The organism is Salinivibrio sp. PR5 (assembly GCF_001996085.1).
GTDB lineage: Bacteria > Pseudomonadota > Gammaproteobacteria > Enterobacterales > Vibrionaceae > Salinivibrio > Salinivibrio proteolyticus.
The window spans coordinates 1-57671 of record NZ_MUFK01000009.1 but is presented as its reverse complement, the minus strand read 5'-3'; the positions used below and the strand labels follow the sequence as shown (position 1 = coordinate 57671).

The following is a 57671-nucleotide window of genomic DNA, read 5'->3' as shown; positions in this document are numbered from 1 at the left end:
CTCAGCATTGCGCGGAGAAAGATAGCTAGTGTGCGGGTCCACTTCTCGCGCAAACGCGTTCATGTAGACTTGAAACACATCTTCACTGTGACTTTGGGTGAGGCGCTTCAATGCGCTGTTATAGCGCTTACCTAGGGTTTCGCGAATATCGTCATCGTCTTTCCCCGTTAGACGGAGATTCAACGCATCATTTTTAATTCGCTTATCCCAAATCGCATCGAGTTCTTGCTCATTGGCCGCCCAAGGCAGTTCGGTACGGTCGAGAACCATTGACTCGTCTTTAGAGAAATCAAACGGCTTATCGAGAACCTCGAGTGCATATTGGTATCGCTCAAAGCGCTTTTTGAGTACCAAATTGTAGATTTCGTAGGCCGCGTCGGTTTCCCCCTCTTTGAGCTGATCGTCCAGCCGGTCTTTCCAACGCGATAAGGTATCGACATCGCTCTGGGTTAAAAAGACACGGTTGTAATCTAACGTCTCGAGATAACGCTCAAAGATCCCGGCCGAGAAAGCATCGTCGAGAGAAAACTGCTTGTAATGCGAGCGGGTAAAGCGCGAGGTGACACGCTTTGAAGCGGTTTTGTGTTGGGGTTCAGCGGAAAGTGTTGGCAAATCACTGAGTTGAAAGTTGGCCTCTACGGCCTGGGCAGACGCTGCCAGCATCAAGCTGGCAGCGATAGCCGAAAAGCGGCGTCGACAAAACATGCGTCGAGGAGTCTCCTTTAGGCGCTGAGGTGCTCCGCTTTCACTAACATGGTCAAACCGTTAGTAAGACGAACACGCACCTCATCCTTGTTAATTTCAACAATGGTCGCTGGCAGATTACCATTGCCCATGTTCACATTTACGTCTTTTCCTACGACAACGTCGCTGGCGCTGAGTTCGCGACGTGGCTCTTTAGCTTTCTTAGTCATTTTAGCTGGCTTTGGTTTACTCGTACGAGCTTTTGCCGTTTGAGCTGCCGCTTTTTTGCCTTTGGCTGGCGTTTTGCCTTGACCGTCTGCTTTTTTCGCTTGTTGCTTACGACGTTCCGCCGCACGCGCTTTGCTTTCAGCAAGAGTTTGAGCCGCGTGATCTATATGCTCTTGTTCTAGCTCGCCACACGCGTTGCCATCAAGATCGACGCGTGACGCACCCGGTTTCACGCTGTGCAGATAACGCCAGGAAGACGTGTACTGGCGAAGCGCGGCTCGCAATTGGGTTTTGCTTACCTTAGGGTCATCATTCAAGCGTTCTGCAAGATCTTGAAAAATGCCAATTTTTAGTGGCTTGGCTTCGCCTTCAACAGTAAAACATTTAGGGAAACGTTCAGCAATGTAGGCAATGACTTCTTTGCTGTTCGCGAGCTTTTCAGTATTTTCCATGTTTTTTCCTGGCCTGCTGTAGTCAAGCTGCAGCAGAATATCTACGTGTATTTAAGTATGAAAGTGGTGCRTATTATAGATACCTGATATTAAAAAACTACCGAGATTGACGAAATTACAGGTGTTTTTGCAATTCTTTGACCAAGGTAGTCAGGCCCTGTTCATCTTCTTGGTCAAAACGACCCACTGTTGGGCTATCAATATCAAGCACGGCTTGGAGTTGGTTGTCGATTCTAACCGGGACGACAAGTTCAGCGTTACTGGCGGCATCACAGGCGATATGCCCCTCAAATGCGTGTACGTCTTCAATCCGCATGACTTTATCTTGGCTAAAGGCGGCACCGCAAACCCCTTTTTCAAATGGGATCCGAACGCACGCCGGCAGGCCCTGAAATGGTCCCAACACCAACTCTTTGCCATCACTCAAGTAAAAACCCACCCAGTTAATGTCTTCAAGTTGGCTATTCAGTAATGCGCTCACGTTCGCCAGTTTTGCAATCAAACTTGGCTCGCCCTCACATAAAGCAACCGCTTGTTGGGTTAACAGACGGTAAAAATCAGCTTTGTTTTCCATAAATCACTGCATCTCAAACAACAAGACCATTACAATAGAAATAATCCAAAGACATTTCAATTGAGTATCTTGATTTATGATTACTTGGCGCTGGCTTCTTGACCAAGCCCGACCTCATCGTACCCGCCTGATTTGGGCCAATATTGTGGCAATTGTCGCCACCCTGATCAGCGTGCCCATTCCGTTATTGATGCCATTACTGGTCGATGAAGTGCTGCTCGATAAACCCGATTGGGGGCTCGCGGTGCTAAACCACGTATTGCCACAAGCTTGGCAACATGCCGCTTTTTATATCGCGGCGGTGCTTGTCATTGTGGTGTTGATGCGTGCCACCAGCCAAGCGCTTAACATCCTTCAAAGCCGTCAGTTCACCCTGGTCGGCAAAGCCATTACCTATAAAATTCGTCAACACCTGATTGCAAAATTAGGCCGTGTGAGTATGCAAGAGTATGAACTGCGCGGCAGTGGCGGGTTAACGTCTCATTTGGTGACCGATGTCGAAACCATTGATAAATTTATTGGTACTACGCTGAGTAAGTTTATTATCGGCATTCTCACCGTAATGGGCACCGCGGTGGTGCTTTTGTGGCTGGATTGGCGATTAGGGCTTTTTATTTTGCTCATCAACCCGATCGTGGTTGCCTTAAGTCGCGCTCTAGGCCAACGGGTTAAACATCTTAAAAAACGAGAAAACCAAGCGTTTGAGCGCTTCCAGCAACGTCTCGTCGACACACTCGATGGGCTTTACCAACTCCGCGCCGCCAACCGAGAGCGTGAATACCTTCATCAATTGGATCAAAGTGCAGGCGATATTAAGGTCAGTGCCGATAAATATGCTTGGCAGTCAGAGGCCGCGGGACGCTTATCATTTTTGATGTTTTTGATTGGCTTTGAACTTTTCCGCGCTGTCGCGATGGGCATGGTCTTTTTTAGTGATCTGACCATTGGTCAAATGTTTGCTGTGTTCGGCTATCTTTGGTTTATGTTGGGCCCGGTTCAGGAACTGTTAGGGATCCAGTTTGCATGGTATAGCGCTAAAGCAGCCATGAATCGAGTCAACGATGTGTTGAGTTTGCAAGAAGAGGCACGCCGTCCTGACGGCCAAAATCCAAGTGATAGCGACAATACAGCCTTGGATATCGAGATTGAGGATCTGCACTTCGCGTATGATGAGGATAAATCTGTTCTCAATGGCTTGAATATGCATATCCCCGCAGGCCAGCGTGTCGCATTGGTCGGCGCCAGCGGTGGCGGTAAGTCAACGCTGATCCAATTGTTGCTAGGCCTTTATCCGGTTGAACATGGCGATATCCGCTATAACGGCTATTCCATCAATCAACTTAATTTAGCCGCGCTTCGCCAACAGATTGCGGTGGTACTGCAGCAACCCATGTTGTTTAACGACACCCTACGTAATAATTTAAGCTTGGGGCGAGATGTGACTGATAGCGAACTGTGGCACGCGCTAGAACAGGCGCAACTTGGTGATGTCGTGAATAAGCTCACTCAAGGGCTCGATACACCGCTAGGACGACAAGGGATCCGTTTATCGGGCGGGCAGCGTCAACGTGTCGCCATCGCAAGAATGTTGCTTGGCGACCCAAAACTGGTCATTCTAGATGAAGCCACGTCGGCATTAGATACCGCAACGGAGCGGGCACTGCACCAAGCGATGCATACCTTCTTAGCCGGTCGCACCACGCTGATTGTGGCGCATCGACTCTCCGCGGTGAAAGAAGCGGATTTGATTTACGTGCTGGAGGATGGCCAAGTCACCCAAAAAGGCACCCACGGTGAGTTGGTTACCGCCCCGGGCGTATACCAAACACTTTATGGCACCATTCAACAGGCAGCAGGGAAATAGCATGCGCGTGCAACCGGTCACTCATCTTGAGCCTCAACCTCGGACAGGGTTAATTCGCTGTCCCGGTTGCGATCTTGTGTTGACCGGTTGCGAAACCGCTTGGGATCACCTTGCCATCTGCCCACGCTGCGCCACTAAATTGCAGCAAGGGCGTCGATTATCGTTTAATGGTGAGTTTGCCATTGCGTTAACCATACTGGTGTTATTTTTACCCGCCCATGGGCTACCGCTATTATCAATCAACCTATTAGGCAAGGAAATTAGCGCATCTGTGCTGACCGGCGCGAACCTTCTATGGACCAGCTATCCCTTTGTCACCGCGCTGGTGGTCTTTTGTGCTAGCCTTGCACCACTCCTTTTTACCTTAGCCATTCTGGTCATGCACTTGGCGCGCCGTCACGGCAACATTCGCTTTTTCCGTCCAACCGTGACGCTGATTGATCACCTCCGTCATTGGGTCATGGCGGATGTGTTTATGGTTAGCCTCGCGATTGCGTGCTTTAAAATCCAAGACTATGCCGATCTTCGCTTTTCATTGGGGCTCGCCTGCTACGCCACGTTACAAATTCTGCTTTCGGTGCTGCTAGTACGTGTCAATACCCGACGCTACTGGGATGCGTTCTTAGCCCCTAAACCTGTCAACAGTATCCATAACTTGATTCGTTGCGATCACTGTGGCTTGACGCAACACCATAGTACTCAAACCCATTGCCAACGTTGTGAACGTCCCCTACACGTTCGCCTGCTACGCAGCGAGCAAAAAACATGGGCGTGTCTGCTCACCGCTGCGGTCTTTTTGTTGCCCGCCAACCTTTATCCAATCTCGATTTTTTTCTCGAATGGCATCCGACTCGAAGACACGATTTTTTCTGGCGTTGCCAGCCTGATTAACAATGGTATGCCGGGAATAGCGGCGATAATTTTTACCGCCAGTATCATTGTGCCGGTAGCAAAGATTCTCGGACTTGGTTTCATTCTGATTAGCTTGCATACCTCTGTCGCCATTACACCACGCCAACGCATGTGGCTGTATAGAAGCGTGAAATGGATTGGAAAGTGGTCAATGATGGACTTATTCGTGATTGCATTTATGGTCGCGCTCGTTGATCGTGGCCGCATTATGGACTTTACACCCGGCCCCGGCGCCATTGCTTTTGGTATTGTGGTGGTACTCACTATGCTGGCCACTGACCTTCTTGATACGCGTTTGATATGGGATCATCATGAGCGACAAACACGACGTGCCGACGCCAACCATTAAGACTACCTATGGTCTTTCTCCTTTATGGATTTTGCCCATCTTGGCGCTAGGCTTAGCGGGATGGCTCGTTTTTCAATCCATTAATGAAGCCGGACAGCGGATTCAAATTCTATTCAGCAATGCGCAAGGCTTAGAAGCGGGACGAACAACCATTCGTTACCAAGGGCTAGAAGTCGGCAAAGTTCGCAATATCACCTTGGCGGATGATCTCAATGGTATTTATGTCGATGCCACGATTTATCCAGAGGCCAAGCAGTTGCTCACGACCGGCAGTGAATTCTGGTTAGTGAAACCACGCGCGTCATTAACGGGGATTAGCGGCCTTGAAACACTGGTGTCGGGGAATTACATCGCCCTTCAACCGGGAACGGGTGAACCTAGCCTTCGCTTTACCGCGCGTGATGAGCCTCCCGCTGAGATGACCGATAAAGCTGGCACGACCTTTAAGCTCCACGCACCGACCTTGGGCTCGCTCAGTATTGGCTCACCAATTTATTACCGTAAAATCCAAGTCGGCGAGATCTACAGTTATCGTCTTGATGATGATAATCAAGGCGTCACCCTGTCTGCATTGATCAAACCTGAGTTCAGTTCGTTGGTGAAGCAAGACACGCGGTTTTGGTCCGTCAGTGGTTTGAAAGCGAATGTCGATCTGTCTGGGGTCGATGTCGAACTTGATAGTCTTGCCAGCTTAGTGGCCGGCGGTGTGACGTTTGATTCACAGAGTACCAGCCCACAAGCGACGCATAATGACAGCTTTAGATTATACCCAAGCCTGAGTGCTGCAAAACGTGGCCAAACCATTGAAATTGCCTTGCCTACCAACCACGGTATTCAAGGCGCTGGCGCCCGAGTCACCTATCAAGGACTGCAGATCGGTGAGATTACCGAGATTCGCATCGACCCAGACACCCAAAACGCGTCTGCCACGGCCGCCATAGACCCGAGCATGCTGTGGCTGTTCAATCAGGAGACCCAAATCACCATCGAACAACCACAGATTGGTTTTAACGGTCTTAAAAATATCGGCAACTTGGTGTTGGGTAACTTCTTATCCGTGGTGCCCGGCTCCCCTGATGCTCCAGCTGTTGATAGTCATTATCGCTTCTCAGCCAGCACGTGGCAGCAGCAACAAAAAGAAGCCGCTGATGCCTTGGTAGTTACGCTCGACGCCGATGACGCTTACGGCCTTACGCCTCGCACCAAAGTGCTCCATCGCGGCATTCAGGTGGGCTTTATTGACCACATCGGCCTCAACGAAAGTGACACCGTCACGATAAAAGCGGTGATCTATCCGCAATACCGCCATCTTGTCAAACAACAATCGCAATTCTTTATCTTAGGGGGAATTACCGGTGAGTTGAGCGGCAATGGGCTCGATGTGGTAGTGCCTGCTATGGAGCAAATCGCCGATCCCGCATTAAGCTTTACTAGCCAAGGCAAGCAAGGTGTACGCGATAGCTATCCGCTCTATACCTCACGTATCCAAGCCAAACACGCGCGAGAAGACGCGCAAGGCAAAACCCGCTTTACCCTAGTGGCTGATGCACTGCCCAGCATTAACGAGGGCAGTCCGGTGATGTATCGCAATTTTGTCGTCGGTCAGGTGGAAGGCTACCAGCTGAATGGAAAAAGCGTCACGATATCGATTGCCGTGAACAATCGCTATCGCCACCTGATAAACCGCGATACGGTATTTTGGAATCAATCCGGTCTCGACATCAAAGCCAACTTACGTGGTGTAGAAATCAACACAGGCTCGCTTCGCTCTTTACTCAGTGGCGGTATCGCCTTTGGCTCTATGCCGGGCATTAGCAACAAACGCCAAGGCGACTGGAAGCTCTACCCCTCACGAAAAGACGCGGCACGTTACGGGGTCGATATTGTACTCAACACGGACGAAGCCAAAGGGTTAAAGGTTGGCAGCGTAATCCGTTATCAAGGGGTGGATGTTGGCGAGATTACCCAACTAGAGCCGGATTTTAAAACTCAATCGGTCCGCGTGCACAGTCGTTTGTACCCTGAATATAAAAATGAACTTGCCCGTCAAGGGAGCTATTACTGGCTAACCCATCCGGTATTAAGCCTTACAAAAACTGAGAACTTAGATTCTTTGTTTGGGGCCTATATCTCTGTCGTACCCGGAGCGGGCGAATTTAAGCAAGAATTCGAATTACATGCTTCCCCCAAATATCCGCGGGGCCTATCACTGGTGCTCGAAAGTGATGCACGTCATTCCATTGCTGTTGGCACCCCAATCCTCTATCGCGATATGGAGGTAGGCACTGTATCCAAAGTGCAATTGGGCGAGTTTGCTGACCGCGTTTTATTCAGTGTCCAGATCACGCCGCAGTATGCACATCTGGTTCGAGAAAACACGGTGTTTTGGAATCAATCCGGTGTGGATGTGTCGATTGGTTTGACCGGTGCCAACCTAAAAAGCGGCACCATTGATAGCCTACTGAAAGGTGGGATCGCCTTTGCAACACCCGACACCTCTCCATTGGCCCCCAAAGCTAACGACAAACGCCACTACCTACTGCATCGAGAACCCAAAGCAGAGTGGCGTGAGTGGCGCACTGCGATCCCGAAACCCTAGCGCTATCTTTTCGGGCAGCCTTTTTCTTTGGCTGCCCTTTTTGAGTAAAAATACCGACTTTCTCCTCCCGCGACCTACACTCAAGGCCAAGATCTGTTTACAATCTTGCGCTGCTAATTTCGAGTTCATCAACAAGAGATCCTGTTTTGCACCCCAATATCTCACTGCCAGAGGCTTTCTTAGCCCAAATACAGGCGACAATGCCCTCGCACCTCTCCATGGAGGAGTTCGTCGCTGCCTGTCAGCGTCCTCTGCGCCGCAGTATTCGTGTCAATACGTTAAAAATTTCCGTCGATGCATTTAAGCAACGTGCCGCAGAGCATCATTGGACACTGACTCCCGTACCTTGGTGTGACACAGGGTTTTGGATTGAGCGACAAGACGATGACAAAGTGCCATTGGGCAATACGGCTGAACACATGGCGGGACTGTTTTACATTCAAGAAGCAAGCTCGATGATGCCGGTCACTGCCTTGCTGGCAGGCGAGCATGAACCGGGCCAAGCCCCTGATTGGCAGCAAGTGCTTGATGTTGCAGCTGCACCGGGTTCAAAAACCACTCAGTTGGCAGCCTCCATGCAAAACAGCGGTATTTTGGTCGCGAATGAGTTTTCAGCGAGCCGCATCAAAGGGCTACATGCCAATGTACAACGCTGCGGGGTAAGAAACGTTGCACTGACTCACTTTGATGGCCGTGTATTCGGCGGCTGGCTACCCGAGCAATTTGATGCCATTCTGCTTGACGCGCCCTGCTCTGGTGAAGGAACTATTCGTAAAGATCCTGATGCGATGAATAACTGGAGCCTTGCCTCAGTCGATGATATTGCGCAGACCCAACAAGCCCTGATTGATAGCGCGTTTCACGCACTGAAACCGGGCGGCGTGCTGGTGTATTCAACCTGTACCTTGAACCACACCGAAAATCAGTCGGTTTGCCACTGGCTCAAGCAAACTTACGGTGACGCTGTCACTTTTGAGTCACTAAAAGATTTATTCCCGGGTGCCGAACAAGCTCTGACCGAGGAAGGCTTTTTACATCTCTACCCTCAGATTTTTGACAGCGAGGGCTTTTTTGTCGCCCGCATTCGTAAACATGCATCCGCCACTCCACCGAGTGTAAAAAAGCGACTGGGCAAATTTCCATTCTCACCAGCAAGTCAAAAAGATAGTCAACAAATAAGCGCCACCTTTAAAAAGGAACTCGGGCTATCGCTGCCGAATGAGGCTACGCTATGGTTACGTGACAAAGAGGTATGGCTTTTCCCTTCAGCTATCGAACCTATGTTAGGGGAAGTGAAGTTTGACCGCATTGGGATCAAGTTAGCCGAAGCCCACCGCAAAGGTTATCGCTGGCAACACGAGGCGATTATCGCATTGAGTACCCAGTCACTCGCTGAATGTAAAACCATTGCGCTCACCAAGACACAAGCCGTTGAATGGTATCAAGGGCGCGACATTTGGCCCGAGCAAACGCCAGAAAAAGGCGATGTCATTGTGACCTATCAAGGGGACGTGCTCGGACTCGGCAAATGGGTCGGTAATCGGATTAAAAATGGCCTACCTCGCGATCAAGTTCGCGATAGCAACTTGTTTTAATCGATATGAAATGGTGTTGATAATAGTTCGCAGGTAAAGAAACTGGCAAAGCTGTATTGATAAACTACACTTTAGTGGAATCACAACCTAAATTGGCATCTGGCTCCAATGAGCCCTTTCCCTGAGCTCGGAACAGGACGTTCCGAGCCTTTTTTTGTCTTGTCTTGCGTGACGCCGTCACTTAACGCGGTAAATGCCATCCGCTTCAATACGAATCTTGCGTTGCTTGTACAAGCCACCCAAAGTCTTTTTAAAGGTCGCTTTACTGGTGCGGAACAAGGCAAAAATCGCATCCGGGGAGCTTTTGTCGTTAAGCGGCAAAAAGCCCCCTTTTTTATCTAGGGTTTGCAAAATTTTATCGCTTAAATCATCAACCCGCGCTTTACCGTGTTTTTGTAGAGCAAGATCCAACTTACTATCGTCGCGCACCGTTTTAACAAACGCACTCAACTTCTTACCGATGAACAGCTTCCCGAACGCTTCAGCGCGATAAATAAGCCCCCAGTGCTGATTATTCACCACACACTTAAAGCCGAGGTCCGTGATATCCGTAATGATTACCGACACTTTGTCGCCCGCTTTTAAACGCGGCTTTTCGTCGCTGATAAACTTGTTGAATTTGCGGCTAGCCACGATACGGCCCGAGGCTTTATCCGTGTAGACGCGAACCACATAAGGTTTACCCTCTTCCATTCGCGTGCGTTGCTCACTAAAAGGCACCAGTAAGTCTTTGCTCAAGCCCCAATCGACAAACGCGCCAACCGAATTGACACCAACACAGCGCAAAGACGCAAACTCGCCCACTTGGGCCAATGGCGTTTCAGTAGTGGCGATAATATCGTCTTCGGAATCGAAATAGATAAACACCTTGAGCTCGTCGCCGACACGGGTATTCTCAGGGACGTACCGAGTTGGTAGCAAAATATTGCCGAACTCATCACCATCAAGAAATACCCCGAAGTCTGCCTGCTTCACTACCGTCAATGTGTTGTATTGGCCTAGTTTAATCATTGTCTCAACGCTGTAGAAAGTAATGGCGGTGAGTATACGCAATTTCACCCTGATATGCGCAGCCAAAACACCACTCAAACGGATAAAAAACCCTCAAGCACTGCCTATCTCCCGCTATACCCCTACTTTCTGTCTCTTGTTAGCGGCCCAATCCCTGTTAGGCTTGAGTGAAGACTATAGGGGGAATTCATGGCAGTATTTAACGGCTCACACATCAGCTTTAGTTTTAGCCAGCTTGGCAGTGCATTTGGCGAACACGTTACGCCAACCGCGCTCGAAAACGGTCGGCTTTTCACCTATAACGCCCAACTGGCAAAACAGCTTGGATTGAATGAATCTGACCTCACCTCGGAAGCGTTTCGGGCGATTTTATCCGCAGAGCAGCCGTTAGCCGGCCGAACACCGTTTGCAATGAAATACACCGGTCACCAGTTTGGTCAATATAACCCCGCGCTCGGCGATGGCCGTGGTGTCTTATTAGGGGAATGGCGCGATGCCGATGGCACCTTGTGGGATTGGCACCTAAAAGGGGCGGGAAAAACACCATACAGCCGCCACGGTGATGGACGAGCGGTGTTACGCTCGACGCTCCGCGAGTATCTCGCCAGTGCCGCCATGACAGGGCTCAACATTCCGACCACTCAGGCATTAGCCATGGCCACCAGCGATACCCCGGTGATGCGCGAGCGCATCGAAACTGCCGCAACGCTACTTCGCGTTACCGAGAGTCACGTCCGTTTTGGCCACTTCGAGTACTTGTTTTACAGTCAGCAGCATGAGGCACTAGGCACGCTGGCCGACTATGTGATTGCACGTCATTTCCCTGAACTGGCCGAGGCCGAAAAACCCTATGCGGCACTGCTACAAGAAATTGTCGAACGAACGGCGGATATGATTGCCCAATGGCAAGCCATCGGCTTTAACCACGGTGTGATGAATACCGATAATATGTCGATTCTCGGCCAGACCTTCGATTACGGCCCTTATGCCTTTTTAGACGATTTCGACCCAGGTTATATCTGCAACCATTCCGATTACAGTGGTCGCTATGCGTTTAATCAGCAACCTGCCATCGCACTCTGGAATCTGTCCGCACTGGGCTATGCCTTTACGCCTCTCGTGGACAAGGATGTGATTAACGATATTCTTGGCAGCTTTGAACATCGACTACAAGTTGCCTATAGCCGCGCCATGCGCGATAAGCTGGGTTTGTCCGACGCTCAGCCGTCAGACAGTGAACTGTTCAATCAGCTCTTTGCATTGCTAGAGGAAAACCAAACCGACTATACGTGCTTTTTCTATCAACTCAGTCAGTATCGCGGTGACGCACTCCTAACAGCCGGCACCCTGAACCAGTTCAAACCCATCTGCCAAGACACGCAGGCATTAACCGAATGGCTATCCGCGTACCAACAGCGCGTCCATACACTGGATGATGCGACTCGTCTGGCCTGTATGCAGCGCACCAATCCAAAGTATATTTTACGCAACTATTTGGCCCAAGCGGCCATCGAGGCGGCTGAAAAAGGGGACTTACAACCAACCCATGACTTAATGACGGTACTTGCCCATCCCTTCGATGAGCACCCGTCGCTCGCGCACTTGGCCAACCCGCCAACGGATGATAATAAAGGCCTTGCATTGAGCTGTTCGTCCTAACTATCAGTGGCTGATGACGGGCAAAAAACTTAGCTCGTCGTCAGCCCTAACCAGCATTTTTCTGGTTAAAATCGCCTTAAAAACGCTACGGATATCACATTCATGCTTTCAAGGGCCGCGATTTTTGCTATCTTACTGGCTTCGCAACAGATTAAGATGTGAGGAAGGCTGTCCTCTATGCCACTGAAAACCGATGAACTTCGCACCCGCGTGGTTGATACCATGCCTACGCCCGCAGAGGTGGAAGCCGCCCACCCCATCAGCGACAATGTTGCTCACCATATTACTGCTTCGCGTCATGCAATCAGCCAAATTCTTAATGGCCATGACCCGCGCCTGCTTGTGGTGATTGGGCCCTGCTCCGTGCACGATCCTGACGCTGCACGCGAATACGCCAAACGGTTAAAAGGATTGGCAGAGACTTACTCCGATCAGTTACTGATTGTCATGCGTACCTACTTTGAAAAGCCGCGCACGGTTGTCGGTTGGAAAGGTTTGATAAACGACCCTCACCTTGATGGGAGCGGTGATATTCGTGCTGGGCTGTTCACTGCCCGTGAGTTGTTACTCGATATCAATAAAATGGGTTTACCCACTGCGACCGAGTTTCTCGATATGATCACCGGTCAATATATTGCCGACTTGATCAGCTGGGGAGCCATCGGTGCGCGTACAACCGAGTCTCAAATCCATCGCGAAATGGCATCCGCCTTGTCTTGCCCAGTAGGGTTTAAGAATGGCACTGATGGCAATATTCGTATCGCTGTCGATGCCATTCGTGCGAGCCGTGAGTCACACCTGTTTTGCTCGCCAGACAAGCATGGCACCATGACCATTTATCGCACAGCGGGTAACCCTGATGGCCACGTTATTTTACGTGGCGGCCATCAACCCAATTACTACCAAAAAGATGTGCAAGCGGCCTCAGAAACCTTATCGAGCTTCGGGTTGCCGGCCAAATTAGTGGTAGACTTTAGCCATGGCAACTGCCAGAAACAGCATCGCCGTCAGTTAGATGTCGCAGAGGATATTGCAACGCAACTGGCTAACGGAAGTACCGCCATTGCGGGTATTATGGCAGAAAGCTTTTTAGAAGAAGGCAACCAACCTATGGGTGATAGCGCGTCGCGCCGATATGGCCAGTCTATTACCGACCCTTGCCTTGGCTGGCAGGATACTGAACGCTTGCTTGAGCGACTGGCCACTGCAAGTGCTAAGCGACATCAAGCCTATTAATTATTTATCAGCGACATGACATCCGTCATGTGAGAAAAGGACAGAACTATGCCCTCTTTTGATATTGTGTCTGAAATCGACAAGGTTGAATTGAAGAACGCCGTAGATAATGCAAGTCGCGAACTGGCGACGCGTTTTGATTTTCGTGGCGTTGAAGCGAGCTTCGAGCTGGACAAAGAAACCGTGAAAGTCATTGCAGAAGCGGATTTCCAACTCAACCAGATGATGGATATCCTGCGTAATAACCTTGCCAAACGTGGCGTGGATTCTCGTGCCATGGATATTCAAGATATGGTGCACTCAGGCAAAAGCTTCTCGCAGCAAGTGAAATTCAAAAATGGCATTGAAACCCCCGTTGCCAAGAAAATCACTAAAGCTATCAAAGACGCCAAAATGAAAGTACAAACACAAATTCAAGGCGAACAAGTCCGAGTAACCGGTAAAAAACGCGATGATCTTCAAGCGGTGATTCAGCTGGTAAAAGACAGTGATTTTGAGCAGCCGTTCCAGTTCGAAAACTTTCGCGACTAATGTGCAACATCTGCCACAAAAAACGGGCCATTTGGCCCGTTTTGCTTGTAAAGACAGTGTCGTTATCAGCTAACACTACTTATACTGGCTTTTGATTTCATCGAGCGCCCCGCTTGCAATCGCTTTATCTACTCCAGCTTGCAATTTCTCTACATAGCTATCAGGCGTACTTTTGCTCAGACTGTAATACAATTGCGCTTCACTCAACACATACACCACTTCAAACTGGCTTGTGTCCACATTATTTTGACTCATGATGAAGGAACTGACGTTTTCTTCATACGCCCACATATCAACACGGCCCGCCGCGAGCTGTTTAGCCAGCAAATCTGCTTTAGGTGAGAGACGCAATGCGTTATCGCTAACGCCTAGGCTGCGCAACAAATGCTCACCGACATCGTCACGTACTACCCCAACTTTGTAGTTGGCAAAGTCGCTGCCGCTATTAATGGTAATCCCTTTACTTTTCGGTGCCCACACGACAATTTTGGTATCTGTGATGGGACCTACCCACTTAAACTTATCTTCGCGCTCTTCCGTGCGGGTGGTTGAAAACAGTACCGTGTTTGGCTCAGACAATGCGGTGGCATAGCCACGCGCCCAAGGTTGGATCTTAACTTGATCACGGGTAATCGGTTCGCCCGCTGCTTCGGTAGCCGCTTCGAGAAAATCCACGGCAATTCCTTTCAACTGCCCGTTCTCTTCATAGTTAAAAGGGGGATAAACCTCAGTGATATAATTTAAGTCGCTTAGGTTGGCAGCTACTGTCGTAGTTGAAAATACCAGTAAACTGGCGGCAATGAGTGACTTCATTGGACTACCTCTTTGTTGTTCATTCCATAAAAACAGACGCCCAGCCAATATTATTATTCGGATAACCCGTACTCATGTATGACGCTACTTTTGGGTTGCCACACCATGGTGTTCATGCGGTTGTGGCTCAGCCACAGACAAGCACCGTGCTAACCGTTATCACTGCTGAGTATAGTCAGCGAAGAATCACCCTGCGTAATTTTAAACGCGCTTATGAGTCTTCCTCATTGTTGTTTTTTACAATTCAACACCTTGATACACAAAGCAAGGCCTTGTTATGACGCATAACAAGAATACTCACGTCCCTTTCACGCAAAAAACACGTGTTTGGCCGCCCACTCCTATGCAAAAAAGTTGAATTAGGTCACCATTAATGACTAAACTTTACCCCTTGTTTCATATAATTGCTCAATTAGGCCGCATTAATAATGCGTACTCTAACGAATAAGGTTACTGAGTGAGCAATAAAAGTCAGTCATATTCCAGCCTGGACAATGCCGAGTCTGATAATCCATGAATAATCAAAAGCGACCTCTTTACATTCCCTATGCGGGACCTGCGTTACTCGAAACCCCGCTTCTCAACAAAGGCAGTGCGTTTAGTGTCGAAGAACGTAAGTTTTTTAACCTCGAGGGCTTGCTACCCGATGCCATTGAAACCATTGAAGAGCAGACCGAGCGCGCCTACCAGCAGTATCAACGCTTTGAAAACGATATCGATAAACACATTTACTTGCGTAATATTCAAGATACCAACGAGACATTATTTTATCGTTTAGTGTCGAATCACATCACCGAAATGATGCCAATCATCTATACGCCAACGGTCGGTGCTGCCTGCGAGAACTTCTCTAATATTTATCGTCGAGGCCGTGGGCTTTTTATCTCTTATCCAAACCGCGATCGAATTGATGATGTTTTAAACAACGCATCACGTCACAACGTGAAAGTGATTGTCGTTACCGACGGTGAGCGAATTCTTGGTCTTGGCGACCAAGGCATCGGCGGCATGGGCATTCCAATCGGAAAGCTATCTTTGTACACCGCATGTGGGGGCATTAGCCCAGCGTATACGCTTCCAATCGTGCTCGATGTGGGCACCAATAATCCACAGCGTCTGTCAGATCCTATGTACATGGGGTGGCGCCATACTCGGATAAGCGGCCAAGACTACGACGACTTTATTGAAGAATTCATCCAAGCGGTGCAGCGTCGCTGGCCGGATGCACTCATTCAGTTTGAAGACTTCGCACAGAAAAATGCGATGCCTATTCTTGAGCGTTACAAAGACAAAGTGTGCTGTTTTAACGACGACATCCAAGGGACGGCCGCCGTCACCGTAGGTTCGTTAATTGCTGCCTGTAAAGCCGCTGGCACCAAGCTCTCCGAGCAACGCATCACCTTCCTCGGTGCAGGTTCTGCCGGCTGTGGCATTGCTGAAGCTATCATTGCCCAAATGGTGTCGGAAGGGATTTCCGATCAAGAAGCGCGTGCGCGTGTCTTTATGGTTGATCGCTGGGGCTTACTCATCGATGCCATGCCAAACCTACTCGACTTCCAGCAAAAACTGGTTCAAAAGAGCAGCGCATTAAAAGACTGGCAATTAGAAGACAATAATATTTCACTGTTGGATGTGGTACGTAATGCCCAGCCAACCGTGCTCATTGGTGTCTCTGGGGCGCCGGGCCTCTTTACCGAAGAGGTTATCAAGGCCATGCATGATAATTGTAAACGGCCGATTATCTTCCCCCTATCAAACCCAACCAGCCGAGTCGAAGCCACTCCCTTTGACATTCTTCGCTGGACAGACGGCCAAGCACTGGTTGCGACGGGTAGTCCGTTTGAACCCGTGCGCCTAGACAATGGTAAAACCTTCCCAATCGCGCAATGTAACAATAGCTATATTTTCCCGGGGATTGGCCTAGGTGTCCTTGCAGTGGACGCCACTCGCGTGACCGATGGTATGTTAATGGCCTCTTCGCGTGCACTCGCTGAGTGTTCGCCGTTAGCGAAGCGCGGCACCGGTGCCTTACTTCCTTCACTGGAAGATATTACCTATGTTTCAAAGCAAATTGCTTTTGCGGTTGCGAAACATGCGATTGAAGAAGGCGTCGCGGCCGAGCTGTCTGATGAAGCATTAAAAAAACGCATTGATGATAGCTTCTGGGAACCCAGATACCGTGAGTATAAACGCACATCGTTTTAACCGGCGGTTGACACAAAAAGCTCCTTTCGAGGAGCTTTTTTTGCTAGGATTCCATTCACTTGAGGCGCCAACCTTGACGCCTTATCCGCATGGCATTTCTGAAAGGGACAGTAAGTAGTATGGCGATCCGACGCCTCGCACGATTGGTGTTTATCGCAGTGATTTTCGCACTGGTTACCATGGTAGCTAGTGACTTAGCGATCACGCTCAATGCGCGTGACCGCGTTTATACCGACGTCGACGACCTGCCCAAACGCCAAGTGGCATTAGTGCTTGGTACCAGCAAATATATTGGTAAAACCCCGAATCCTTACTATACCCACCGCATCGAGGCCGCAGAGGCACTGTATAAAGCAAACAAGGTGAGTCATTTACTCTTAAGCGGCGATAATGCGCACCGCTCCTATAATGAACCTTGGACCATGAAGCGCGATCTACTGAAAGCTGGGATTGCAGACGACGCCATTCACCTTGATTATGCTGGATTTCGTACACTCGACTCCGTGGTTCGTGCCAAAACAGTGTTTAGCTTGGCCCGCTTTACCGTTGTCAGTCAGCAGTTTCACTGTGAGCGTGCCTTATTTCTTGCTGACGTGAACAATATTGATGCGATTTGCTATGCCGTGGCAAGCCCACAAGGCTGGGCTGGCATAAAGATCCGTTTGCGTGAAGTGCTCGCACGCACTAAAGCCGTGTTGGATAGCTTTATCCTTAATGTGAAACCCAAGTTTACTGGCCCGAAAGAGCCAATTGATGGTGTCACTGCCACTGAATCGTAAATGGGTACAAACCCACCCCTTCTTTCTCTTTCCTATCACAAATTTCACATCTTTTTAATCAAGCGTTCAAAAAGTAGCGTGCAATCGATTAACACCCTCTTCAATAAAGCGTATATTAGCACCGTCTGACACAGCAGGTGCTGTGCGGTGTTTAAAACATAATAATACGTGCTGCATGCACGATAACGTTGTAACAAAAAGGAAGCCCTATGGATGTGCAATCTTTGACCTCCCAATCCTCCGGATTGGATAGAAAAGCGTGGATCCTATTTGCCGATATCGCACTTTTTTTCGTGCTGTACTACAGCCTGCCCTTTGACCCTCAAGTGACTACAGGTCTCAGCCTTCTCGTCTTTATCGCGGTGCTCTGGCTCACTGAAGCTATCCATGTCAGCATCACTGCCATTCTCGTTCCCATTCTGGCGGTCGTCTTAGGGGTATTTGAAACCCCTGCGGCGATGGCGAATTTTGCTAACCCTATCATTTTCCTATTCTTGGGTGGCTTTGCCCTTGCCGCGGCATTGCAGGCCCAAGGGCTGGATCAAGCCATCGCTAATAAGGTACTGACGGTCGCGAAAGGAAAAATGTCCGTTGCCGTGATGATGCTGTTTGGGGTCACTGCGGCCTTGTCAATGTGGATAAGCAACACCGCTACCACGGCGATGATGCTGCCGCTTGTGCTCGGCATTTTGCGTAAAGTCAGTAACCAAAAAGATCATGGAACCTATGTGTTTGTGTTACTGGGGATTGCTTATTGCGCGAGTATCGGCGGGATTGCGACCATCGTCGGCAGCCCACCCAATGCGATTGCCGCAGCAGAAGCGGGACTGAATTTTGTTGGTTGGATGAAAATCGGGTTGCCTATCACCTTGGTATTGCTGCCGATCGCCGTATTGGTGCTCTATGTGCTAACCAAGCCTAATTTAAGCCACGCCTTTGAGGCAGAGAAGCGTCACTTTGAATGGACGCAACCTCGCTTAGTCACCATGGGAATTTTTGCACTCACCGTCGCGGCTTGGATCTTTAGCAAACCACTAAACTCTCTGTTAGGTGGCCTCAGTAAGTTTGACTCCATCGTCGCCCTATCTGCCATTGTGCTGCTGGGTGCAACCGGTGTCGTGAAATGGAAAGAGATCGAAAAGACTGCTGATTGGGGCGTTTTACTTCTTTTCGGTGGCGGGATTTGTCTAAGCAACGTACTCAAAGCCACTGGGACAAGCCTATTTTTGGCTAACCACCTAAGCAGCGCCCTGACCGGCTCTGGCATCTTTTTCACCATGTTAGGTGTCGTCGCCTTTGTGATTTTTCTGACTGAGTTTGCCAGCAATACCGCCAGTGCTGCCTTACTCGTCCCTGTGTTTGCCACTATTGCAGAAGCGTTAGGTGTTTCCCCTGTGGCGCTATCTGCACTGATTGCGATTGCCGCATCCTGTGCCTTTATGCTGCCGGTCGCGACACCGCCAAATGCCATTGTTTTTGGTTCCGGTCATATCGAACAGCGTGACATGATGCGTATTGGTTTGTACCTAAACATTATTTGTATCATGGTTTTAGCCGTCTTTACTTGGCTGTTCTGGTAATCCTCTTCACTCACACTACCTAGCATTTGCGCTAGGTAGTGTTTTTCTCCTCTACTCTCACCCCGAAATTGTTTCAATAGAGTTTCAGGTTTACACTGTTGCGACGCTTCATTAACCGTAACTAACTATGGCATTTGCAGAAATTACAGGCTGGGGAAAATGTCTTCCTCCGGCCGTGCTGACCAATGATGACCTCAGCACAATTATTGAAACAAACGATGAGTGGATCCGCTCACGCACCGGTATTGAGTCACGCCGAGTCAGTCATGTTGAAACCTCAGATCTTGCTACCGTGGCCGCTCAACATGCGCTGGCCGCCGCAGGGATTGAGGCAGCACAGCTTGATCTGCTGATTGTTGCGACCTGCTCACCGGACACCTTAATTCCTAACATTGCCTCCAAAGTCCAAGGTAATCTTGGTGCGGTGCGCGCGGCGGCATTTGATATGAATGCGGCCTGCACCGGCTTTCTCTATGGCCTAGAAACCGCAACCAAGATGCTTCAAGCCGGCCATTATCAGCATGCGCTGATCATCGGGGCAGAACACTTAACGTGGTACCTCGACTGGAGCAAACGCGATACTGCGGTGTTGTTCGGTGATGGCGCTGGCGCGGTGGTTATCAGTCAAACCGATCAAGAAGTCGGTCTTCTCGACGCTCAGCTCGGATGCGACTCAGCAGGACGCGATGTATTAGCGATCCCTGCTTTTGGTACCGCGATGGACAGATTTGACCCGCAAAATGGTCACTTCGCGTTTGACTTTATCGGCCGCGACATTTTTAAACGTGCCGTAAAAGGAATGGGGGCTGCCGCGAATCAAGTATTGTCGCGTAACCAGCTTAGCGCTGAGCAAATTGACGTGGTGGTTCCTCACCAAGCCAATAAACGCATTATTGAAGCGCTTTGTGACCACGCCGGCATTGGCCTAGATAAAGCATTTGTGAATATTCAGCACTATGGCAACACCTCGGCAGCAACCATTCCTATCGCACTTTGCGAAGCGGTGGAACAAGGTGTGGTTAAACCCCATAGCCAATTGTTAACCGCCGCGTTTGGGGCTGGTTTAACTTGGGGAGCGGGATTGATTCGTTGGGGTGAACGCACCACGCCACTGCAACAATCGGATGCAGAATTACCCGCCACAGATAAAACCGCGCTTGAGCTACTTGCCTACGCGGTTGATCAATGTCAGAACCGCCAAGCCTAGTCCTAACGCTTGGTACATACGCACATGCTGAAAAAAAGCCGACAATTAAGTCGGCTTTTTGCTGTGTATTTTATCAGGCGTTGCTTACTGAGCGAGATGCAAAAACGCCGCACCGCGTACACCACCAGAATCACCGTGCTGTGCTTTCATCAGCATCGGTGGTTTTGCCGCGGACAAAAGGTGATGAGGAAGACGTTTGGGCAACTCATGATAAATTTCATCAAAGTTGGACAAACCACCGCCCAGTACCACCATATCGGGATCAAACGCGGTTAATAACCCACCAAAGCACATCGCCAACACATCAAAAAATCGGTCAACAAACGCAACGGCCTTCGTTTCACCTAAGCGGTATTGCTCGATGATCTCAACGGCAGATAGCGGCGCGTAATAATGGGCATAAAGTTGTTCAAACCCGCGTCCTGACAAGTAGTTATCGAGACAACCTTGATTACCACATCCACAGGCAAACATGGGTGGTTTATCCCCCAAGCGTAGCCAGGCATCAATAGGCATGCGCATATGACCCACTTCACCGGCCATTTGGTTTTTACCGTTGATCACCTTACCGTTAATCACCAAGCCACCACCAAACCCGGTACCCAGAATCAAACCAAGCACGGTTTTCGCTTCTTTGGCTTGCTCATCCCAAGCTTCCGATAGCGCGAAGCAATTGGCGTCATTACTCACCCGCACCTCGCGACCGACGCGTGCTTCTAAATCCGCACGCAAGTACATGCCGTTTGCAGCGGGCACATTTACAGTTAAAACCGTGCCGTCTGCCGCTTCTGATCCGGGAATGCCAATTCCCACCGTCCCCTTTTCGCCGAACTTCGCGTCGTACTTTTCGACCAACATGGCGAGGATATCAATCAGGGCTGCGTAATCCTTAGTCGGTGTCGCATAGCGCTCAGTTGCTATACGATTGAGTTGTTTATCGAAGGCGCCAAATTCAATTTTGGTTCCGCCCACATCAAAGCCGTAATACATGGCCCAGCCACCTTTGTGTGTCGTTATTTATACAAATTATTATTCAGCAAACGGTCATAAATGTCCGTGAGCCGCAACATATTTCGTTACTTTAGAACAAGATATTTTATCCTGCGTAAGATGTTTGGTCACGCATCGCTATAAACTGGGTTAACGCATCTCCCTCAGGTAACGCTTTTTGTCGCTTCCCAGCAATATAGCGTTCGCGAAAGACATCAAACCACTGGCTTAAATGCACCGCAGCTCGGCGGTCACCCGCGTTTTCGAGCACGTGCGCTGCCACTTCTGCGGTCGCTAATTGGTTCTCTCCGTGTGCGTCACGGACTTGATAGCGTGATAATGCCTCAGGTTGAATACTCAAAACCGGAAAACGATCAAGCCAAGGGCTTTTTCTAAAGATTTTCTTCGCTTCTCGCCATGTGCCATCAATAATCACAAATAGCGGACGTTTACCGCTAGGATGAGGCTTTGGGGAAGAAACAACGCGAGACGGCTCAGCATATTGGGCGGGAAACACAATATAAGGCTGGTAAGCGGGATCGGCTAATCGCGTCAGCATCTCAGGATCTGGCTCAGTACGCGACCAAATATACGCCGAGGTATCAGGGATACAGTCAGCAATGAGTCGCCCCGTGTTACTCGGCTTGAGAACTTCGTCATCGTACATGATCAACATAAACGCGGCGTTAGTCTCACACTGGCGACGGTATTCACACACACAATAGCGGCGAACCAACATGCATTGGGTACAACGTTCAACACCTGCACCTCGGGCAAGATAAGGTCGTGTGGCGCGAGCAAGACGCCTCTCGTATAAGCGGTGAATGGCATGGGAAGGGGTTGCGTTAGGCATAAGGTAAGCAGGCAATAACGATAAAGGCGCCTATTATACGCAAAGTAAAATAGGATGCAGTGCTGAAAGGGGGTGTGATGACAAGAAAAGAGCCCAGTCAACACTGAGCTCTGTGGCATGTAGTGATCTTTTGTTTAGCGCAGTTCAACCATAGCGCCATCAAACAAATTTTTTACGAGTGCAATGTACTCTTCCAAAAAGCCCACTTGTTCTGCCGTAACAGGTTGCTCCCAGCGTCCCGCGAGTACTTCTTCCATATCTTCTACCACACGGTCAGCTTCTTTCAGGATGGTAAAGCGCAACGCTGACGAAAGGCCAGGATTCTGCTCGCATATAGTCATAATATTGGATGCGACCAAATCATGGACGATATCGGCAATCGTATCATCGCCAATGGCTTCGCCCGGTTGCTCAAACACAGAGAGATTAAACGCAAAATGCTCGATCAGTGCTTGATACCCGTCTGAGTCTACTACCATGATTACTTGTCCTTAGACTGTTCTAATGTCGCTATTGTATCGCGATCGTCAAGTGTATGCGCCTTTTGCGCACGAAATTAGAAAGCTAGTCACGCTTCTTCGTACACCGCTTAACGCTATGTATACTATAAGATAGCATTGTGTATAGCACGCCATGCGACCACGTCGAACCGACACGTCGTCAAATTCGTGAGCTAGGCAAGCATACAACCACAATCCGTGTTGGGGCACAAGCTCATACAAAGGACTGAACGCCAGTGCAACTACCAGCAGTATAGCTGGGGGTTGGCAAAGATGCAGAGGCCTCAATGGCAACAAGCCGGGATGACCCCGTCGCTATTCACGCACAAGGATGTAGGAAACACGCATGACAGCTAACCGTGCCCGCCCATTTAGCAAAAGTATTGTCAGCAAAATCGGGCTGATCATGACCTTTATCACCCTGATGGTGCTCGGCCTCTCTGTATCCAGTTACGTGATGCAAGAGCGCGTTAATCGGGATGTTGAGCAAGCCACGAACCAAGAAATCCCCAGTGCCATTATTACCATGACCTTACTGCGGGCGGCGGGTGAAATGAATGCCAGCATGCTCAAATATGTCATGGGGCGTCATGAATCATTGGCCGTGTTTCTTGAAAACCAACAAGAATTCGAGAACCAACTAGACAAGCTGGCACGGATCAAACCAAGTGGCCACCAGCGGCTTGCGGAAATTCGTCATCTGTATGAAAGATTTCAACGTAAAGCTCATCAGAAAGTACTAACCGAGTTTGATCCGATTGCTGAGCAATGGGCTCGCAAGCAAGTATTACGTTTATCGATTGATGTGGTCCGCCCGATCGATAGCCTCGTCGCCGAATTAAAAGCCGCTCAAGAGCTGACGCAACCCGACAACGTCGCGATTTTACAATACCTTGATGAGCTCGTGGATGAAAACGGCGACATGCTCACCGAGCTCAACCAATACCTCGATGGTCAAGAAACCAGTCGTCGCGACTTCACTGACGACATGGCAACATTCGAGCGCTACCTATCACTGGCGAAGTTCGAGCTCAATGATCCCTTGTCTCTGAACAAACTGGAATTAATTTCTCAGCACTTTACCAGCCTGAAGCGCAGTGGCATTGCCATTTTCAATAACTATCAACCTCGCGCCAAAATAGAAGCTATGAAGGCGGTGCGAACGCTCAGTGATCAGGAATATCAAGCGCTAGAAAATGCGCTTTCTGGCTTTGCACGCGAAACGGGTATGGTTGTCAGCAGCTCAATGGTTGATTTGCAAGATATTCTTCATTCCAATCAGCTTAATCTTGGTTATTTGCTGCTATTTATTTTGTTTGTGAGCGGTGCCATGTATGTATATATCTACCGCACCTTCACACAACCTATCGTCAACCTTGCTGATACCATGCAAAGCTTGGTGAAAGGCGATATGACGCCCCCGCTCAGTGACTACCAAGAGCGCACTGATGAAGTTGGTAAAATCGCGCATGGTTTAGTGATATTCCGTGCGCATATTATCTCTCGCAACCAAGCACGAGAACAGCTGATGCGAGAAAAAGAGCGCGCAGAAAGTGCCTCGCGCGCGAAGGCTCAATTTCTCGCCACCATGAGCCATGAAATTCGTACTCCAATGAATGGCGTCATCGGCATGATTGATATGTTACGCCGCTCACCGCTCTCACCGTCGCAACATAGTCTGATTGCAACGGTGCGAGAATCAGCATTATCGCTGTTGTCGATTATTAACGATATTCTTGATTTTTCTCGCACGGAGGCGGGCAAGCTCCAATTTGAACGGGTCACCTTTTCACTCTCGGAGACAGTCGAGCAAGTCATGGACACGGTGAGTCACCATGCCAACAAGCGTAACGTTACACTGTCATTGTTTATTGATCCGCGCCTTCCTGATCAGCTGATTGGAGACCCCAACCGCCTTAAACAAGTGCTGTATAACTTGGTTGGTAATGCGGTGAAATTTTCCGGCGGAAAGTCGACCCGGACAGGGAAAGTCGATGTTTGGATCATGCCTCAGCCTGCCTCTTCGCCGGATAAAACCAAGCTCGATATCGAAATCACCGATAATGGAATTGGTATTAGCCAAGAGAAGCTCGAAACCATTTTTCAGCCATTCAATCAGGCTGAATCATCTACCACCCGCGAGTATGGGGGTTCCGGCCTAGGACTGGCGATTTGTAAAAATATTGTTGACCTGCTTGGCGGCGTGATCCGCGTGCACAGTGAGGAAGGGAAAGGCACACAGTTCCGTGTTGAGCTTGAGTACACGATCAATCCCCTGTCAGAAAAGACTAAACCCGCCATTGCCACAGAATCGAGCGCGCCACTGTGGGTACTTATCGATTTACCCGCCGGCGCGTTACGCACCGCCATTACCGCTTATTTAAAACACTTAGATATCAAACACCGAGTGACACACAATAAAACGCTCACACCGCTTGATGCGCATCCCTGCTCAACTCAAACGGATAACACCCACTTCGTTATTATCACCCAAGACCCAGAAACGGTATTAAATGATAGCCAACTTCACCAGTATACTTTCGCCCATGTGATTGCACTGCGACATACCCTCTCCTTGGCTCGTCACCAAGATAAGCGTGTGGTAGAACTGTTCGCCTCACCATTGACCTATCGTCGACTGGTGCACGGTCTTCGTGTCTGCTTAGGGCTAGAAAGCCCCGATGTCAGTATGCTCGGCGAATATAGTGACGAGCTATCACTGTCAGCCCCACTCAAAACCGGACGGGGGCGAATTTTAGTCGTCGAAGATAACCCCACTAACCAGCAAGTGCTGGTCCAGCAGCTTAGTTATCTCGGATTCGATGTGCTAATGGCAGAAGATGGTGAACAGGCCCTCAGTGTTTACCAACAGCATGAGGTGGATTTAGTGCTCACCGATTGCCACATGCCCAAAATGGATGGTTACGATCTCACCACGGCACTAAGAAAACGACAGCAAGGCGGTCAACGCATTCCAATCATAGCCATTACCGCCAACGCCCTGAGCGGTGAAGACACCCGCTGTTTTCAAGCTGGGATGGACGATTACATCACCAAACCCATTGAGCTCGACGCACTCCATGAGACCTTACAAAAGTGGTTGAACGACGACAATGCGCTTGCCGCTTTCACCTCAGGCGTCCCTGTCTCAGACGATATGCACACCACGCCTGAGGCGGAACAGACAGCCGAGCATCTCGTCCTAGACACCAGCGTGATCACGCGACTGTATGCTGGGCAACAGGGTGCTTACCAAGACATCATCGCCGTTTTTAAAACACGCAGCCTGCCCTGCCTACATGAGCTTGTACAACACACACCACCGTTTCACGACTGGGCGGCATTAAAAGACGCCGCACACAAACAAAAATCCGCGGCAGGCAGTATCGGGGCGCAAGAAACGTATCACTATTGCCTAGCGGCAGAAAAAGCGGCGGACGCACAAGATAGCGCTGAATTAGATACGGCGCTTCGCCAACTCAACCATGCACTACCTCGCCTCGAGGCAGCCATCGCGCAAATTCTGGACGGGTCGGAATAGCGGTATCAGCGGCGGATGACAAGGGATAACGTGATCCCATATCCGGATATCGGTAAAACCAGTGTACAAATTGCGCAATCCAGTGCCACACTGAGTAAGAGACAGTTAAACAACTACGGTAGTGAATAATGAGAAAAACCAAGGTCGTCACCTCCGAGGACATATTACTCAAGCTTTGCCAGTCAGCCACCGCTGTGTTGACCAAGGCCACCAATTCGCCGGTTCATCACGCCGCGATGGTACAGAAAATTGCCAAAACCAGTTTAAAGCCTGATTTAGGCTGCTTTGTTTTATTTGATGGCGGCTTCTCTGGCCTTGTCGTCATCAACTTCTCCTCTGCTGCGGCAATGGAGATCTACAACAACTATATGCAACACATGGGGATCCCCGCTGAAGAGCTTGCGAGTTTGCACACTGCCGATGAAGTCGGCGACGTACTTGGCGAGTTGATGAACCAAATCATTGGTGACTTCACAGGGAAAATTAAACGCTCGATTCAAACCTCTATCACTCAGAATCAGCCGAAGATGATGGCAGTGAACAAAAACCTCACGGTTTCCGTGGACAGCAACATTGATAAGCCGCAGGCGCGTCGAGTGAGCTTTACCACTGAAAATAACCACATCTTCTACCTAGAGCTGGCGATGGAGCGAACTGAATTCATCCAGTTGCAAGACTTTGAAGAAGGCGAAGAGGTTAATCCAGATGCGATTCTGGAAGAAGAAACCGTACGTCAACTTGAGAAGAAACCTGCCGAGAAAAAAGGAACGGGTGGCGGCAATAATGACCTACTCGACGAGCTAGGGATCTAATCGTTATCCCTTTGAAACTCGGGTACCCCAACCATTAACGTCACCATAGTTAGTGGTTGGGAAGACTCACTCTCACCTTGTCGAACCCGTGACTAATTTTACATGATAAAATAAAATACGCCTATTATTGCGCAACCTCAATTTATTAACTTTCTTTTTGCATCCTATCGCAATCTTCATTTGATTAGCATCACATGGCAAGAACGAATCTCAATCAAAATCTCGCCATTTTTTAATCGTTTCCCTCATTTAATACGTCAGTTATTTTTAGTAGGTGAATAATTCTGCATCGTATAGACTGCGCCACAAAATCATAAGGCTGGCAAAAGATCAGTCAAAACCCTACTGGGCACCCTGCCCACTCCATTATCATTCGTGAAAAAAGGTTGACTCATGAGTCCAGAACACTACCTACTCGATTGGCAAACCAGCCAAAATCACTCTGAAACCATGTATCCGCTGCTCAGTCAGCTTTATCGCCAAAAAGGGGTCGAAATCCAACTGTTTGGCCGTCAACTGATCAACGCCAGTACCATTGATATTATCAAGGCGCACCGAGTCGCCCGCCGTTACACTGGAGGCACCTTAGCACCCAGTCAAACCTTGCCTTTGATTGAAGTGATGGCGGAAATGGATCTCGCGCCGAGCAAAATCGATGTCGGCCAATTAGCTTGGACCTATTGGCAATCACATGACAACCAAGACGGCATTGCTGATTTTCTCCACAGTCAATTAGGCCATTTAGTGGGAACGGGCAACAGTGTTGAGCCCAAAGATGTCGTTTTATATGGTTTTGGCCGCATTGGTCGTTTGTTAGCACGACTTTTAGTTGAGAAAAGCGGTCCCGGTTATCCGTTACGTTTACGCGCTATTGTTGTACGTGGTGGACGCGAAGGCGATCTAGAAAAACGTGCCAGCTTATTACGTCGCGACTCGGTTCATGGCCCATTCAACGGCAGCATCACCGTTGATGAAGACCGCAGTGCGTTAATCGCAAATGGCAACTTTATTCAGGTGATCTACGCCAATAGCCCAGCAGACGTGGACTATACCCAATACGGTATTCACAATGCATTAGTGGTCGACAACACGGGAATGTGGCGTGACGAAGAAGGGTTGAGCCAACACCTAAAAAGCAAGGGCGCCCAAAAGGTCTTGCTCACCGCGCCGGGCAAAGGCGATATCAAAAACGTGGTATTCGGCGTCAACGATAACGTTATCAACGACGATGATACGATTATCTCAGCGGCCAGCTGTACCACCAACGCGATCACGCCAGTACTTAAAGCCATGCACGACAAATTTGGCATTGATGGCGGCCATATCGAGACGGTGCACTCATTCACCAACGACCAAAATCTGATTGATAACTATCATAAAGGTGATCGCCGTGGTCGCTCAGCATCCTTAAATATGGTGCTCACCTCGACCGGTGCCGCTAGTGCTGTCGCGAAAGCGTTGCCTGCATTGAAAGGTAAGCTCACGGGGAATTCTGTACGCGTCCCTACCCCAAACGTTTCGATGGCAATTGCCAATTTGAATTTGGATAACGCAACAAGCAAAGATGAGATTAATGCTTATCTTCAAGATGTTGCCTTGTATTCGCCGCTATCCGGCCAAATCGACTTTACCCAATCTACTGAGTTGGTTTCCAGCGATCTGATCGGCTCTCGCTTTGCGGGCGTGGTTGATAGTCAAGCAACCATCGCAGATGGAAACCGTTGCGTCCTGTATATCTGGTACGACAATGAATTTGGCTATAGCTGCCAAGTGGTTCATTGCATGGAGAAAATGATGGGCGTTCGCTACCCATTGGTCCCTGAACCCGCAAGCCTGTAACCAGGTTTAGAGCATAAAAAAAGGCCCGAATGGGCCTTTTTGCTAAGCAAAGAGCAAACTATGACTGCTTTGCAGCCGTCAGCGGCGATGGCTGACTGACAGGTTTGATCAACGCGTAAACAATCCCTGTGACTAACGTACCCGCGGCGATGGCAGCCAAGTACATAAACACGGGGGTGATTGCATTGGGGATAAGCAGTACAAATAATCCACCGTGGGGCGCCATTAGCTTCGCGCCAATCAGCATCGAAATGGCTCCAGTCAGCGCGCCCCCAGCAATACACGCAGGAATGACTCGCATTGGGTCTTTGGCCGCGAAAGGGATCGCCCCCTCAGAGATAAAGCACAGCCCCAGCACAAACGAGGCTTTACCCGCTTCTTGCTCGGCATCGTTGAATTTACGTTTCGCCAGAAATGTTGCCAGTCCCATACCCAGCGCCGGCACCATACCTGCGGCCATGATCGCTGCCATTGGCATGTAGGTGCCACTGTCGATCAAACCCACACCAAAGGTGTATGCGGCTTTGTTCACAGGACCACCTAAGTCGAAGCACATCATCGCACCCAGTAATACACCTAAGATCACTGCGTTGGTTGAGTTCATGCCTTGCAAGAAGGTGGTTAAGCTATCCATCGCTACCGAAACAGGACCACCCACCACGTAGATCATGACTAAGCCCGTGAATAAGCTTGCCACCAATGGGATCACTAAAATGGGTTTGAGGGCTTCCATGGTTGCAGGCAGTTGCACTTTATCAGCGACAAATTTGGCACTGTATCCGGCGATAAAGCCCGCCAGAATCCCGCCAAGAAACCCTGCGCCTGTTGAGGCTGCGAGCATACCGCCAATAAGGCCGGGAGCAAGACCGGGCCGATCCGCGATAGAAAAGGCAATAAAACCGGCGAGGACAGGCACCATCAGGGCAAACGCACTGCCACCGCCAATTTGCATTAATGCAGCAGCCAATGTGCCTTCTTCTTTAAACGCTTCAATGCCGAACACAAATGACAGTGCAATGGCCAAGCCGCCCGCGACCACGAGTGGCAACATGTGCGATACCCCAGTCATCAAGTGTTTATACACCCCTGTTCGCTCACCTTGACTGGCATTCGCTTGTCCACTGGTGTGTTTTTTGGCTGCGTGGTAGACCTCCGCATTAGCGACCGCATCATCAAGGCTTTGAGCGGCTTTTTTCAACGCGACGCCTGTGCTGGTTCGATATAATCGCTTGCCATCAAAGCGACTTAAATCAACCTCAATGTCTGCGGCAATAAACACCACGTCCGCATCAGCGATTTCTTGATCGGTCAGCGCATTTTTTGCCCCCACCGAGCCCCGCGTTTCAATTTTAACGCTGTAGCCTTTCGCTTTGGCTGCTTCTTCAATCGCCTCAGCCGCCATAAACGTGTGCGCAACCCCGGTCGGACATGCAGTGATGCCGACAATACGCATGGATTGGTCCGCCTCAGGCTCCTCTGACGCTTGATAAATCTCAGCGTGAGATGCCACCGCATCAAGAACGGCTTGCGCATTGTCCATCACATCACTTAATGATGCCTGATAAACCGGCTTACCGTTAAAACGTGCCGTCTGCGCCAGTGAACCGACGAGCAGAATACGCTCCGCGTCGGCAATCGCCTCAGACGAGACCGGTGTTGACGCCTTAATGCTTGATTGACATTCGATGGTTGCTTGCCAGCCTCGCTCACCGACTGCTTTTTCAAGCAATCCTGCTGCGATAACTGTGTTAGCGACGCCACTTGGGCACGCCGTCACAATGACCAGTTTCATACCTTTTACCCCACTCTTGGATTGTTTATTCGGCGTGTGCGGACACAGTGACCGGTGACACGCTAATTTTTTCTATCATTTGATAAACACGGTCGATATCAGAGACACCGACACCCACTTGGGTGACCGCCAGCGCAGATAGCGCGACCGCTCGACGAAGTACCGTCGCTTTTTCTTCACCGGCTTGGCATCCCCATACCAAACCAGCAACCAGTGAATCTCCCGCCCCAACGGTACTGACGACCTCTTGCGCAGGTGCGACGGCCTGCAGCCAACCTTGATGGTTGCGCCACAGCACACCATCTACACCACGAGAAATCACCACATTGGCAATCCCTTGTTGGAATAGTTGTTCACCACGTGCCAATAAGGTATCGAGTTCATTACTGATTGGCGCGTTCAAGCACTGAGCAAGCTCAGCTTCATTGGGTTTCACAAGCCAAGGCTTGGCGGACACCGCAGCACGCAGAGCATGCTGACTAGTATCGACAATCACCTGCTTACCGACCTCAGTGAGAGCCTGAACCCAGTCACTGAGCTGATCAGCATTGACGCCTGGCGGTAAGCTACCTGCCAGTACAATCCAGTCATGCCCATCAGCTAATTCCAATAAGGTATGCGTGAGCGCCTCAATATCGCGCCCTTCCACTGCCATTCCCGGGAAGTTGAGATCCGTGACGCGACCGTCTTTTTCTACCAGTTTGACATTTGTTCGACTCACACCCGGTACGCGCAAAAAGCGATCGCAAATGCCATGCTCAACAAATAAGTGCGCAAAAGGGTCTTGATTTTCCTCACCCAAAAAGCCAGATACCGTCACTTGAGCGCCCAAATCAGCCAACACCCGCGCCACGTTCACCCCTTTCCCTGCAGGATGTAGGTTGTACTTTTGCACTAAGTTGACATCGCCAGCTTGCAAGATACCAAGCGCCCCCGTCATATCGAGAGCAGGATTAAAGGTCACGGTTAAGATTGCACTCATGCGTGTTCTCCTAAGCCTTGACGAATGGCTTCACCCAAGGCTGCTATCGCCTCCTGCGCATCACTCCCTTGGGCGGTAAACTGAAGCTGATGGCCATGTTTTACTCCCAGAGCAATGACTTTCATCAAGCTCTTCGCGTTGACGGCAGTCGATTGGGTGGAAGCATTGGCCACTTGAATATCCGCGCTAAATTTTTTGGCGGTGTTCACCAGCATGGCGCCGGGTCGCGCATGCAGGCCATGTGCATTGGTAATGGTAAATAGTCCCGATTCACCCTCAATATTCGCCGCGGGTGCTGGTGGCTGCACAGTCTCTACGTCAGTGGCATCCGAATGCATAACCGCCGACACAAGCGCGTCAGGTGATTGGTTGATAAGGCTGTTCAATTTACCCTCTGCTTTGAGTTGGGTCAGCGTGGCAAGCAGGGCTATATGCGCGTCATTATTCGCCGCAAAACACCACAAAGCATGGGCAACATACTCACCCATATTCAATGGCTCAGAAGGCATGACAAGCGACACCCCAGTGTGAGACACGCCATTTGCAATGCCCAACACCCAATGCCCCTCACCCAAATGGACAGGCGCTGCGGCAATCAGATGACCAACTCCTGAGGTATCTAGGCATCCTTTATTTTTCAAAAGTCCCGCGCCGGCTGCTTGCAGTGTGGTGATATCTCGCGCTGGGAAACCACTTAAAATCATATCTGGGGTAAACGTAAAACCCTGATTACTTTCCTTCGTATCGCCATTGAGGAGTGCCAATATAGCGTCTGCGCTCTCAATATGTTTCAACTGCGCTTCAATGCCGTCTTGTGATAACACGTGGGTCAATTGGCGTAGGATTGTCAGGTGCTCATCTGACTTGGCCGCAATACCGATGGCAAGATAGGCGGTTTCACCGTCTCCCCAGTCTACGCCCTGTGGGAAGTGACACACTTGCACACCCGTTTGTTTCACTTGATCACGGGTGTCTGTGGTGCCATGCGGGATCGCAATACCATTGCCTAAATAGGTGCTCGTTTGCGCTTCTCGCGCCAACATACCCGCTTGGTAACCGGGCGCGACCAATCCTTTGTCAATCAGTCGCGTGGCCATAGCTTTGATCGCCTCTTCTTTCGAGGCGGCAGACTGCTGTAAATAGATATCTTGTGCTGTTAGTGCGAGCATGAGGTTAATCCTCTTCGTTTGTGCGCCTTGCGCACGCAATATATTGGGCTCATTACAATCGCCGCATCGCAGCAACTGCATGGTAAATCGTAGAAGGTGAGCCAGACGGATGCCTGCATCATCGACTCACATTCTGTTCAATCCTTGAAGGCGCGAGATGGTTCGTATCACTCAACTCACGCCAAGCTGAATCGTTTCAGCTTTTGGTTACAGTCAGACCTCAAAGGTGTTGTCTTTGGGTCTATTTATCGCAACGTTGAATCCGGTCTCACTCTTTGCCGTCCTGTCTTTGGCAAATATGTGACAAAAGTAGTGTCATACAGAACAGCTGAAACCTTTCAGCTTTAAGGCTGAATCGTTTTAGCTTATAATGCAAATATAATCTTGATCGGATGTGTGCAAACTTTGATCGCATTCACAAAGCCATCAATAACGATTGGCCTGATACGGGATCCTTTCTATGAAGCTCGATGAGATAGCACGCCTTGCCGGCGTGTCACGCACCACGGCCAGCTACGTGATTAACGGAAAAGCCGATCGTTATCGGATCAGCGCTAAGACCCGAGAACGGGTGATGGCGGTTGTTGACCAACATAACTATCAACCCAACCGTGCCGCAACTGCGCTACGGGCAGGAACAACACGCACCCTCGGGTTGGTGGTTCCTGATCTTGCCAATAGCAGTTATGCCCTCTTGGCCAAATTGCTAGAGCGCAAAGCCCATGACCAAGGCTACCAAGTGATTATCACCGGCTCGGATGATGATCCTCAGCGCGAGCAAACCGTTGCCACTACATTGATTTCTCGAAAGATTGATGCGTTGATCGTCGCTTCGTGTTTGCCAGCGGACAATGCTTTCTATCCTGATGTGCAGCGAAAAGGCACACCTGTGGTGGCTATCGACCGACAACTAGACGCGACCCAGTTCGCCAATGTACTGAGTGATGATGCCAAAGGTGCGTATCAATTAACCGAGACACTTATTGCGCCTAGCGATGTATATCAGGCAGGATTGATTGGTGCCGTACCCTCTTTAGCCATCTCGCAAGAGCGTGAAAAAGGCTTTCGTAACGCATTAGAGGTCGGCAATGTGGATGGACAAGTGCGCTATGGCAACGCCTTTAGCCGCAGCGAAGGTCAACGGTTAATGACTGAATGGATAAACGCTGGCGATTTACCCGATGCCTTGCTTACCACCTCATTCACCCTATGTGAGGGCGTATTGGATGCTATCCGGCAAACAGGTATTGCGCCGACCGCCTTATACTTTGCCACATTCGGGGACAGTCGCATCTTGGACTTTTTACCTTTTGGGGTGCAGTCGCTTCCACAGCAATTTGATGCGATTAGCGATGCCGCGTTAAGCCTCGCTATTTCAGCCGCCGAAGGCGACAACCAACCCGGTGTGATCACCGTCGATCGTCAACCGATTTGGCGCCCGCATCAAACTCAGGCTTGGGTCGGTTTAAGCTAATTATGATCAGTAACCCGTGGCTTCCATAAAGCCACGGCCGCTCACGCTCCCTTCGACACGCACGGGTCCCTCCCAATATGGGATGCTTAACGCCATCCAGCTATCTGGGTTTAGAGGCTGCGTGGTCACGTTGATCCCTTCATCGGGAACACGTATTTGCCAACCCACTGGCAGTGTACGTTTATCGGAAAGTGTGGCGTGATTGACCGGCACCATGCGTATTGCATGTTTATCAAGTGATCGCACCTTGCCATCGGCCGAAGTCAAAGAGCCAAATACAAAGGGCTTTGGGCCGCGGATCTGAGTCACCATCAGCGCGCGCCCATCGTCTAGATTCAAACCAAACCAATCCCATCCGGATTGGTCGTCGGCCATGGCACCGCTCGACCATTCTTTATCAAACCACCCTTTCCCTGTAACAGAAAAAGACTTGCCGTCGAGCGTCAAGGAGCCTGTAATGCGTAATTGGGGCACCGAGAAATAATAAGAGGCCGACGGCGCACTTTCATGACGAATGCTATACCCCTGCTCGCCCTGCTTCACTCTCAGACCACTGTCTTCAACCTGCAGAGCAAAGCCCACCTCAGTATTCTGTGCCTCAAATTGTGCTTCAACTGTCGCCGGAAAAGGATCGGCTTGACCTTGCCATTGCCAATCATCCAGCCACGCCTGAAATGGTGACAACGTCACGCCGGCTTGACCAATGCCTCCGCGGGCAAACCGTTCTGACTCCCACTGCTGATCTGCGCGTGTTATCGCGACATGTGCCATATAGAGTTGTGGGCTAGCCCAGCCAAGCGCCTGCTCGGGTCGAATCGCGCGGCGAAACAGCGTCCATTGCACGCCGTAGGCTTGGCCTTGGCTATCTTCAAGTGTGGCGGTTAAATACCACCATTCAGTGGCAAAGCCAGGATGGGCCGCCATATCTTTCGGATATTCCGGGTGATAATCGGGGGTCACGGCTTGAAAACCAGACTGCTGGGCAAACACATCAAAGCCTGTCGATGCGCTGCTTTGGGGCGCAGGCTGACGCCCCCACCAAATCAGACTCCCCAGCGCGATGGCTAACATCATCACCAGCATGGAGCCAAACAGTTTGCGACTTACTTTCATCCCACTAACTCCTGCCGTTACTGCGCGTCACGCAAAGAGACGGCTGCAGTACGCTTCATCATGCGATAGACGGGCCAAGCACCAGCCACCATTAATGCAAGCATTGATAGCCCGATAGTGGTGGCATAGGTGAGCGGGAAAAAGCTCATGGTCATCGTCCAACCAAAGGACGCTTTGAGAACCACATGGATTAGCATCCCCGCCAGCAGTAGCCCTAACGGAATTGCGATCACAGCGCTGGCAACCCCGAGGATCACCAACTGCCCACCTCCGAGCGCAATCAACTCGCGCCCCGACAACCCTAGACAACGCAACAAACTGTACTGACGCTGGCGAGACAATTCGGTGGCCAACGTAGAGAAAAACAGACCACTGATGGCGACAATCAGCATCAATACACACAGACTTTCGGTGACCGTAAACGTACGGTCGAAAATGCGCATCGCGTACTGCATGATATCGGCTTGGTTTTGAACTTGGCTGTTACTGAGTGAGAATGCCCGACTAATCTGGGCAATAAATAGATCGCTTTCAACGCCTTGCTCGAGGACAACCGCCATTGATGGCCTGCCAGCAGTTAACCAGCTTCCTACGTCACCGCGCGCAGAAACCACTAGCTGACCGTAGGGGTTCCCGTAATCATAATAGACACCCGCAACTTGCCATCGCTCTCCCATTGGGGCGGGTAAATTCACCATTTCACCCGCTTCCACACCGAATTTTGCGGCCAGCGACTCGCTGAGTAATACGGCTCGTTGCTGATGGAGCTGCGACCAATAATCCGGTTGGGCGTTCTTGATTGCCAATGCTTGTTTCTCGAGGGGGCGATTACCAACCGAGAGGACTTCAAGTCGGCCTTGCGGTGCATCGAGCTCACGACGATACGTTATCCAAAACTGCGAGACATTGTCTTGCTTAACCAGCCAAGATTCCATGCGGGGCAATAGCTCATTACTAGGACGAACATACACATCCGCCGCCAGCCGCTGCTGTAGCCATGTTTCGGTGCTAGCACGAAAGCTGCCCACCATGGTTTCCATACCAATATGTGCCGACACCGCCAACATAAAGGCCATTGCCGCCACACCGCGATAGCTTAAACTGGCCGCCGCATCAGTAAAAAACCAACGCCAACGTGCGCCTTGGCGCCATTGCGCCAATAGATGAAATAAGCCGCCACACAAATAGGGTAAGACCAACGCAGCACTTAACATGGTTAGCGCAATTAACGTAAAGCCTTGCCACTGGCTGCTAGGCCAATACGACACGCCCCACGCAGCTACCGCAAGCAACAACGCCAATACCGCTTGTACCGAAAACTCTCGGCGTGTCCCGCGTAATAAGGTCATCCGCTGCGATAAGCGTCCCGAAGGCGTTTTTATTAAGCGGATGAGTGGCCAAGCCGATGCCATTGCAGCCCCTAGCAAGGCTAACAACACACTGTACAACCCCCACTGCCATTGCCAGTGCATGATCAAGTCAACTTCGGCACCATATAGGTCAGACAATGTCGTGGCGACCGCAGGAAGCAGTTGTTTAGCCAGCAATAACCCAAGCACATTCCCGCTGATCACACCTAGGACGACCCAGCCGACTAACTCAATCGCCATCACCAGCGACAACTGTCGACCGTCTACGCCTAATTGCCGTAAGCCGCCGACCAGTGGCTGACGTTGGGTCATTGAAAGAGAAATAGCTTGATAGAAAATAAACAGCCCCACCACGAACGCGAGCAATCCCATCGCCAATAAATTAAGGTGAAATGCGTTGGTAAGTGGTCCTAACTGGGTAGTTTGGGTTTTCGCGAGTGTTAAAGCGGGGGGTAATAATTGGCGGATCTGCTCGCGCTCGGCCTGACTCAGTGCACCACACAAGACTTCACTAATGCCGGCATGAGGAGCCAAGGCGCGTAATAGCGCCATATCCGCTACTAAGTAGGTGCCCATACTAAGCGCATCGTTATCGACAATACGCAACGGGCCAATCGCCGGATAATCTAGCAAGGGGATCATTTGTCCCGATTGCCACCCCTTGTGCGACGCCATCGCTTCCCCGACGTAAACGGGATAAGGTGGAGACATCGCATCGACGGGAGAAATGCCCTCACCGCCATCACCTTCGCTGAGCATCGGTAACATCGCGATCGTATCGACGCCCATCAGGTTGAGATCATCAAGTGACGGCGTCACAACTTGTAAACGCTCGATCGGCACACATTGGGTAAATCCCGCCCGACGTAAATCGATATAAAACGCTTGCGGTACGCGCTGCGTGCGTTGAGTATGATGAATGCTAAACGGATAGGGATTACTAAATAGCTTGGCCCCTTCTCGGTAGCTTTTTTGCGCGTGTTGGTTGATTGATAATACGCCCACCAACAAGGAGACACCTAAGGTAAGCCCCAGCCAAACGAGTAAAATTTGAAAAGGATGGCGGCGATAATGCCCCCATAACGCATTAGCGACGGGCCCGGACACTGAGCACGCCCCCTTGCAGCATGACGCTACCTTGTAAGTAATTGGCAACAGTTTCACTGTGCGTAACCACCAACAAGCCCGCTTCTTGTTGGCGCGTTAATGTGGTAAGTAGCCGCATGACGGCATCCGCATTACGCTCATCGAGGCTTCCCGTTGGTTCATCAGCCAATAACAGCTTGGGTTCCATATATAGCGCACGAGCAATCGCGGTGCGCTGTTGTTGCCCTCCCGAGGCTTCTTCGGGGTAACGATTCAACAACGGCATCAAATCAAGTTGGGAGACAATCTGACGCCACAGCGCTGCATCGTCTTTCAAGCCTTTAAGTTGACGGCAAAAGCGGATGTTGTCGGCAATGGTCAGCGTTGGTAGTAGGTTAAACTGCTGAAAAATAAGGCCAATATTCTGGCGACGAAATTGGGTACGCGCGCGCTCATTCATTTGATGAAGCGGTTTATCATCAAACCAGATTTCACCGCTGTCGGCTTTGTCCAAGCCGGCAATCAGATTAAGTAGCGTGCTTTTGCCCGACCCACTTTCCCCCATCAAGGCCAATTGATGGGTGGGAGAAACAGACAAAGCGGCACCTTGCAGCACGGGATGAAAATCACTTCCATCCTGATAGCCCTTACACAGCGCCTTAATTGCTAACATGCCAATTCGTACCCTTTAACGTCATAAAAGCAGCGATAAACGAGAAGTAAATCACACTGTCTGAACGAATTCGCAATGTACCCCAATTAACACGCTGAGAAAAGGGCTAAAAACTGTGGGCAGCTTCCCATTATTATTTGATAACAAAATCAATTGCTGTCGCTAACCAAATTGTTCAGCCATACACCGGATTTAACACGGATGAGCGAGCCGACCCACTTTACCAGCTCTTCGGTCGCCAATAAGGCATAAACCCAATAAACCGGCCACTCAAACACCACCGCGGATGCCAGCACCACAGGAATACCGATCAACCACTGGGCAACAAAATCTTGCCCTAAGCAGTAACGCACGTCACCACCCGCACGCAACACCCCGACGATCATTGCCATCGGAATGGTTTTTACCACGATAAGCGCGCACATTGCCCAGTAGAAGTATGCGGTGATTTGCGCCGTTTCTCCGGTCAAGGCAGGGAAAAAACCTAGCACCCAAGGTTGAATCGCTAACATCACCAGCGCAATAAACACACCGGCAATAAAATTAAACACGCCCACTTGCCAAGCTTGTTGGTACGCAGTCTCGGTTTGCTTGGCGCCGAGATTATTCCCCACCAACACGGCGGCAGCATTGGCCGTGCCGATCAAAAACGATAAAGATAAGGATTCAACCGGCGTGATGACCGCGATGGCGGCAAGTCCGGCCTCATTCACATGACCAATAATCGCGTGATAAACGAACAATCCTGACGACCACATTAAAAAATTAAAGGCGGTGGGCAAGGACAATGCCAAGAAGCGCTTGACGGCTTTCAGTGTCAGGGATGAGACCCATTCCGCGCGCGAAAAAGCAACAAGATGTTGGCGCTGGTACAAGTACAGGTATAAAGCTAGCATTTCTACAATGCCACTCAATGCGGTCGCGACTGCGGCACCTTTGGAGCCCATTTGAGGCGCCCCCCAGTGACCGAAAATAAACACCCAGTTCAAGAGGATGTTAACGCTGATCCCCACGCCACTGAAAAACGTGCTGATCCCTGGCTTGTGCATGGCACGCAAACCAGCAGCTAACCCTGACACACTCGCCAGACAAAAAAGCGACAGACCCGCGATTTGCAGATAGTCTTTTCCCAACGCAATCACAGTGGGGTTATCACTGGCAACACTAATAATCGAATCTGCGTAGAGCCAAAAAATGAGTGCACTGAGTGCGGCGTTGGCATTGGTCAAGGTCACCGTGAGTGCAATTTTCTCGCGAAAGCCCTGCATATTACCTGCGCCCCAATACTGGGCAACCAGCATGGATCCACCCGTCATCGCGCCAAAAATCAATAACGTTGAGACAAACATCGCTTTCCCGGCGATACCAATCGCCGCGACATCGGCTTCACTCAACTGCCCCACCATTAAAATATCCACCAAGCTGCGGCTGGAAAACATCATGGTTTGCAGCGCAATGGGAATCGCAATTAACAGTAAACGCTTGAGAAAAACAGCATCAAAGAAAGGACGAGACAAGGCAGACACAGGCGACTCCACGCAACAACGAGAATGGCCTTAGTGTACTTGCCTTTATATGAAGAAAAAACCGCCAACTGGCGGTTTATATCGATTATTTTTGGGTTGTCGGTACGGGCATCACCATCAAACTATCTGCTTGGTTTTGTGGCCAAATGAGATACTCGGCATGGTATTTCACGATTGACTTATAGGCAGTCACTTTCGTCGGTGCTAATCCTGCTTGATGTGCCCAACCAATAAAGGTGTTTTCTGGGCCTCGCACGTACACACTTAACGGCTTAACCAGTACGCCCTCTGAGTCAAAAGCCGCTTGAGTCGCATCGGGACACACTGCCAATGAATGCTGCCCGTCAGAGATCACTCTTACTTTGCGGTCAATGGTAGCGTCAGTATGCACCATCCACTGCGCCGCTTTTGCCGCATCGATTAGCTGACATAGCTGGGTGTACATCACGGCGTTAGCCGGCGCACTCACCGGGAACCAAGCTTGGTAAACCGATTGAATTTGACGAAATTCCGCTTCTAACGCCGCTTTGGTGCCCGCACTACGGGCACGCTGCACCCAACGTTGTAGATCGGCTTTCACACTGTGATGGAAGCGCTGTTTTTTGGCCGCTTGTGCCACCCAACGTCCTAAAAACGCTTCTCGAGCAGCGGGAGCATCAACGAGCTTTCGCGCCGCAATAGCGGCTTCAATGTCTGCAAACGCGGTATTCACTACCGTCTGGATATGGGTCACGTAACTCATGGTTCTTTTCGCGCGAGTAACCAATAGAAAGCGGCAGAGAGTATCGCACAAATCGCGATAGCGCCAATCATCCCCCACGGCGTGCCATCAGAGACGACCGCTACCCCAGCCCCGACTAGTGAGCCAATACCAAAGCGCATCGTCCCTGCTAGCGACGATGCGGTACCGGCCATTTGCGGATAACAAGACAGTAAACAAGCCATGCTGTTACTGCCGATAGTTGAAATCACACCGACGTAAGTCATCACGGGGATCACGGTTCCCCAAAGACCAAGGTCTAACCACTGACAGACTGCAATCGCGATACCGGCAACCAGCTGAATCGCCAAGCCGAAACGCAACATCCAGTGAGAGCCCATTTTGCGCACCAGCCGACCATTCAAAAAGGTCATGATGATCAAGCAAACAATGTTAAGGCCAAACAGATAACCAAATGCCTTGGCACTGACGCCGTAATAGTCGATATAGACAAACGAGCCGGCGGTAAGAAACGAGAACATGCCAGCAAAAGAGAAGCCAGAGCAAAAGATCATACCGACCGCAAACGGCGTTTTCAGCATACGCGCATAGTTACGCAGCGAAGCACCGATACGCAGCGGCGGACGATGATTTTGGGGCAAGGTCTCGGGAATTTTCACCACAATACAGACCATCACAAAACACGCCCAGCCGGCCAATACCCAAAAAATCGCACGCCAATCGAACCACGTCAGCAAATAGCCGCCAATCATGGGAGCAGCAAGCGGTGCAATGGTCATCACCAAGGTGATAAATGACATGGTGCGTGCAAACTCTTCACGCTCGAACATATCACGCACCAAGGCTTGAATGATCACGGCGGCCGCGGCTCCAGCAAAGCCTTGGGTAGAGCGAGCCAGCATCAATACGTTGATGTCTTCGGCGAGCGCACTGACGACAGCGCAGATAAAAAACAGCATCACCCCGCCAAGCATTACCGGCTTGCGTCCATAGCTGTCGGAGATTGGCCCGTGAAAGAGCTGGCCAATCGCAAATCCGGCCGTATATGCTACTAGGGTCGACTTCACTGCACTATTGGGTGCCCCCAAATCGCCAGCGATGGCTGGCATCGCAGGCAAGTACATATCGATGGCAAGAGGTGTCAGCGCCGCGATCGCGCCCAAAATGATAATCAAAAGCCAACTGAGTTGTGTCGGTGACACCGTGACAGCCGATGATTGCGACATAACACTCCTTAACGTGAAAGACAGAGCAACAGGAAATAACGTGAGGTAGATCGAATTGTAACAGTTTATTGTTTCTGTGCGGGAAAGAATGTCTTTCTTTTTGTTGTTATTGCATAGCGCAATAAGCAACGACACCCAGCATGAAATCTGGGCGCAGATTGTCTCTTTCGCAACAAAAAAACAGTCTTCGGCGGAAATATAAAGGAGCCTGACTGACAGACTCCTGAAAAAGACACCCCATTTTTCATCACTGTGCGAATAACGGAATGCCTAAGGCGTGCTTTTATTTGATAAACATGGCCACTTCATCAGCGGTCAATGGACGATATTCGCCCGGCTCAAGGGATTCGTCCAAGCATAACGGCCCAACTGACTCACGGTGCAATGCCTCAACACGGTTACCCACCGCAGCAAACATGCGCTTCACCTGATGGTACTTCCCTTCTTGAATAGTCAGCAGCACCTCGCACTCATCCACTTTTTCGAGCGTCGCTGGTAAGGTCTCTTCTTTTTCACCGCGTAACATAACACCCTGCTCAAACTGAGCGGCGACATCATCGGCAAGTGGATCCGCTAGCCATACACGATAGGTTTTATCGCATTTATGCTTGGGTGAAGTGATACGGTGTGACCACTGCCCATCGTCGGTTAACAACAACAAGCCTGTTGTGTCAGCGTCTAATCGGCCAGCGATATGCAGTTTTTCCGCATTCACTTCTTCTAAAAGCACAAATACCGTGGGGTTGAATGCATCTTCATGGGAACACACCACACCCGCGGGTTTGTGCATCATAAAGTAACGCGGCCCGGACAGCATCAGTCGCTGGCCTTCAAACTCAACCTCAGCATCGTCGCTGATTTTAACGGCGCCAGATTTGATTACCTCACCGTTGACGGTAATCACTTCACTTTTCAGAACGCGTGCGGCTTGCTTTCGCGTCACCCCTAAGGTCTCACATAAAAACTTATCTAATCGCATGTGACTGCTCGTTACACCTGTATTTGCGGCGATTATACGTCACATAGGCAGTAAGACACAGATCAAGTTTCAATGGATTGACCTGCATACTGAACGGCCGTGACATAAACTTGTCTCATGCTATCGCCAATCCACAAATTAGATGCAAGGCCTCACGCAGGCTTTTTATCGAGACGACGAGTCCGTCACATCGTGCCAATGCAACACGTTGTGGCGATTGAGCCTATTCAATGACTGGGTATGATACTGGCGTCTCTCGACTAATCAGTGATAAATAAGGTAACACTATGATTGTTTCTCTTCGCCAGCCGGACGCTAATGCTTTTGAAACGCTAATCGCCATGTCGCGCGCGCAGCACGAGCATGAAGCGCTTCCCTTCGATCGCGAGCCTGTAGAAACGGCGTTTAAAACGCTACTCTCACATCCAGAGCGTGGGGCTGTATTTCTGATTGATGTTGAGCATAATGGCGAGTGCGAGACCATTGGCTACTTGGTCTTGGTGTACAGCTTTAGCGTTGAAAATGGTGGCAGCGTGGGCGTGATTGATCAGTTTTTTATCGCACAAAACTGGCGGCGCCAAGGTGTCGGTTCCCAAGTGATCCCCTTAGTTGAAGCAACCGCCAAGCAGCATGACTGTGTCGCGGTGATCCTCGAGGTCAACATTGGTAACAAAGGTGCCCGCTTGTTTTATGAGCAATTTGATTACCAACCTCGCCGTCAGCACTGCATAATGTCAAAGCGCCTGTAAAGTCCTGTACCTCGCTCCATAAGTCAGTAAAATTAAACGGCCTCAAAAGGGCCGTTTTTTGTGGAACACATTTATCGCCAATCCCGAAAACCGCCAACGCTTCTGGTGGTTTCCCCACACACTGAGAGTAACGTTGATTACTGATTATTATGTATACCCTTCGTCCGTATCAGTCTGACGCCGTCAAAGGTGTGCTTCATTATTTTCGTCGTCACAGCACACCTGCCGTCGCCGTACTCCCCACCGGTGCTGGCAAAAGCTTGGTGATCGCAGAGCTTGCTCGCATCGCGAAAGGGCGCGTTCTCGTACTCGCCCATGTGAAAGAGCTGGTGGAACAAAATCATGCTAAGTATGAAGGATATGGGCTAACCGGAGGCATCTTCTCCGCAGGGCTGGGACGCAAAGAATCACACGAAAAAGTGGTGTTTGCCTCGGTACAATCGGTGGTACGCAACTTGGAAGCATTCGCGGATCAGTTTTCGCTGCTAGTTATCGACGAGTGCCACCGCGTGCCTGACAATCAAGATAGCAGTTATCGCCGTGTGATTAGCCATTTACAAAACGTGAATGCCGGATTAAAAGTGTTGGGACTCACCGCAACCCCCTATCGACTGGGCCAAGGCTGGATTTATCAGTATCACACCAGTGGAAAAGTCCGCACCACCGAAGCGCGCTTTTTTCGTGACTGTGTCTTCGAGCTGCCGATTAGCCATTTGCTCGATGAAGGATTTTTAACCCCCGCTCATGTGCTGGATGCACCCCTTCTCAGTTACGACTTTTCGCAAGTCTCTCGCACCGCCAACGGTTACTATCGTGAAGCCGATTTAGAGAAGGTCGTGGCCAATGCACCACGCGCGACGCCGCAAATCATTGAGCAAGTAATGTCCTATGCCAAGCAGCGTCAGGGCGTCATGATTTTTGCCGCGACCGTCAGCCACGCGAAGGAAGTGCTCGCCCTACTGCCGCCACACGAATCCGCCTTGATTATTGGTGATACACCCGGCCCTGAACGCGATGCGCTGATCCAAGCCTTTAAGCAAAAACAGCTCAAATACTTGGTCAATGTCTCTGTTCTAACCACGGGGTTTGATGCCCCTCACGTCGATTTGATTGCCATTTTACGTCCAACCGAATCAGTGAGTTTGTATCAACAAATTGCTGGCCGTGGCTTGCGCCTTTCGCCCGGGAAAAAAGACTGTTTAATCCTCGATTATGCCGGTAACGTCTACGACTTGTATCAACCCGAAATCGGCATGCCAAAACCAGACAGCGACAGTGAACTCGTTACCGTCCCTTGTCCTGCGTGTGGGTTTAATAACAGCTTTTGGGGGAAACTCGACGACAATGGCTTTTTGATTGAGCATTATGGCCGTCAATGCCAAGGGTACTTTGAAGACGACGACGGCGAACGCGAAATATGTGGTTACCGTTTTCGCGCCAAATTCTGCGATGAATGCGGTGCCGATAACGATATCGCCGCGCGGCGCTGTCATCAGTGTGACAAGCCATTGGTCGATCCGGATAAAAAGCTCCGTGAAGCACTTAAACTCAAAGACGCACTGGTGATGGCCTGTGTGGATCTGTCACTCACTGCAGGAAAAAACCGTTATCAAAAGCCACAGTTGAAAGTGACCTATCACACCAGTGAGGGAACAGATCTTCATGAAATATGGCCGCTTGCAACTAAGAAACAAAAGCAGGATGTGCTAGCACGCTTTGTCCGCCCTCATTTGGTCGATAGACACCGTCCCTTTACCGATACGGCCGCAACCAAAATTGCAGCGGCACAACACAGGTTTCGGGCACCGGACTTTATCGTCGCGCGCAAGCAAGGACGTTTTTGGCACTTACGCCAAAAGATTTTTGATGTTGATGACTTTCTTTCTCAAGATCGCCTTGATGCACTGCTTGCCCAAAGTCGCGGTCAACAATTCGCCGACGCCGACCTTTAACGCATCGCGATTGCGCCATCCTGCGCGTTATGGCTTGTTTTACCCCCCAAGCAGTGCTACTATCCGCGCTCGTTTTTGGGTATTGAGTTAGGTCGCTACGCTCAGTACTATATTTTCACTCTAAAGAGAGTTATTAATTATGATGAAATTCGAAGCTGAAGTACGCGCAGAGAAAGGTAAAGGTGCGAGCCGCCGCCTGCGTCATCAGAAGAAATTCCCTGCTATCGTTTACGGTGGTAACCAAGAGCCTGTATCTATCGCACTTGACCACCCAGTTGTTGTTAACCAAATGGACAAGCCTGAGTTCTACGAAGGCATCATCCTGGTTATCGATGGCCAAGAAGTTAAAGTGAAGCCACAAGACATCCAACGTCACCCGTTCAAGCCAAAAGTTGAACACATGGACTTCATCCGCATCTAATTCCTCAGCGAATAATGATGTGATAAAAGGCGCCCACGGGCGTCTTTTTTTTATCCCGAGCATTCTTGACCTAGCGCAAAAGTAAGGTTTACATGTCATGAAAATGTCATAAATGGAGACCTAGATCAAAAAAGGGAGAATGAACGTGATAACAGCATTCCAATTTGACTATTAAGTTGATTAACTTAGCCTCCCTTTTAATACACATGTTATATCCCACCATGAAAAAAAGCATTTTTGTTGTTGCATTTATGTCCTTGGCGTTAATGTTAACGGGCTGCTCAGCCACCAATACTCTCGTTAAAAAACGTAACCTTGATGTGCAAACCAAAATGAGTAACACCGTCTTTTTAGACCCAGTGGCTCCTTCAAAACGCACCGTGTTCTTACAAATTCGCAATACTTCCGATAAGCCTAATCTCGATATTAAGTCTGATATTAAAGCGAATATTGAAAGCCGCGGATATAAAGTCCTCGACAATCCAGATAAAGCTCACTACATGATCCAAGCGAATATTCTGCAAGTCGGTAAATCGGATCTGCGTGATAGCGAAAACTTCCTATCTCAGGGCTTTGGAAGCGCCGTTGGTGGCGCCCTTGTTGGTGCTCAATTTGGCGGCGGTTCAGGCCGAGGTGCAACATCTCTCGCAGGTGCGGCCATTGGCTTGGTTGCTGATGCGTTGGTTGAGGACGTTTATTATTCAATGATTACCGACCTACAAATCTCAGAGCGCGCCTCTGCGGGTGTCGTTGTGACTGAAGCGCTTGACTCTCAACTCGCGCAAGGCACGAACAGTAAGAAGGTCGTAACATCAACCCAAGAAACACAATGGAAACGATATCAAACACGTGTTCTTTCCACTGCCAATAAAGTTAACCTAGAGTTTGCTGAGGCTGAGCCTGTGTTGAAGCAAGGCTTAGTACAATCAATTAGTGGACTTCTATAAAGTAACTAAGCGCGCTTCGCCGAGGCGCGCTTTTATCCTAATCAACATATTTCTATATAGTACACACCACCGCGCTTTTATCTCGTCATCTTTTTGACAAATACGACAACAAATAGCGCCATCGTAAAGCTGCCAAGAAACGCTTCAAAGGCGGCAATAAAACGCGCCACGCCGTGCGGCGATATATCACCGTAACCGAGGGTGGTAAAGGTGACAACACTAAAATATACGGCGTTCAACAATTCATAAAAGTATCGCTGCCAGCCAGTCACATCTGGATAGATGGGATTGCTTTGTGTGGTGCCAAGGGCAAAATACGCCAGCGCACACGACACAATCACCAGAACCGAAAAGACCACCACGCGCAGCGGATCTTCACCATAGCCGCAAAAGAGATCAACAATCTTGGAAAGCCAACGTCGAAAACTCAACTTAGGCATTTGGTAGCGCCGAAACCGCATCTCTTTTTTAAAAAAATACCCAGCGACTTCAAATAACCCCTGCTTTTCGCATTGTTTACGCACGTTTCGGCAGACTTCTTCGGACTCTTGAAATAGCGATTTTCGCCTTGCCGGATCACGCTCTTTGTAGGCCAGTCGTTCTTGCTTGAGCTCTTTTCCCCAGTCCACATTCTCAAGGCCTGCACGAGCCAGATCTGCACCTAACAAGTTGCTGCCATCTAGCCGCGCACAGTTTAAATTCGCGCGTAGCAAGTTGGCTTTCATTAATGAGGCGCCGCGTAAATCCAATCCAAAGCAATGCGCTTCAGCCATGTTCGCTCGATAAAAATCCGCGCCTTGGCACGAGTAGCCTTCGCGACTTCCTCGGTTCACTAAATCAATGTCAGTTAGGTCGGTTCGGGCAAGTTGAAAGCCATCAAGCGGTTTTCCTGATGACGCCCATTTTTCCACGTCTGCTTTTACGTCATGACCACACTTATCAATGTCCGGATCATGCCAATAGCATAGCCCGGACTGTCCGGCTGGCTGATCGCAACACCAGCCTTTACTGCTTTTAAATGAACAAGTTTGACTGCGCATGCCCTCGCCCTCCTTACCTAAGTTTAGAAACACTCGGTAATGGCGCCACTCGTGGCCAGTGAAAAAATCAAAGCGAGAAAGAGAAGGTACGCTGAATGCTTACTGGGTGGGGTCCTCATCATCAAACAATGAGGGTTGTGACGGGATCGGTTGGGGATCTAAAGCAGCATCACGCATCTGTTTGCGCTTGGCACGCATGATGCGCTCATAACGCTGATGGCAGAGGCGAACAACATTGCGTTTTTGTTCATTGGTTAATTCAAACCAATGAAAGCGTTCTTCGCGACTGCGAAAACACCCCTTGCAATAGCCTTTGTTGTTCACTTCGCAGATGCCTTTGCATGGACTTGGCACCTCGAAGAAATCCAGTTGTTCCACATCTACCTCCCTGCTCGTCTATTCATTCAAGCGGGCACTGGGCAGAAATGCAAGTTTGGTTAAAACAAGCCTAATTGTGGCAAGGCTAAGGTATCAAACTCTTTACCAATAAACGGCAAAATACCATCGGCAATAGGCTTAAGTTGCTTATCAATATAATGCTGATAATCAATCGGGCTACGCCGGTAAGCAAGGGGTTCGGGGCCATTAACGGTGATCACGTATTCAATCCAGCCACCGCGTTGATACTGCTGAGCGCGCCCACGTTGATGATTTTCGCTATCAGCTAAGCGTGCCGCGCGCACATGGGGAGGCACATTCTTTTGATATTCCGATAACGGACGACGAAGCCGCTTACGGTACACTAAGCGTTCATCGTGCTCGCCTTTGCTGGTGCTGGTCACCAGCTCACGAATAAACTCGTCCACTTCTTCACCATCGAAGACGCGTTGATAAAGCTGTTGCTGGAATTGCTGTGCAAGCGGTGTCCAATCGGTTCTCACCGTCTCCAAGCCTTTAAACACGATCTCAGCGTGACCCGATTCTCTATCCACGACGCGACCTGCATATCGCTTTTTGCTACCGGTTTCTTGGCCGCGAATGGTGGGCATCAAAAAACGCTGATAATGGGTTTCATACTCAATTTCTAGCGCCGATTCGAGATCATAAGTTTCTCGTAAGTGCTGGCGCCACCAGCTATTAACGTGATCAACCAGCGATTGACCAATAGCATCAGCGTCCTCACTCGCCTTATCACCGCCCAAGGAAACAAAGGTCGAGTCTGTATCGCCATAGATCACTTCATAGCCTTGTGCCTCAATCAGTTCACGAGTGGTTTTCATAATCTCATGACCCCGCATCGTAATCGACGACGCCAGTCGGTGATCAAAGAAACGACACCCTGACGATCCTAGCACCCCATAAAATGAGTTCATGATGATTTTTATCGCTTGTGAGAAGGCTTTTTCTCCGGCTTTTTTAGCGCGATCGCGCGCTTGCCATAAATCATCAATCAATGCCGGCAAGTAATGCTTTTCTCGGTGAAACACACCACCGCGAAAGCCGGGCACAATATTGCGCTCTTCGCCTGCTTGTTGTGACTTTAAGCCTTCAACCAGCCCTAGCGGATCAATCAAAAACGTGCGAATAATAGACGGGTACAGCGACTTAAAATCCAACACCAGTACCGAATGATAAAGGCCGGGTTTAGAGTCCATTACATAGCCGCCAGGGCTTGCAATCCAACCATCGCTGGCCAAATTAGGCGCCACATACCCCGAGCGATGTAAGCGCGGGAGATACAAGTTGGTAAACGCAGCAACAGAGCCTCCGACCCGATCTAGCTCGACACCGGTGAGACGCGAGCGCTCAATCATAAAATCAAGCAAATGCGTATGGGCAAAGATGCGATTAACCAATCGGCAGTCTTGCAAGTTATAGGTGGCGAGCGCGACTTTATCGTGATGAAACATGCGATTGATAGACGCCATCCGATCATGCGGATCGTCGATGGCCTTTCCCTCACCAAGCAGCGTTTGCGCGACTGACTCAAGCGCCCAAGAGCGAAAACCATAGGTCGCCGTTTTCAGCGCATCAATCCCATCAATGACCACACGTCCTGCCAAGCTAATAAAACCAGACTTATTGGCATTTCCTTCTCGCCAATAGGCAGTCTCACCGCCGCGGCCAATACGGAGTGACTTTTGATGACGCTGCGCGCGCTTGACCAGCAAACGGAAGTCAAAATCAATCACGTTCCATCCCACCACCACATCAGGATCATAGGTGGTAAACCAGCGCTCAAGCGCCGATAACAAGGAGACTTCGTCGCTAACCCATTCTATCCATGCGGGGGCATCGGGTTGTGGCGCCCCGACCATAATCACGCGGCTATCCATGTCACTGTCCAAGCCAATCGAGTACAGCTGGCCTTTTTCTGAGCATTCAATATCCAGTGATACATGGCGTAACTGTGGCGTATACGCCTGCGCCTTTGCTTTACCTTGCGTCACTTCGAGGTAACCTGCTCGCTGACGCGCATTGCCGGCAAACAGTAAGCTGCCGCAAATATAGCGCTCCATCAGATAGCGATCCGCAAGACGCAAATCCCCTTCATAGAGCGGAATGGCAGCACCACTTAATACACGTTGCCCTTCTTGGGCGCGTTTGACGGTACTGAAGTAACAGGCGACCAAAGGAATATGTTGAAAGGTCGCCAACGGGACGGTTTTGCAGTAGGCGTGCGGATCGATAGAAGGAAGCAGTGCTTGTGCGCGTTGTTGCTCTTCTTGAGGAATAAAAAAGACGCTTTGTTGATTCTCAATACAGAGTTTTACCGGTCCATCAGGTGTAGAGAGCCACAGCACGATGGTACTCGACTCGCCCCGATCACGTTGTTGGCGCGTAATAACGAACCCTTTTTGAACATACGGTTGAGACGTTGTCGACAAAGCCACTATTTAGCATCTAACTCAAGAAATCATACTAAGAGTGTAACAAACCGACAAAAGCACTGTATAGATAAACAGTTTAATTTATTGCTCATCACGCCAAACATTAACCGCGTACCTGTTCACGCGGCATCGCTCCCATCAAGATGACGCCGATAAAGGCCACACAAGCCGCACTGGCTAAACGCATGTTCATCATCTGACCATCGTCCAACCACACCACGCCAACTAAGGCGATCACCGCCAGTACCGATAACGTGTGCTTCCACAGCAGAGAAACCTGTGTAGAAAGCCACTGCCAAGGATAAATTATCCCGAGTACCGTCAGGGCTCCAGCTATCATCGCCACTACGGCGCCAGATATCGTCACGGTTAAACCGGGCAACGCGAAAATCAACAGTGCAATTGCCAGTAAGACACTCAACCGAAAACTGACACAGAGTTGTTTAGGGTACTGATCTGTTTGTTCAGACAGCGTCTGCCAATAGTCACGCCATGCCAATCCAGCCACAAGTGCCAAGCCCAACCCTAAACTGCTGGGGGCGTACATACCGGGAGCAAATAAATACCCCACGCCAGCAAACAAAAGCATCATGCCGCCCCAGTGCAATCCTTTGCGTTCTGCCGTCACCATCAGGCCGTGCACACCTTGGACGCCGGCCATCACCATCAATGCCAACGTCCCTAAATCAAGATATCGGCATGCAAACAAGGCGGATGTGACGGCAAGCAACAAGCTCGCGGCCATACGCCAAACATCAATCGGCTGCGAAAAAAGTGAATCAGGCAATCGCGACGCAGCACGTTTTGGCCGCGCCGCAGGATACATGTGGGTTGCAACGGAACAGACACTCGTCTTGTTGCTCGAGAGATAACGCGCCGTCAACCATGCCATGATTGCGCCGCCAGCCAACCACAACGCGACAAAACTCGCTGAATCCAGACCACCCGCCATGCTCCACAGCACAAGGTAGCCATTGGCCGTGATCACCATTAACACCAGCAACGACAGACTCATTTGCTTGACCATGCCCATGAATGGGGCTCCTTATAACCACTTACTTCTGCATAGACCGCGTCATCGCGATATTTCTTTCAATCCCATACTTTATGCAGAACCGAACAATAAGCCTTCTGATCCATCAACACGGCTTTGTTGTTATTGACGGACGCGATACAATACGCGTTTGTTCGTTCTCGGGAAGTATGCATGTCAGATCCGAAAAGCAAAGCGCTCAAAAAAATCGCCAAATGCCTTGAGTTAAGTAACTCAGCGAACGTCAATGAGGCAGCGCAGGCGATTAAGATGGCTGAGCGCCTGATGCGAAAACATGGCCTCGACCAAGACGATATCGACTTTATCAGCATGGGGAAAACGCGCTCTGAAACCCTGCTGCCTACATCGGTAAGTGAACCGATCCTGAAGATCATTCGCGGTATCAATGGTCGATTTGGCGTGGAGTGTGTGCTGATCAACTACAAAGGCTTAAAGCAAGCAGAATTTATTGGTGATGCCGATCGCGCGATATTCGCCGCATTCGCCTTTGATGTGGTGTATCGCGAGATGAATGAGCATATCGGCCAATTCCGCAACAGTTTTGCCGGTTCGGGCACCAGCACCCAAGAAGTGTCGCGCCGTGTGCAGTCTTTTACTATCGGCTGGCTAGAAGGGGCGCTGGAGAAACTGCCTCAGCTCGATGCACGTGACAGCGATGACAAGATTAAAAGCTACATCGACAAAGAGTTCGAAAACATTGATCGAGAAACCTTCAAGCAACAGCTAAAAGCCGCTATGGCCGCTATTACCGACGATTACGAGAAAGGCATGAAGAAAGGACGCCAAGTATCTGTAAGTCGCCCTGTGGGCGGACAAGGCGAACGAAAACGTCTCACTAGTCAGACAAAATCACGCTAGCTCCCTTCTAATTGTCCGACAACGGTCAAGCCTGACGCATACCTAAGACAGTTGCGTCAGGCTGGGTCAAATCTCGGTTAAATCTCTTTTTTCCTATTGAGTTACCCACTATCCAGATCTAGCCTAGGGGTGAAGGTCGTTCCAAAAATGACTGGATAACAACGCATAGTTAATGCGAACAATAATACCTTATCATCCTTATTTAGGAGACAGTGGCATGAAAAAAGTCGTGACAAGCCTAGGCCTGCTTTTAGCCGTTGCACCAGCGGCTTATGCACAACAAGATAGCGGTCTATACCTCGGTGGCCGTGTGGGTCCTTCATTTCTTGAAGATAGCTGTGTCTCTGACGCTAACTGCGGCGACTCAGAGCTGGCGGCAGGCGTAGTTACCGGTTATAACTTCAATAACTGGTTCGCGCTAGAAGGTACCTATGACTACCTTGGCCGTTTTGATACCTCATTTGACCAGTCAGGAACAACCCTCGGTGCTGCCGGTGACCTTACTGCGTTAACACTGGCCCCTAAATTTGCCTACCATCTCAAACCGGATACCGCGTTGTACGGTAAAGTCGGTGGCGCATGGTGGAACTGGAACAGCAGCGCCGGTGATCGCGATGACGTGTCATTGATGGGCGCGATCGGTGTGGATCACCAAGCGACCGATAACATCAACGTACGTCTTGAATACCAACACATTAATGATATGGACGACGGCTACTTCTCAAGTGTTGACAATAACCTTGTGACCGTGGGTATGACCTACCACTTCGGCCGCACCAGCAGCGAGCCGATGCCTGAGCCTATGGTTGAAGAGCCAGTCATGGCTGAGCCGGCGCCAGAGCCACAAGTGGTTGCTGAACCACAAACCATCGTCTTGTCAGAAGCGGGCGAAACCGAGTTGTTTGGCTTTGATGAAGCAACCCTTTCTCCACAAGCGGCTGCCTCATTACAACCATTGATCAACCGCCTACTCCAGCACGAAGAAGCGACCGCGACCATTATCGGTCACACCGACAGCAAAGGCCCAGCGGCCTACAACCAAAAACTGTCTGAGCGTCGCGCACAAGCGGTAGCAGATGTATTCGTTGATGCGGGTATCGATGCCGAGCGTTTAACCGTGATGGGTAAAGGTGAGTCCACGCCAATTGCTAGCAATGACACTGTGGACGGCCGCGCGAAAAACCGTCGCGTTGAAGTCACCTCACCTGAGTTTGTCTACGTCGAAGTACAATAAATCCCTTGGTAACAAGGTGAACAACCCCTAATCAACAAAGCCACCGTTCATGCGGTGGCTTTGTTTTATTCAATCTAAACAAAATAACGTTGCACGTGGCTCGCTAGTAAGTCTAATTATACCGCTTCAGCGGGATGCTGGCCGAGATGGTTTTTCATCAAATCATCAATCATGACCCGATCTTCATCGCTCACGCCGGCGACGCGTGGATAACGCGGCTGTGCCCGATCATTACAATACGCCGCATCCCACCCTTGAGTAGTGTGTAAAAATTCAGCCGCAAAATCAGACGAATAGCGTAAGCAGCCTGCCATGACCGTATCTATGTACGACTGCGTGATCGGTTTATGCACATCAGGCGCGACACGATCCTCTGCCACATACACATACACGGGCCCTTCAAGCGCAATCCCTTTGGGCAGTGCAATACGAGACGCGTCTAGCGCAAGACGTCGATACCCTGCCTCACGGCGATCAAAGTCAGGCAACGCGTCTGGCGCGATCTTTACCAAAACGCCATTGCACGCGCCGTCCCCTTCCAATACCACTAACGGAGAGATCAATGCTTCACTGACATTGCTCCAATAACGCTCTAACCCCGATACGGTTACCGGACACGCCCACCCTGACTCTCCGGTCAACGCGCGCGAAGCAGGATTCATTAAACTGCCATAGCCAAACAAGTACATTCCCCAAATAACTCCTTATCAGGTTCACCTTACAGAACGCCAGCATTTGCCTTGCTTTTCTCACCCAAGTTGCCAAAATATCGGCAATGTTGTAAACAAGGAAAGTGATTATGGAACAACTAGATAAGCTGGAAGCTCACTTCAAACGTCTGTCGCATTTTCAGCACCTTGCCGCAATCTGCGGTTGGGATCAAGCCACCATGATGCCCAGCGGAGGCAGTCAAGCCCGTGCCGACGCCATGGCTGAATTGGCACTCTATACCCATCAGCAACTCACTACGCATGAACTGCATGACTGGTTTAGCGCGTTGGATGAACAACAAGACCGGCTCAATGACGCCCAACGGGCCAGCCTCAGAGAAATGAAGCGTCAGTGGCAACATGCCAGTGTACTCCCTGACACCTTAGTGAAGGCCAAATCCTTAGCCGGTGCCAAATGTGAACACGCCTGGCGACAGCAGCGTCAAAATAACGACTGGGACGGCTTCGCCAAAAACCTTAAAGAAGTAGTGGCACTCGCGCGCGAAGAAGCCCACATCCGAGCCGATCAAAAAAACTGCTCGCCCTATGACGCTTTACTGGATCTGTACGAGCCAGACATGACCGCTAGCCGCATCGATGAAGTGTTTGGCGAGCTTAAAACATGGCTACCAGACACCATTCAAGCGGTAGTGGATAAGCAAAGCCAGCAAACCACACGGTTGCCCGAAGGTCCCTTTGCAGAGGCTCAGCAAAAAGCCTTAGGCGAGAAAATGATGGCGCTGCTGGGTTTTGACTTCGAGCATGGTCGATTAGACGTCAGCACTCATCCATTTTGTGGAGGCGTGCCAACCGATGTACGCATTACCACCCGCTACGACGAGAAAGACTTTACCTCGGCGTTAATGGGCGTGATCCACGAAACGGGGCACGCGCGCTATGAGCAAGGACTACCCAAACACCTTGCCGGCTTGCCGGTTGGCAAAGCGCGCTCAATGGGTGTGCATGAGAGCCAAAGCTTGTTCTGTGAAATGCAGCTTGCCCGCAGTGAGGCATTCGCCACCTTGATTTGTCAGCATGCCAAACAAGCCTTTAACCGCCAAGACGACCCGGCTTTCCATGTAGACAACTTCCACCGCGTGCTCACACGTGTCTCACCCGGCTATATCCGTGTTGATGCCGACGAAGTGACCTATCCTGCACACATCATGTTGCGCTACGACATTGAGCGCGATCTTATCAGTGGCAAAATGGAGGTCGATCATATCCCTGACCGTTGGGATCATGCCATGCAGCAATACCTTGGCCTCAGCACCGCTGGCAACTATAAAAACGGCTGTATGCAAGATATCCACTGGACTGATGGCAGCTTTGGCTACTTCCCGACCTATACCTTGGGTGCACTGTATGCCGCGCAATTGATGCAAACGATGCGTCAGCAAATGGATGTGGATGGCATTATCGCCAGCGGCAATGTCTCACCGATTTTCGATTGGTTGTCTCAACATATCTGGCAACGCGCTAGCACCACCTCAACCGATAACTTACTCAAAGATGCAACCGGCGAAACCCTCAACCCCGCCCACTTCCGCGAGTATATTCAAGGGCGGTATTTGTAAGCGCTCATCCCCCAAGGCCAGCGTGTTGGCCTTGGGGCACTCACCGACAAGAGGCATTTATGGCTAATTATGAGACACTAAAAGCCCGACAGCGCCTAGAGCGCGATCGTTACCCAGAAAATTTATCCATTCGCGTGCACCGAGCTCTCAGCTGGCTAAAGCAAGCCGAGCAAACGGATGATACTGATAGTCAGTTTGTTTTCTTATGGATTGCATTTAACGCCGCTTATGCGCAAGAGTTTGCGCAAAAACGGCAGTTTACGGAGAAAAACCTCTATCAAGGCTTTCTGGAAAAATTGATTCAACTCGATAAAGAAGCACGTCTAACCCATTTGGTGTGGCAAGAGTTCTCAGGCCCGATCCGGGTGATTCTCGATAACGATTATATCCTGCAAGCCTATTGGGAATATCAAGCCGGATATATCACTGAAGATAGATGGCAGGCTTCACGCAAACACGCCAAAACACGCGCACACAAAGCCTTGGCAAACAGTGATACCGCAACGGTATTAGCCGCTGTTTTTAGCCGTTTGTATACGTTACGTAACCAGTTACTCCACGGCGGCGCCACCCACGGCAGCCAAGCCAACCGCGCCCAGCTAAAAGACTGCGTAAGCATGATGCAAAAAATAGTGCCTTTGATCATCGAAATAATGATGGACGGCAATACAGCCACCTGGGGCGATCCTGTGTATCCGTTAGTGTGAGGTATGGACACTGACTGATTACTCTGCGGTGCTCAAATTATGACAAGGTGCATACGCTCAGCTATGTGTCTTGCATCAGCGTTAAACACGGGGTTAGGTGCAAAGTGCATTTGCACAGCCTCGAACTGGGACCATCAGTGCGCTTAATGAAACGTCTTGTTAGTTAGTACATAATGAGCGTAATCTTGTCCGATCGACATTTAGGACATACAAACTTCTTTAAGCGCATCTTGATTAAAAATGCTTGTCTATCGGATAGAATATAACCACACTCTTTACACGCTATGTTTGATTTTCCAGGTGGTTTTATTGGCATATCTTTATCGACTTTTAATATTAAAAACTCTCATGAATAACTATTTTCACCAGAAGTCGTTTTGTTTAACCTTACAGTTCACAAAAAAACGACTGATGGCTTGATTACTTTATTGGTATTGGTGTTTACATAACCTCTGAGTAATACGTGCTGGATAGGACCGCTGGTATTCTTACTCGTATTATGTTTGATGTGCTGTTGAGTGTCGAATTCTATACCTTTAGTTACTTCCTGAAACGCGAACATCGGATAAGCTAAAATAAAGCGTTCGAATAGAGCATCAAACATTTTAATAACTCTATCTATATCGGCATTATCACCTTTAACCACTTCGTTTTTTATATAATCCCA

Annotated in this window: 46 protein-coding genes and 1 pseudogene (1 of these 47 running past the window's edge); 23 read left to right on the top strand and 24 right to left on the bottom strand. The window is 50.0% G+C overall.

Annotated elements, in window-relative coordinates; translation table 11 throughout:
- The 3 genes from prc to BZG82_RS05615 form a co-directional block, all read right to left on the bottom strand.
- Positions 1-705 carry the 5' portion of a carboxy terminal-processing peptidase gene (gene prc, locus BZG82_RS05625; protein ID WP_077765366.1) on the bottom strand. 1302 nt of this gene lie to the left of the window's left edge, so 705 of the gene's 2007 nt are visible here — the first part of the coding sequence; the start codon lies at positions 703-705; the stop codon falls past the left edge of the window.
- A 17-nt stretch (positions 706-722) separates the two neighbouring features.
- Positions 723-1364 carry an RNA chaperone ProQ gene (gene proQ / locus BZG82_RS05620; RefSeq protein ID WP_069589069.1) on the bottom strand — a complete coding sequence of 214 codons (642 nt, stop codon included), beginning with the start codon at positions 1362-1364 and terminating at the stop codon, positions 723-725.
- Positions 1365-1479: 115 nt separating this feature from the next.
- Positions 1480-1938, bottom strand: a complete 459-nt coding sequence (locus BZG82_RS05615; protein ID WP_077479171.1) for a GAF domain-containing protein — start codon at positions 1936-1938, stop codon at positions 1480-1482.
- Between the two features lie 76 nt (positions 1939-2014).
- Between BZG82_RS05615 and BZG82_RS05610 the strand changes: the two genes are divergently transcribed.
- The 4 genes from BZG82_RS05610 to rsmF all read left to right on the top strand — a co-directional run bounded on the left by BZG82_RS05610 (position 2015) and on the right by rsmF (position 9257).
- A complete protein-coding gene (locus tag BZG82_RS05610) occupies positions 2015-3802 on the top strand; it encodes an ABC transporter ATP-binding protein (protein ID WP_077661942.1) in 1788 nt (595 codons plus the stop codon).
- Between the two features lies 1 nt (position 3803).
- On the top strand, positions 3804-5063 hold the full coding sequence (locus BZG82_RS05605; protein ID WP_077765365.1) for a paraquat-inducible protein A: 1260 nt from the start codon (positions 3804-3806) through the stop codon (positions 5061-5063).
- Complete coding sequence (locus BZG82_RS05600; protein ID WP_077765364.1) at positions 5026-7662, top strand: PqiB family protein; 2637 nt, start codon at positions 5026-5028, stop codon at positions 7660-7662. Before BZG82_RS05605 ends, BZG82_RS05600 begins: the two co-directional genes overlap by 38 nt.
- Before the next feature lie 146 nt (positions 7663-7808).
- Positions 7809-9257 (top strand): 16S rRNA (cytosine(1407)-C(5))-methyltransferase RsmF, encoded by a 1449-nt coding sequence (rsmF, locus tag BZG82_RS05595; protein WP_077661945.1) that lies wholly within the window; start codon positions 7809-7811, stop codon positions 9255-9257.
- 177 nt (positions 9258-9434) lie between these two features.
- Here the strand turns inward: rsmF and BZG82_RS05590 are convergent, their stop codons facing one another.
- Positions 9435-10268 carry a CvfB family protein gene (locus tag BZG82_RS05590; RefSeq protein ID WP_077765363.1) on the bottom strand — a complete coding sequence of 278 codons (834 nt, stop codon included), beginning with the start codon at positions 10266-10268 and terminating at the stop codon, positions 9435-9437.
- 189 nt (positions 10269-10457) lie between these two features.
- On the opposite strand from BZG82_RS05590, the gene BZG82_RS05585 reads away from it, so the two are divergent.
- From BZG82_RS05585 to BZG82_RS05575, 3 genes are all read left to right on the top strand, one after another.
- On the top strand, positions 10458-11927 hold the full coding sequence (locus tag BZG82_RS05585) for a protein adenylyltransferase SelO (protein WP_077765362.1): 1470 nt from the start codon (positions 10458-10460) through the stop codon (positions 11925-11927).
- 177 nt (positions 11928-12104) lie between these two features.
- Positions 12105-13163 carry a 3-deoxy-7-phosphoheptulonate synthase gene (locus BZG82_RS05580; RefSeq protein ID WP_077457013.1) on the top strand — a complete coding sequence of 353 codons (1059 nt, stop codon included), beginning with the start codon at positions 12105-12107 and terminating at the stop codon, positions 13161-13163.
- 48 nt (positions 13164-13211) lie between these two features.
- Entirely contained in the window at positions 13212-13694 is a 483-nt protein-coding gene (locus tag BZG82_RS05575) for a YajQ family cyclic di-GMP-binding protein (RefSeq protein ID WP_077457015.1), read from the top strand.
- A 75-nt stretch (positions 13695-13769) separates the two neighbouring features.
- Here the strand turns inward: BZG82_RS05575 and BZG82_RS05570 are convergent, their stop codons facing one another.
- A complete protein-coding gene (locus BZG82_RS05570; RefSeq protein WP_069588540.1) occupies positions 13770-14507 on the bottom strand; it encodes a substrate-binding periplasmic protein in 738 nt (245 codons plus the stop codon).
- Between the two features lie 513 nt (positions 14508-15020).
- On the opposite strand from BZG82_RS05570, the gene BZG82_RS05565 reads away from it, so the two are divergent.
- The 4 genes from BZG82_RS05565 to BZG82_RS05550 all read left to right on the top strand — a co-directional run bounded on the left by BZG82_RS05565 (position 15021) and on the right by BZG82_RS05550 (position 20278).
- The gene (locus tag BZG82_RS05565) at positions 15021-16712 is read left to right on the top strand and encodes an NAD-dependent malic enzyme (RefSeq protein ID WP_077765361.1); all 1692 of its coding nucleotides are present in this window, start codon (positions 15021-15023) and stop codon (positions 16710-16712) included.
- A gap of 119 nt (positions 16713-16831) precedes the next feature.
- Positions 16832-17491 (top strand): SanA/YdcF family protein, encoded by a 660-nt coding sequence (locus tag BZG82_RS05560; protein ID WP_077457021.1) that lies wholly within the window; start codon positions 16832-16834, stop codon positions 17489-17491.
- A gap of 209 nt (positions 17492-17700) precedes the next feature.
- Entirely contained in the window at positions 17701-19071 is a 1371-nt protein-coding gene (locus BZG82_RS05555; protein WP_077765360.1) for an SLC13 family permease, read from the top strand.
- A 127-nt stretch (positions 19072-19198) separates the two neighbouring features.
- Entirely contained in the window at positions 19199-20278 is a 1080-nt protein-coding gene (locus BZG82_RS05550; RefSeq protein ID WP_077765359.1) for a ketoacyl-ACP synthase III, read from the top strand.
- Positions 20279-20362: 84 nt separating this feature from the next.
- Here the strand turns inward: BZG82_RS05550 and nagK are convergent, their stop codons facing one another.
- The 3 genes from nagK to BZG82_RS05535 form a co-directional block, all read right to left on the bottom strand.
- A complete protein-coding gene (gene nagK / locus BZG82_RS05545) occupies positions 20363-21268 on the bottom strand; it encodes an N-acetylglucosamine kinase (RefSeq protein ID WP_077765358.1) in 906 nt (301 codons plus the stop codon).
- Positions 21269-21374: 106 nt separating this feature from the next.
- The gene (locus BZG82_RS05540) at positions 21375-22121 is read right to left on the bottom strand and encodes a tRNA-uridine aminocarboxypropyltransferase (RefSeq protein WP_077765357.1); all 747 of its coding nucleotides are present in this window, start codon (positions 22119-22121) and stop codon (positions 21375-21377) included.
- 134 nt (positions 22122-22255) lie between these two features.
- Positions 22256-22600, bottom strand: a complete 345-nt coding sequence (locus tag BZG82_RS05535; RefSeq protein ID WP_069588527.1) for a DUF3802 family protein — start codon at positions 22598-22600, stop codon at positions 22256-22258.
- Between the two features lie 367 nt (positions 22601-22967).
- Between BZG82_RS05535 and BZG82_RS05530 the strand changes: the two genes are divergently transcribed.
- The 3 genes from BZG82_RS05530 (at position 22968) to BZG82_RS05520 (ending at position 28813) form a co-directional block, all read left to right on the top strand.
- Entirely contained in the window at positions 22968-26162 is a 3195-nt protein-coding gene (locus BZG82_RS05530) for a hybrid sensor histidine kinase/response regulator (RefSeq protein WP_077765356.1), read from the top strand.
- 128 nt (positions 26163-26290) lie between these two features.
- The gene (locus BZG82_RS05525) at positions 26291-26974 is read left to right on the top strand and encodes a DUF3334 family protein (protein WP_077479156.1); all 684 of its coding nucleotides are present in this window, start codon (positions 26291-26293) and stop codon (positions 26972-26974) included.
- A gap of 393 nt (positions 26975-27367) precedes the next feature.
- Complete coding sequence (locus BZG82_RS05520; RefSeq protein WP_077661953.1) at positions 27368-28813, top strand: glyceraldehyde-3-phosphate dehydrogenase; 1446 nt, start codon at positions 27368-27370, stop codon at positions 28811-28813.
- A 58-nt stretch (positions 28814-28871) separates the two neighbouring features.
- On the opposite strand, the gene fruA is transcribed toward BZG82_RS05520, so the two are convergent.
- The 3 genes from fruA to fruB are packed head-to-tail and all read right to left on the bottom strand — an operon-like array spanning position 28872 to position 32756.
- The gene (fruA, locus tag BZG82_RS05515; protein WP_077765355.1) at positions 28872-30605 is read right to left on the bottom strand and encodes a PTS fructose transporter subunit IIBC; all 1734 of its coding nucleotides are present in this window, start codon (positions 30603-30605) and stop codon (positions 28872-28874) included.
- A 25-nt stretch (positions 30606-30630) separates the two neighbouring features.
- Positions 30631-31587: a 1-phosphofructokinase gene (pfkB, locus tag BZG82_RS05510; RefSeq protein WP_077661955.1), complete on the bottom strand. Its 957-nt coding sequence runs from the start codon at positions 31585-31587 to the stop codon at positions 30631-30633.
- Positions 31584-32756 (bottom strand): fused PTS fructose transporter subunit IIA/HPr protein, encoded by a 1173-nt coding sequence (fruB, locus tag BZG82_RS05505; protein WP_077765382.1) that lies wholly within the window; start codon positions 32754-32756, stop codon positions 31584-31586. Before fruB ends, pfkB begins: the two co-directional genes overlap by 4 nt.
- A gap of 460 nt (positions 32757-33216) precedes the next feature.
- Here fruB and cra point away from each other — a divergent pair, with 460 nt between their 5' ends.
- On the top strand, positions 33217-34230 hold the full coding sequence (gene cra / locus BZG82_RS05500) for a catabolite repressor/activator (protein WP_077661956.1): 1014 nt from the start codon (positions 33217-33219) through the stop codon (positions 34228-34230).
- 6 nt (positions 34231-34236) lie between these two features.
- Here the strand turns inward: cra and BZG82_RS05495 are convergent, their stop codons facing one another.
- From BZG82_RS05495 to rsuA, 7 genes are all read right to left on the bottom strand, one after another.
- Entirely contained in the window at positions 34237-35343 is a 1107-nt protein-coding gene (locus BZG82_RS05495) for a lipocalin-like domain-containing protein (RefSeq protein WP_077765354.1), read from the bottom strand.
- A gap of 17 nt (positions 35344-35360) precedes the next feature.
- Complete coding sequence (locus tag BZG82_RS05490; RefSeq protein ID WP_077765353.1) at positions 35361-37820, bottom strand: ABC transporter permease; 2460 nt, start codon at positions 37818-37820, stop codon at positions 35361-35363.
- Entirely contained in the window at positions 37801-38472 is a 672-nt protein-coding gene (locus tag BZG82_RS05485) for an ABC transporter ATP-binding protein (protein ID WP_077661959.1), read from the bottom strand. Before BZG82_RS05485 ends, BZG82_RS05490 begins: the two co-directional genes overlap by 20 nt.
- Positions 38473-38621: 149 nt before the next feature.
- On the bottom strand, positions 38622-39998 hold the full coding sequence (locus BZG82_RS05480; protein ID WP_274532483.1) for an MATE family efflux transporter: 1377 nt from the start codon (positions 39996-39998) through the stop codon (positions 38622-38624).
- An 85-nt stretch (positions 39999-40083) separates the two neighbouring features.
- Positions 40084-40740, bottom strand: coding sequence for a DUF2913 family protein (locus BZG82_RS05475; protein ID WP_077661961.1), 657 nt, complete (start codon positions 40738-40740; stop codon positions 40084-40086).
- Positions 40737-41945 carry a Bcr/CflA family multidrug efflux MFS transporter gene (locus BZG82_RS05470; RefSeq protein WP_241837347.1) on the bottom strand — a complete coding sequence of 403 codons (1209 nt, stop codon included), beginning with the start codon at positions 41943-41945 and terminating at the stop codon, positions 40737-40739. The genes BZG82_RS05475 and BZG82_RS05470 overlap by 4 nt, the downstream gene beginning before the upstream one ends.
- A 283-nt stretch (positions 41946-42228) precedes the next feature.
- Positions 42229-42924, bottom strand: coding sequence for a 16S rRNA pseudouridine(516) synthase RsuA (gene rsuA, locus BZG82_RS05465; protein ID WP_077480699.1), 696 nt, complete (start codon positions 42922-42924; stop codon positions 42229-42231).
- 287 nt (positions 42925-43211) lie between these two features.
- On the opposite strand from rsuA, the gene BZG82_RS05460 reads away from it, so the two are divergent.
- From BZG82_RS05460 to BZG82_RS05445, 4 genes are all read left to right on the top strand, one after another.
- Entirely contained in the window at positions 43212-43673 is a 462-nt protein-coding gene (locus BZG82_RS05460; protein ID WP_077480701.1) for a GNAT family N-acetyltransferase, read from the top strand.
- A 149-nt stretch (positions 43674-43822) separates the two neighbouring features.
- Positions 43823-45625, top strand: coding sequence for a DEAD/DEAH box helicase (locus BZG82_RS05455; protein WP_077765351.1), 1803 nt, complete (start codon positions 43823-43825; stop codon positions 45623-45625).
- 142 nt (positions 45626-45767) lie between these two features.
- Positions 45768-46046 (top strand): 50S ribosomal protein L25, encoded by a 279-nt coding sequence (gene rplY / locus BZG82_RS05450; protein WP_069588543.1) that lies wholly within the window; start codon positions 45768-45770, stop codon positions 46044-46046.
- A 221-nt stretch (positions 46047-46267) separates the two neighbouring features.
- Positions 46268-46993 carry a complement resistance protein TraT gene (locus tag BZG82_RS05445; protein ID WP_077457073.1) on the top strand — a complete coding sequence of 242 codons (726 nt, stop codon included), beginning with the start codon at positions 46268-46270 and terminating at the stop codon, positions 46991-46993.
- Positions 46994-47070: 77 nt separating this feature from the next.
- Here the strand turns inward: BZG82_RS05445 and BZG82_RS05440 are convergent, their stop codons facing one another.
- The 4 genes from BZG82_RS05440 to BZG82_RS05425 form a co-directional block, all read right to left on the bottom strand.
- The gene (locus BZG82_RS05440) at positions 47071-48033 is read right to left on the bottom strand and encodes an ion channel (protein ID WP_077765350.1); all 963 of its coding nucleotides are present in this window, start codon (positions 48031-48033) and stop codon (positions 47071-47073) included.
- Positions 48034-48132: 99 nt separating this feature from the next.
- The gene (locus tag BZG82_RS05435; protein ID WP_077765349.1) at positions 48133-48411 is read right to left on the bottom strand and encodes a DUF1289 domain-containing protein; all 279 of its coding nucleotides are present in this window, start codon (positions 48409-48411) and stop codon (positions 48133-48135) included.
- Between the two features lie 59 nt (positions 48412-48470).
- Complete coding sequence (locus BZG82_RS05430; protein ID WP_443216478.1) at positions 48471-50870, bottom strand: DNA polymerase II; 2400 nt, start codon at positions 50868-50870, stop codon at positions 48471-48473.
- Between the two features lie 97 nt (positions 50871-50967).
- On the bottom strand, positions 50968-51897 hold the full coding sequence (locus tag BZG82_RS05425; RefSeq protein WP_077765347.1) for a hypothetical protein: 930 nt from the start codon (positions 51895-51897) through the stop codon (positions 50968-50970).
- A 174-nt stretch (positions 51898-52071) separates the two neighbouring features.
- On the opposite strand from BZG82_RS05425, the gene BZG82_RS05420 reads away from it, so the two are divergent.
- Both BZG82_RS05420 and BZG82_RS05415 read left to right on the top strand, forming a co-directional pair.
- Complete coding sequence (locus BZG82_RS05420) at positions 52072-52776, top strand: DUF2786 domain-containing protein (protein ID WP_069588488.1); 705 nt, start codon at positions 52072-52074, stop codon at positions 52774-52776.
- A gap of 217 nt (positions 52777-52993) precedes the next feature.
- Positions 52994-54010 (top strand): OmpA family protein, encoded by a 1017-nt coding sequence (locus BZG82_RS05415; RefSeq protein ID WP_077765346.1) that lies wholly within the window; start codon positions 52994-52996, stop codon positions 54008-54010.
- Between the two features lie 116 nt (positions 54011-54126).
- Here the strand turns inward: BZG82_RS05415 and BZG82_RS05410 are convergent, their stop codons facing one another.
- A complete protein-coding gene (locus BZG82_RS05410) occupies positions 54127-54699 on the bottom strand; it encodes a gamma-glutamylcyclotransferase family protein (RefSeq protein ID WP_077765345.1) in 573 nt (190 codons plus the stop codon).
- A 110-nt stretch (positions 54700-54809) separates the two neighbouring features.
- Between BZG82_RS05410 and BZG82_RS05405 the strand changes: the two genes are divergently transcribed.
- Together BZG82_RS05405 and BZG82_RS05400 are read left to right on the top strand one after the other, a co-directional pair.
- The gene (locus BZG82_RS05405; protein WP_077661965.1) at positions 54810-56297 is read left to right on the top strand and encodes a carboxypeptidase M32; all 1488 of its coding nucleotides are present in this window, start codon (positions 54810-54812) and stop codon (positions 56295-56297) included.
- A 59-nt stretch (positions 56298-56356) separates the two neighbouring features.
- Complete coding sequence (locus BZG82_RS05400) at positions 56357-57004, top strand: HEPN domain-containing protein (protein ID WP_077765344.1); 648 nt, start codon at positions 56357-56359, stop codon at positions 57002-57004.
- A 394-nt stretch (positions 57005-57398) separates the two neighbouring features.
- Here the strand turns inward: BZG82_RS05400 and BZG82_RS16535 are convergent.
- Positions 57399-57671, bottom strand: a pseudogene (locus BZG82_RS16535) (hypothetical protein); the annotation flags it as partial.

Excerpts from the sequence above, each read along its gene's own strand:
- proQ (WP_069589069.1), bottom strand. The coding sequence starts at position 1,364 with ATGGAAAATACTGAAAAGCTCGCGAACAGCAAAGAAGTCATTGCCTAC.
- BZG82_RS05615 (WP_077479171.1), bottom strand. The coding sequence starts at position 1,938 with ATGGAAAACAAAGCTGATTTTTACCGTCTGTTAACCCAACAAGCGGTT.
- BZG82_RS05610 (WP_077661942.1), top strand. The coding sequence starts at position 2,015 with ATGATTACTTGGCGCTGGCTTCTTGACCAAGCCCGACCTCATCGTACC.
- BZG82_RS05605 (WP_077765365.1), top strand. The coding sequence starts at position 3,804 with ATGCGCGTGCAACCGGTCACTCATCTTGAGCCTCAACCTCGGACAGGG.
- BZG82_RS05600 (WP_077765364.1), top strand. The coding sequence starts at position 5,026 with ATGAGCGACAAACACGACGTGCCGACGCCAACCATTAAGACTACCTAT.
- BZG82_RS05590 (WP_077765363.1), bottom strand. The coding sequence starts at position 10,268 with ATGATTAAACTAGGCCAATACAACACATTGACGGTAGTGAAGCAGGCA.
- BZG82_RS05585 (WP_077765362.1), top strand. The coding sequence starts at position 10,458 with ATGGCAGTATTTAACGGCTCACACATCAGCTTTAGTTTTAGCCAGCTT.
- BZG82_RS05580 (WP_077457013.1), top strand. The coding sequence starts at position 12,105 with ATGCCACTGAAAACCGATGAACTTCGCACCCGCGTGGTTGATACCATG.
- BZG82_RS05575 (WP_077457015.1), top strand. The coding sequence starts at position 13,212 with ATGCCCTCTTTTGATATTGTGTCTGAAATCGACAAGGTTGAATTGAAG.
- BZG82_RS05570 (WP_069588540.1), bottom strand. The coding sequence starts at position 14,507 with ATGAAGTCACTCATTGCCGCCAGTTTACTGGTATTTTCAACTACGACA.
- BZG82_RS05565 (WP_077765361.1), top strand. The coding sequence starts at position 15,021 with ATGAATAATCAAAAGCGACCTCTTTACATTCCCTATGCGGGACCTGCG.
- BZG82_RS05560 (WP_077457021.1), top strand. The coding sequence starts at position 16,832 with ATGGCGATCCGACGCCTCGCACGATTGGTGTTTATCGCAGTGATTTTC.
- BZG82_RS05555 (WP_077765360.1), top strand. The coding sequence starts at position 17,701 with ATGGATGTGCAATCTTTGACCTCCCAATCCTCCGGATTGGATAGAAAA.
- BZG82_RS05550 (WP_077765359.1), top strand. The coding sequence starts at position 19,199 with ATGGCATTTGCAGAAATTACAGGCTGGGGAAAATGTCTTCCTCCGGCC.
- nagK (WP_077765358.1), bottom strand. The coding sequence starts at position 21,268 with ATGTATTACGGCTTTGATGTGGGCGGAACCAAAATTGAATTTGGCGCC.
- BZG82_RS05540 (WP_077765357.1), bottom strand. The coding sequence starts at position 22,121 with ATGCCTAACGCAACCCCTTCCCATGCCATTCACCGCTTATACGAGAGG.
- BZG82_RS05535 (WP_069588527.1), bottom strand. The coding sequence starts at position 22,600 with ATGGTAGTAGACTCAGACGGGTATCAAGCACTGATCGAGCATTTTGCG.
- BZG82_RS05530 (WP_077765356.1), top strand. The coding sequence starts at position 22,968 with ATGACAGCTAACCGTGCCCGCCCATTTAGCAAAAGTATTGTCAGCAAA.
- BZG82_RS05525 (WP_077479156.1), top strand. The coding sequence starts at position 26,291 with ATGAGAAAAACCAAGGTCGTCACCTCCGAGGACATATTACTCAAGCTT.
- BZG82_RS05520 (WP_077661953.1), top strand. The coding sequence starts at position 27,368 with ATGAGTCCAGAACACTACCTACTCGATTGGCAAACCAGCCAAAATCAC.
- fruA (WP_077765355.1), bottom strand. The coding sequence starts at position 30,605 with ATGAAACTGGTCATTGTGACGGCGTGCCCAAGTGGCGTCGCTAACACA.
- pfkB (WP_077661955.1), bottom strand. The coding sequence starts at position 31,587 with ATGAGTGCAATCTTAACCGTGACCTTTAATCCTGCTCTCGATATGACG.
- fruB (WP_077765382.1), bottom strand. The coding sequence starts at position 32,756 with ATGCTCGCACTAACAGCACAAGATATCTATTTACAGCAGTCTGCCGCC.
- cra (WP_077661956.1), top strand. The coding sequence starts at position 33,217 with ATGAAGCTCGATGAGATAGCACGCCTTGCCGGCGTGTCACGCACCACG.
- BZG82_RS05495 (WP_077765354.1), bottom strand. The coding sequence starts at position 35,343 with ATGAAAGTAAGTCGCAAACTGTTTGGCTCCATGCTGGTGATGATGTTA.
- BZG82_RS05485 (WP_077661959.1), bottom strand. The coding sequence starts at position 38,472 with ATGTTAGCAATTAAGGCGCTGTGTAAGGGCTATCAGGATGGAAGTGAT.
- BZG82_RS05475 (WP_077661961.1), bottom strand. The coding sequence starts at position 40,740 with ATGAGTTACGTGACCCATATCCAGACGGTAGTGAATACCGCGTTTGCA.
- BZG82_RS05470 (WP_241837347.1), bottom strand. The coding sequence starts at position 41,945 with ATGTCGCAATCATCGGCTGTCACGGTGTCACCGACACAACTCAGTTGG.
- rsuA (WP_077480699.1), bottom strand. The coding sequence starts at position 42,924 with ATGCGATTAGATAAGTTTTTATGTGAGACCTTAGGGGTGACGCGAAAG.
- BZG82_RS05460 (WP_077480701.1), top strand. The coding sequence starts at position 43,212 with ATGATTGTTTCTCTTCGCCAGCCGGACGCTAATGCTTTTGAAACGCTA.
- BZG82_RS05455 (WP_077765351.1), top strand. The coding sequence starts at position 43,823 with ATGTATACCCTTCGTCCGTATCAGTCTGACGCCGTCAAAGGTGTGCTT.
- rplY (WP_069588543.1), top strand. The coding sequence starts at position 45,768 with ATGAAATTCGAAGCTGAAGTACGCGCAGAGAAAGGTAAAGGTGCGAGC.
- BZG82_RS05445 (WP_077457073.1), top strand. The coding sequence starts at position 46,268 with ATGAAAAAAAGCATTTTTGTTGTTGCATTTATGTCCTTGGCGTTAATG.
- BZG82_RS05440 (WP_077765350.1), bottom strand. The coding sequence starts at position 48,033 with ATGCGCAGTCAAACTTGTTCATTTAAAAGCAGTAAAGGCTGGTGTTGC.
- BZG82_RS05425 (WP_077765347.1), bottom strand. The coding sequence starts at position 51,897 with ATGGGCATGGTCAAGCAAATGAGTCTGTCGTTGCTGGTGTTAATGGTG.
- BZG82_RS05420 (WP_069588488.1), top strand. The coding sequence starts at position 52,072 with ATGTCAGATCCGAAAAGCAAAGCGCTCAAAAAAATCGCCAAATGCCTT.
- BZG82_RS05415 (WP_077765346.1), top strand. The coding sequence starts at position 52,994 with ATGAAAAAAGTCGTGACAAGCCTAGGCCTGCTTTTAGCCGTTGCACCA.
- BZG82_RS05410 (WP_077765345.1), bottom strand. The coding sequence starts at position 54,699 with ATGTACTTGTTTGGCTATGGCAGTTTAATGAATCCTGCTTCGCGCGCG.
- BZG82_RS05405 (WP_077661965.1), top strand. The coding sequence starts at position 54,810 with ATGGAACAACTAGATAAGCTGGAAGCTCACTTCAAACGTCTGTCGCAT.
- BZG82_RS05400 (WP_077765344.1), top strand. The coding sequence starts at position 56,357 with ATGGCTAATTATGAGACACTAAAAGCCCGACAGCGCCTAGAGCGCGAT.